The 53,995-nt window shown below is 61.1% G+C and carries 64 protein-coding genes and 1 other RNA gene (2 of these 65 cut by a window edge); 39 read left to right on the forward strand and 26 right to left on the reverse strand.

The genetic code is table 11. The annotated features are described in order from the left end of the window. Window positions 1–322, forward strand: the final stretch of a protein-coding gene (locus DevBK_RS16390) for an aldose 1-epimerase family protein (protein ID WP_061909510.1). The gene continues 545 nt to the left of window position 1, outside the view; 322 of the gene's 867 nt are visible here — the last part of the coding sequence; its start codon lies off the left edge, out of view; its stop codon occupies window positions 320–322. 142 nt (window positions 323–464) lie between these two features. Here DevBK_RS16390 and DevBK_RS16395 read toward each other — a convergent pair whose 3' ends face one another. Further along, a complete protein-coding gene (locus DevBK_RS16395; RefSeq protein WP_317186223.1) occupies window positions 465–1,976 on the reverse strand; it encodes an ATP-binding protein in 1,512 nt (503 codons plus the stop codon). Between the two features lie 82 nt (window positions 1,977–2,058). Further along, window positions 2,059–2,697: a class I SAM-dependent methyltransferase gene (locus tag DevBK_RS16400; protein WP_317186224.1), complete on the reverse strand. Its 639-nt coding sequence runs from the start codon at window positions 2,695–2,697 to the stop codon at window positions 2,059–2,061. A gap of 86 nt (window positions 2,698–2,783) precedes the next feature. On the opposite strand from DevBK_RS16400, the gene DevBK_RS16405 reads away from it, so the two are divergent. The 3 genes from DevBK_RS16405 to DevBK_RS16415 all read left to right on the forward strand — a co-directional run bounded on the left by DevBK_RS16405 (window position 2,784) and on the right by DevBK_RS16415 (window position 5,602). Continuing rightward, window positions 2,784–3,692, forward strand: a complete 909-nt coding sequence (locus tag DevBK_RS16405) for a LysR family transcriptional regulator (RefSeq protein ID WP_317186225.1) — start codon at window positions 2,784–2,786, stop codon at window positions 3,690–3,692. Window positions 3,693–3,819: 127 nt separating this feature from the next. Continuing rightward, window positions 3,820–4,494, forward strand: a complete 675-nt coding sequence (locus DevBK_RS16410) for a GntR family transcriptional regulator (protein ID WP_317186226.1) — start codon at window positions 3,820–3,822, stop codon at window positions 4,492–4,494. A 133-nt stretch (window positions 4,495–4,627) separates the two neighbouring features. After that, complete coding sequence (locus tag DevBK_RS16415; RefSeq protein ID WP_317186227.1) at window positions 4,628–5,602, forward strand: aldo/keto reductase; 975 nt, start codon at window positions 4,628–4,630, stop codon at window positions 5,600–5,602. 21 nt (window positions 5,603–5,623) lie between these two features. On the opposite strand, the gene DevBK_RS16420 is transcribed toward DevBK_RS16415, so the two are convergent. Then, entirely contained in the window at window positions 5,624–6,130 is a 507-nt protein-coding gene (locus tag DevBK_RS16420; protein WP_244483941.1) for a hypothetical protein, read from the reverse strand. A gap of 103 nt (window positions 6,131–6,233) precedes the next feature. On the opposite strand from DevBK_RS16420, the gene DevBK_RS16425 reads away from it, so the two are divergent. After that, a complete protein-coding gene (locus DevBK_RS16425) occupies window positions 6,234–9,146 on the forward strand; it encodes an insulinase family protein (RefSeq protein ID WP_317186228.1) in 2,913 nt (970 codons plus the stop codon). A 64-nt stretch (window positions 9,147–9,210) separates the two neighbouring features. Then, window positions 9,211–9,792 carry an exopolysaccharide biosynthesis protein gene (locus DevBK_RS16430; protein ID WP_317186229.1) on the forward strand — a complete coding sequence of 194 codons (582 nt, stop codon included), beginning with the start codon at window positions 9,211–9,213 and terminating at the stop codon, window positions 9,790–9,792. A gap of 83 nt (window positions 9,793–9,875) precedes the next feature. Here DevBK_RS16430 and DevBK_RS16435 read toward each other — a convergent pair whose 3' ends face one another. From DevBK_RS16435 to DevBK_RS16460, 6 genes are all read right to left on the reverse strand, one after another. Then, window positions 9,876–11,303 (reverse strand): NAD(P)(+) transhydrogenase (Re/Si-specific) subunit beta, encoded by a 1,428-nt coding sequence (locus DevBK_RS16435; RefSeq protein WP_317186551.1) that lies wholly within the window; start codon window positions 11,301–11,303, stop codon window positions 9,876–9,878. A gap of 8 nt (window positions 11,304–11,311) precedes the next feature. After that, window positions 11,312–11,674 (reverse strand): proton-translocating transhydrogenase family protein, encoded by a 363-nt coding sequence (locus tag DevBK_RS16440; protein ID WP_062629210.1) that lies wholly within the window; start codon window positions 11,672–11,674, stop codon window positions 11,312–11,314. Then, window positions 11,675–13,168, reverse strand: coding sequence for a Re/Si-specific NAD(P)(+) transhydrogenase subunit alpha (locus DevBK_RS16445; RefSeq protein ID WP_410494089.1), 1,494 nt, complete (start codon window positions 13,166–13,168; stop codon window positions 11,675–11,677). It lies immediately after the preceding gene. 62 nt (window positions 13,169–13,230) lie between these two features. Next, window positions 13,231–13,401 carry an aa3-type cytochrome c oxidase subunit IV gene (locus tag DevBK_RS16450; RefSeq protein WP_082460853.1) on the reverse strand — a complete coding sequence of 57 codons (171 nt, stop codon included), beginning with the start codon at window positions 13,399–13,401 and terminating at the stop codon, window positions 13,231–13,233. Window positions 13,402–13,438: 37 nt separating this feature from the next. Next, window positions 13,439–15,241, reverse strand: coding sequence for a M3 family oligoendopeptidase (locus DevBK_RS16455; RefSeq protein WP_061909484.1), 1,803 nt, complete (start codon window positions 15,239–15,241; stop codon window positions 13,439–13,441). Window positions 15,242–15,306: 65 nt separating this feature from the next. Continuing rightward, the gene (locus tag DevBK_RS16460) at window positions 15,307–16,065 is read right to left on the reverse strand and encodes a sulfite exporter TauE/SafE family protein (protein WP_061909482.1); all 759 of its coding nucleotides are present in this window, start codon (window positions 16,063–16,065) and stop codon (window positions 15,307–15,309) included. Between the two features lie 100 nt (window positions 16,066–16,165). Here DevBK_RS16460 and DevBK_RS16465 point away from each other — a divergent pair, with 100 nt between their 5' ends. Beyond that, window positions 16,166–16,345 (forward strand): hypothetical protein, encoded by a 180-nt coding sequence (locus DevBK_RS16465; protein WP_317186230.1) that lies wholly within the window; start codon window positions 16,166–16,168, stop codon window positions 16,343–16,345. A 155-nt stretch (window positions 16,346–16,500) separates the two neighbouring features. Here DevBK_RS16465 and DevBK_RS16470 read toward each other — a convergent pair whose 3' ends face one another. Both DevBK_RS16470 and DevBK_RS16475 read right to left on the reverse strand, forming a co-directional pair. Then, window positions 16,501–17,223: a DUF1013 domain-containing protein gene (locus DevBK_RS16470; RefSeq protein ID WP_061909474.1), complete on the reverse strand. Its 723-nt coding sequence runs from the start codon at window positions 17,221–17,223 to the stop codon at window positions 16,501–16,503. Window positions 17,224–17,383: 160 nt separating this feature from the next. Next, entirely contained in the window at window positions 17,384–18,397 is a 1,014-nt protein-coding gene (locus tag DevBK_RS16475) for an NAD(P)H-quinone oxidoreductase (RefSeq protein WP_317186231.1), read from the reverse strand. A gap of 80 nt (window positions 18,398–18,477) precedes the next feature. Between DevBK_RS16475 and DevBK_RS16480 the strand changes: the two genes are divergently transcribed. The 4 genes from DevBK_RS16480 (at window position 18,478) to DevBK_RS16495 (ending at window position 20,082) form a co-directional block, all read left to right on the forward strand. Then, window positions 18,478–18,666 carry a DUF1192 domain-containing protein gene (locus DevBK_RS16480; protein WP_317186232.1) on the forward strand — a complete coding sequence of 63 codons (189 nt, stop codon included), beginning with the start codon at window positions 18,478–18,480 and terminating at the stop codon, window positions 18,664–18,666. A 97-nt stretch (window positions 18,667–18,763) separates the two neighbouring features. Then, window positions 18,764–18,985 carry a hypothetical protein gene (locus tag DevBK_RS16485; RefSeq protein WP_061909470.1) on the forward strand — a complete coding sequence of 74 codons (222 nt, stop codon included), beginning with the start codon at window positions 18,764–18,766 and terminating at the stop codon, window positions 18,983–18,985. 24 nt (window positions 18,986–19,009) lie between these two features. Continuing rightward, a complete protein-coding gene (locus tag DevBK_RS16490) occupies window positions 19,010–19,216 on the forward strand; it encodes a hypothetical protein (protein WP_061909468.1) in 207 nt (68 codons plus the stop codon). Between the two features lie 341 nt (window positions 19,217–19,557). Next, window positions 19,558–20,082 (forward strand): DUF1465 family protein, encoded by a 525-nt coding sequence (locus tag DevBK_RS16495; RefSeq protein WP_061909466.1) that lies wholly within the window; start codon window positions 19,558–19,560, stop codon window positions 20,080–20,082. A gap of 167 nt (window positions 20,083–20,249) precedes the next feature. On the opposite strand, the gene rpmE is transcribed toward DevBK_RS16495, so the two are convergent. After that, the gene (rpmE, locus tag DevBK_RS16500; RefSeq protein WP_061909464.1) at window positions 20,250–20,471 is read right to left on the reverse strand and encodes a 50S ribosomal protein L31; all 222 of its coding nucleotides are present in this window, start codon (window positions 20,469–20,471) and stop codon (window positions 20,250–20,252) included. A 211-nt stretch (window positions 20,472–20,682) separates the two neighbouring features. Here rpmE and DevBK_RS16505 point away from each other — a divergent pair, with 211 nt between their 5' ends. After that, window positions 20,683–22,500, forward strand: a complete 1,818-nt coding sequence (locus tag DevBK_RS16505; protein WP_317186233.1) for an ABC transporter ATP-binding protein — start codon at window positions 20,683–20,685, stop codon at window positions 22,498–22,500. A 145-nt stretch (window positions 22,501–22,645) separates the two neighbouring features. Here DevBK_RS16505 and DevBK_RS16510 read toward each other — a convergent pair whose 3' ends face one another. From DevBK_RS16510 to DevBK_RS16535, 6 genes are all read right to left on the reverse strand, one after another. After that, window positions 22,646–23,671 carry a peptidoglycan -binding protein gene (locus DevBK_RS16510; RefSeq protein ID WP_317186234.1) on the reverse strand — a complete coding sequence of 342 codons (1,026 nt, stop codon included), beginning with the start codon at window positions 23,669–23,671 and terminating at the stop codon, window positions 22,646–22,648. Between the two features lie 3 nt (window positions 23,672–23,674). After that, window positions 23,675–24,664: a hypothetical protein gene (locus DevBK_RS16515; protein WP_061909460.1), complete on the reverse strand. Its 990-nt coding sequence runs from the start codon at window positions 24,662–24,664 to the stop codon at window positions 23,675–23,677. A gap of 125 nt (window positions 24,665–24,789) precedes the next feature. Further along, complete coding sequence (locus DevBK_RS16520; protein ID WP_061909459.1) at window positions 24,790–25,584, reverse strand: inositol monophosphatase family protein; 795 nt, start codon at window positions 25,582–25,584, stop codon at window positions 24,790–24,792. Between the two features lie 133 nt (window positions 25,585–25,717). Then, window positions 25,718–26,938 carry a tetratricopeptide repeat protein gene (locus DevBK_RS16525; RefSeq protein ID WP_061909458.1) on the reverse strand — a complete coding sequence of 407 codons (1,221 nt, stop codon included), beginning with the start codon at window positions 26,936–26,938 and terminating at the stop codon, window positions 25,718–25,720. Further along, on the reverse strand, window positions 26,935–27,534 hold the full coding sequence (locus DevBK_RS16530; protein ID WP_317186235.1) for a thiamine phosphate synthase: 600 nt from the start codon (window positions 27,532–27,534) through the stop codon (window positions 26,935–26,937). The genes DevBK_RS16525 and DevBK_RS16530 overlap by 4 nt, the downstream gene beginning before the upstream one ends. Before the next feature lie 341 nt (window positions 27,535–27,875). Continuing rightward, window positions 27,876–28,904, reverse strand: a complete 1,029-nt coding sequence (locus tag DevBK_RS16535) for a class I fructose-bisphosphate aldolase (protein WP_317186236.1) — start codon at window positions 28,902–28,904, stop codon at window positions 27,876–27,878. A gap of 200 nt (window positions 28,905–29,104) precedes the next feature. Here DevBK_RS16535 and DevBK_RS16540 point away from each other — a divergent pair, with 200 nt between their 5' ends. After that, window positions 29,105–29,935 carry an aldo/keto reductase gene (locus DevBK_RS16540; protein ID WP_061909452.1) on the forward strand — a complete coding sequence of 277 codons (831 nt, stop codon included), beginning with the start codon at window positions 29,105–29,107 and terminating at the stop codon, window positions 29,933–29,935. Between the two features lie 168 nt (window positions 29,936–30,103). Here the strand turns inward: DevBK_RS16540 and DevBK_RS16545 are convergent, their stop codons facing one another. Beyond that, window positions 30,104–30,478: a cell division protein ZapA gene (locus DevBK_RS16545; protein WP_061909450.1), complete on the reverse strand. Its 375-nt coding sequence runs from the start codon at window positions 30,476–30,478 to the stop codon at window positions 30,104–30,106. A gap of 3 nt (window positions 30,479–30,481) precedes the next feature. Next, a complete protein-coding gene (locus DevBK_RS16550) occupies window positions 30,482–30,769 on the reverse strand; it encodes a DUF4164 family protein (protein WP_061909448.1) in 288 nt (95 codons plus the stop codon). 248 nt (window positions 30,770–31,017) lie between these two features. Between DevBK_RS16550 and tkt the strand changes: the two genes are divergently transcribed. From tkt to DevBK_RS16580, 6 genes are all read left to right on the forward strand, one after another. Continuing rightward, window positions 31,018–32,994, forward strand: a complete 1,977-nt coding sequence (gene tkt, locus DevBK_RS16555) for a transketolase (RefSeq protein WP_317186237.1) — start codon at window positions 31,018–31,020, stop codon at window positions 32,992–32,994. A gap of 49 nt (window positions 32,995–33,043) precedes the next feature. Continuing rightward, window positions 33,044–34,051 (forward strand): type I glyceraldehyde-3-phosphate dehydrogenase, encoded by a 1,008-nt coding sequence (gene gap / locus DevBK_RS16560; protein ID WP_061909444.1) that lies wholly within the window; start codon window positions 33,044–33,046, stop codon window positions 34,049–34,051. 104 nt (window positions 34,052–34,155) lie between these two features. After that, the gene (locus DevBK_RS16565; protein ID WP_317186238.1) at window positions 34,156–34,704 is read left to right on the forward strand and encodes a hypothetical protein; all 549 of its coding nucleotides are present in this window, start codon (window positions 34,156–34,158) and stop codon (window positions 34,702–34,704) included. A 14-nt stretch (window positions 34,705–34,718) separates the two neighbouring features. Beyond that, window positions 34,719–35,267 (forward strand): hypothetical protein, encoded by a 549-nt coding sequence (locus tag DevBK_RS16570; RefSeq protein WP_317186239.1) that lies wholly within the window; start codon window positions 34,719–34,721, stop codon window positions 35,265–35,267. Window positions 35,268–35,288: 21 nt separating this feature from the next. Further along, window positions 35,289–35,828, forward strand: a complete 540-nt coding sequence (locus DevBK_RS16575; protein WP_317186240.1) for a hypothetical protein — start codon at window positions 35,289–35,291, stop codon at window positions 35,826–35,828. Between the two features lie 78 nt (window positions 35,829–35,906). Then, the gene (locus tag DevBK_RS16580) at window positions 35,907–36,437 is read left to right on the forward strand and encodes a putative glycolipid-binding domain-containing protein (RefSeq protein WP_317186241.1); all 531 of its coding nucleotides are present in this window, start codon (window positions 35,907–35,909) and stop codon (window positions 36,435–36,437) included. A gap of 47 nt (window positions 36,438–36,484) precedes the next feature. On the opposite strand, the gene DevBK_RS16585 is transcribed toward DevBK_RS16580, so the two are convergent. Genes DevBK_RS16585 through DevBK_RS16600 form a run of 4 tightly spaced genes read right to left on the reverse strand, consistent with a single transcriptional unit; the run spans window position 36,485 to window position 38,942 of the window. After that, window positions 36,485–37,465 (reverse strand): MerR family transcriptional regulator, encoded by a 981-nt coding sequence (locus DevBK_RS16585; protein WP_317186242.1) that lies wholly within the window; start codon window positions 37,463–37,465, stop codon window positions 36,485–36,487. A 55-nt stretch (window positions 37,466–37,520) separates the two neighbouring features. Continuing rightward, entirely contained in the window at window positions 37,521–37,886 is a 366-nt protein-coding gene (locus DevBK_RS16590; RefSeq protein ID WP_062629225.1) for a DUF2200 domain-containing protein, read from the reverse strand. Between the two features lie 49 nt (window positions 37,887–37,935). Continuing rightward, window positions 37,936–38,235, reverse strand: coding sequence for an AzlD family protein (locus DevBK_RS16595; RefSeq protein ID WP_317186243.1), 300 nt, complete (start codon window positions 38,233–38,235; stop codon window positions 37,936–37,938). Beyond that, window positions 38,232–38,942: an AzlC family ABC transporter permease gene (locus tag DevBK_RS16600; RefSeq protein WP_317186244.1), complete on the reverse strand. Its 711-nt coding sequence runs from the start codon at window positions 38,940–38,942 to the stop codon at window positions 38,232–38,234. The genes DevBK_RS16595 and DevBK_RS16600 overlap by 4 nt, the downstream gene beginning before the upstream one ends. A 140-nt stretch (window positions 38,943–39,082) precedes the next feature. Between DevBK_RS16600 and DevBK_RS16605 the strand changes: the two genes are divergently transcribed. The 8 genes from DevBK_RS16605 to DevBK_RS16640 all read left to right on the forward strand — a co-directional run bounded on the left by DevBK_RS16605 (window position 39,083) and on the right by DevBK_RS16640 (window position 44,254). Next, window positions 39,083–39,364, forward strand: a complete 282-nt coding sequence (locus DevBK_RS16605; RefSeq protein WP_317186245.1) for a hypothetical protein — start codon at window positions 39,083–39,085, stop codon at window positions 39,362–39,364. 79 nt (window positions 39,365–39,443) lie between these two features. Beyond that, on the forward strand, window positions 39,444–40,646 hold the full coding sequence (locus DevBK_RS16610) for a phosphoglycerate kinase (protein WP_317186246.1): 1,203 nt from the start codon (window positions 39,444–39,446) through the stop codon (window positions 40,644–40,646). A gap of 113 nt (window positions 40,647–40,759) precedes the next feature. After that, window positions 40,760–40,917: non-coding RNA, 6S RNA (ssrS, locus tag DevBK_RS16615), on the forward strand. Between the two features lie 6 nt (window positions 40,918–40,923). After that, window positions 40,924–41,577, forward strand: a complete 654-nt coding sequence (locus DevBK_RS16620; protein WP_082511722.1) for a 5-formyltetrahydrofolate cyclo-ligase — start codon at window positions 40,924–40,926, stop codon at window positions 41,575–41,577. Then, a complete protein-coding gene (locus DevBK_RS16625) occupies window positions 41,574–42,389 on the forward strand; it encodes a TIGR00282 family metallophosphoesterase (RefSeq protein WP_061909421.1) in 816 nt (271 codons plus the stop codon). The genes DevBK_RS16620 and DevBK_RS16625 overlap by 4 nt, the downstream gene beginning before the upstream one ends. 7 nt (window positions 42,390–42,396) lie before the next feature. Further along, on the forward strand, window positions 42,397–42,768 hold the full coding sequence (locus tag DevBK_RS16630) for a SecDF P1 head subdomain-containing protein (RefSeq protein WP_156464086.1): 372 nt from the start codon (window positions 42,397–42,399) through the stop codon (window positions 42,766–42,768). Between the two features lie 85 nt (window positions 42,769–42,853). Continuing rightward, the gene (locus DevBK_RS16635) at window positions 42,854–43,600 is read left to right on the forward strand and encodes a YebC/PmpR family DNA-binding transcriptional regulator (RefSeq protein WP_317186247.1); all 747 of its coding nucleotides are present in this window, start codon (window positions 42,854–42,856) and stop codon (window positions 43,598–43,600) included. A 105-nt stretch (window positions 43,601–43,705) separates the two neighbouring features. Beyond that, a complete protein-coding gene (locus tag DevBK_RS16640) occupies window positions 43,706–44,254 on the forward strand; it encodes an AAA family ATPase (protein ID WP_061909415.1) in 549 nt (182 codons plus the stop codon). Here the strand turns inward: DevBK_RS16640 and DevBK_RS16645 are convergent. Then, a complete protein-coding gene (locus DevBK_RS16645) occupies window positions 44,238–45,020 on the reverse strand; it encodes a GGDEF domain-containing protein (RefSeq protein WP_061909413.1) in 783 nt (260 codons plus the stop codon). The genes DevBK_RS16640 and DevBK_RS16645 overlap by 17 nt on opposite strands. A 42-nt stretch (window positions 45,021–45,062) precedes the next feature. Continuing rightward, the gene (locus tag DevBK_RS16650; protein ID WP_061909411.1) at window positions 45,063–45,809 is read right to left on the reverse strand and encodes a GGDEF domain-containing protein; all 747 of its coding nucleotides are present in this window, start codon (window positions 45,807–45,809) and stop codon (window positions 45,063–45,065) included. A gap of 166 nt (window positions 45,810–45,975) precedes the next feature. Between DevBK_RS16650 and ruvC the strand changes: the two genes are divergently transcribed. The 12 genes from ruvC to tolB all read left to right on the forward strand — a co-directional run. Continuing rightward, on the forward strand, window positions 45,976–46,482 hold the full coding sequence (gene ruvC / locus DevBK_RS16655) for a crossover junction endodeoxyribonuclease RuvC (protein WP_061909410.1): 507 nt from the start codon (window positions 45,976–45,978) through the stop codon (window positions 46,480–46,482). Next, entirely contained in the window at window positions 46,479–47,096 is a 618-nt protein-coding gene (gene ruvA, locus DevBK_RS16660) for a Holliday junction branch migration protein RuvA (protein ID WP_317186248.1), read from the forward strand. Before ruvC ends, ruvA begins: the two co-directional genes overlap by 4 nt. A 60-nt stretch (window positions 47,097–47,156) precedes the next feature. Further along, a complete protein-coding gene (locus DevBK_RS16665) occupies window positions 47,157–47,441 on the forward strand; it encodes an AbrB/MazE/SpoVT family DNA-binding domain-containing protein (RefSeq protein WP_317186249.1) in 285 nt (94 codons plus the stop codon). Continuing rightward, complete coding sequence (locus DevBK_RS16670) at window positions 47,438–47,836, forward strand: PIN domain-containing protein (RefSeq protein WP_317186250.1); 399 nt, start codon at window positions 47,438–47,440, stop codon at window positions 47,834–47,836. Before DevBK_RS16665 ends, DevBK_RS16670 begins: the two co-directional genes overlap by 4 nt. Next, window positions 47,833–48,876 (forward strand): Holliday junction branch migration DNA helicase RuvB, encoded by a 1,044-nt coding sequence (ruvB, locus tag DevBK_RS16675; protein WP_061909402.1) that lies wholly within the window; start codon window positions 47,833–47,835, stop codon window positions 48,874–48,876. Before DevBK_RS16670 ends, ruvB begins: the two co-directional genes overlap by 4 nt. After that, window positions 48,876–49,730, forward strand: a complete 855-nt coding sequence (locus tag DevBK_RS16680) for a metallophosphoesterase (RefSeq protein ID WP_317186251.1) — start codon at window positions 48,876–48,878, stop codon at window positions 49,728–49,730. The genes ruvB and DevBK_RS16680 overlap by 1 nt, the downstream gene beginning before the upstream one ends. Next, complete coding sequence (locus DevBK_RS16685) at window positions 49,727–50,224, forward strand: NUDIX hydrolase (protein WP_317186252.1); 498 nt, start codon at window positions 49,727–49,729, stop codon at window positions 50,222–50,224. Before DevBK_RS16680 ends, DevBK_RS16685 begins: the two co-directional genes overlap by 4 nt. After that, entirely contained in the window at window positions 50,221–50,619 is a 399-nt protein-coding gene (gene ybgC / locus DevBK_RS16690; RefSeq protein ID WP_317186253.1) for a tol-pal system-associated acyl-CoA thioesterase, read from the forward strand. The genes DevBK_RS16685 and ybgC overlap by 4 nt, the downstream gene beginning before the upstream one ends. Window positions 50,620–50,816: 197 nt before the next feature. Continuing rightward, window positions 50,817–51,518, forward strand: coding sequence for a protein TolQ (gene tolQ, locus DevBK_RS16695; RefSeq protein ID WP_061909789.1), 702 nt, complete (start codon window positions 50,817–50,819; stop codon window positions 51,516–51,518). A gap of 1 nt (window position 51,519) precedes the next feature. After that, complete coding sequence (locus tag DevBK_RS16700; protein WP_061909394.1) at window positions 51,520–51,960, forward strand: ExbD/TolR family protein; 441 nt, start codon at window positions 51,520–51,522, stop codon at window positions 51,958–51,960. Window positions 51,961–51,968: 8 nt separating this feature from the next. Beyond that, complete coding sequence (locus DevBK_RS16705; RefSeq protein WP_317186254.1) at window positions 51,969–53,186, forward strand: hypothetical protein; 1,218 nt, start codon at window positions 51,969–51,971, stop codon at window positions 53,184–53,186. Between the two features lie 64 nt (window positions 53,187–53,250). Then, window positions 53,251–53,995, forward strand: the 5' portion of a protein-coding gene (tolB, locus tag DevBK_RS16710) for a Tol-Pal system beta propeller repeat protein TolB (RefSeq protein ID WP_062629263.1). Its footprint extends 566 nt past the window's final position; the window shows 745 of its 1,311 coding nt (coding positions 1–745); it begins with the start codon at window positions 53,251–53,253; its stop codon lies off the right edge, out of view.

A 53,995-nucleotide genomic window follows, 5' to 3' on the forward strand; every position in this document is an offset into this window, starting at 1 on the left:
ACAGACCTCGCCGTTCAAGGCCGGGACGCTGGCGCTCGATGATGCTGATTTTTCAAAGGATGCGCTGCTGTTTCCAGATGGGGCCGGCGCTGGTTTGACCTATGGCGCCCCCGGCGGCCCGGCGGTGCGGATGTCCTGGGAAAACCTCCCGAACTTTGCGCTCTGGACCAAGCCGGGGGCTGGGTTCATTTGCCTTGAGCCGTGGCATGGAACTGCGGCTGAGGTTGGCGGCAGTGACGAATTGGAAAAACGGCCGTTTACCGCGCTGCTCGGGCCAGGGGCAGAGGCGAAGTACTCGTTCCGGGCGGAGTTGGTGGGGTAGGCTGGTCGAGGGAAGTCAGCCCAACCTGGATGTCATCCCGGACCTGAGCCGGGATCCATCTTAAGATGTCAGGATGGGCCCCGGCTTTCGCCGGGGTGACGGCAGGTGGACTGGGCGGCCGAGGTGACGGAGGCTTAAGAGCCTATTCCGCCGCGCCGCGTTCGTCTTCCAACATATCCGGACCTGCCGGATCGCCGGGGGCTGTTTCGGCGCCGAGGTCGGGGAAGGCGGCGATGCGCTGGTTGCGGAAGTCGGTGCGGATGACGATGAGGCCGCGCTCTTCGAACCAGGTGAGAAGGCGCCGGGCGCGGCTGGTCGAATGCGTGCCGTAGAGCCGGGCGATGGTCGCGTCGGACGGGCAGGGCGCGCCGGTGAGCGCCGCTTGGGCGACGACTAGGAAAACACCTTGCACGTCATCGGTGAGCGTTTCGGACAGTGACAGAGCCTGCTGCCAGCCGTCGGACGACGCGGTCGCTTCATCGGGCGAAACGCGCGCGACGGCGAGAAGGCGCTTGAAGGCGGGCAGGGCTGGCGGCTCGCCCGGCACGCGGCGAATGCGACAGCGGACCAGAAAATCCTGATAGAGCTGGGCCGTGTTGCGGAAACCGGCATCGGGATCGCTCATAAGTTCGGTCATCACCGTCCTGATGGTTTCCTCGCGTTCGGCCTCATCGATCTCGGGGAAAAGCGTCGTCGGCTCCGGCTCGCGTTCGGCGCGGGCGCGCGCCACCTGGGCGAGGAGATCGTTGGTCGAGGGCGGTGGCGGCGGAGGCGGGCGACGCACGACGGGGCGGGCGAGCTCGTCCGGATCCATGGTGAAGATCAGGTCTGCAGCATCGACCGGCGCCTCGGGGAGCGGGGTCAGTTTTGGGCTCGTCGAGCGCGCGGAGGTTTCGACGGGTCCGATGATCACCGGCAGGGGGCGACGTGAAATCGCGGGTCCCAGAGCGACGAAATGGCCGCGGGCGAGATCGCGGAATTGCTCGGCCTGCCGACGATCCATGCCGAGGAGATCGGCTGCGCGCGCCATGTCGATATCGAGAAAGGTGCGGCCCATCAGGAAATTGGAGGCCTCGGCGGCGACGTTCTTGGCCAGCTTGGCGAGGCGCTGGGTAGCGATGACGCCAGCCAGGCCGCGCTTGCGGCCGCGGCACATGAGATTGGTCATGGCGCCGAGCGAGACTTTGCGCGCTTCGTCGGAGACTTCGCCGGCAGCGGCGGGGGCAAAGAGCTGGGCTTCGTCGACGACGACGAGTACCGGGTACCAGAAATCGCGATCGGCATCGAACATGCCACCGAGGAAAGCGGCTGCGGCGCGCATCTGCTGCTCGGCGTCGAGGCCTTCGAGATTGACGACGACCGAAACACGATGCTGGCGCACGCGATTGGCGATGCGCGTCAATTCGGCTTCGCTGCGGGTCGCATCGACAACGAGATGGCCGAACTTGTCGGCCAGGGTGACGAAATCACCCTCGGGATCGATGATGCATTGCTGCACCCAGGGCGCGGATTGCTCGAGGAGGCGGCGCAAAAGGTGGGATTTGCCGGACCCGGAATTGCCTTGGACCAGAAGACGGGTGGCCAGCAATTCCTCGAGATCCATCTGGGCAGTGCCGGCACCCCGGGCCTCGCCCATATCGATAGCAACCTGCATCACAACTCCCGCACACGCGAAAACAGAGTTTAGCACGTTCGGTCGCCGATTCGGCAAAGTAGCCGTTCAATTCACAGGTGGTTTATGCCAAGTGTGCCGGCTTGCGAGCGATGACGAAGAGCGCGGCCTTCCTGGTTGGCTGCCACTGATGCTCCGCGATGAAGCCAGGTTGAGTGATGGCATCAAGCAACTGGCGTGAACTCATCGCATCGAGATAGGGCAGAAAACTCAGATTGAGCCGGTTTGCCAGAGGGGCGACAAGGCCAAGAGCGGGCACCATCTCGCGAATGCAGGCCGTGCTCGAGACGAAATAGCCGCCGGGCTTGAGCGCGGCGAAAACCTTGGCGATCGCCGCACCCTTATTGGGCAGGAGATGTATTACGGAGAGGGCGAGCACCATGTCGAGGCTCTGGGGCTTCAGGTCCACGGTTTCAATGGCGCCCTGTTCGAAGCTGACATTGGTAATGCCGGCGGCACGCGCCTTGTTCTCGGCGATCTCGATCATCTGGGCAGAAAAATCCACGGCGCGGATATGGCGCACGTGGGGGGCGTGGAGCAGTGCCGTCGAGCCGGTCCCGCAGCCGAATTCGAACAGCTCCATGTCGGGTCGCAGCAGCGTCCGCGTAGCGGCAACTTTCGTCTGATAGGCAGCTTCGCCGGCAATGGGTGAGGCCGCATACCGTTCGGCGGTTCGATCCCAGAAAACAGCTGATGCGGTCATGGTCCTGCTCCTTGATGCAAGATCATTAGCCTCCAAAAGTGAGGAACAAAATTGCAGAAATAGGCAGTATTAGTATACATAAATGTATGGATTATCGCGCCGATATCGACTGGAATCAGATGCGTGCCCTGCTCGCGACGGTCGAGGCCGGGTCGCTTTCGGCAGCCGCGCGTAAACTTGGCCTAACCCAGCCCACGCTTGGACGGCAGGTCGCCGCGCTTGAAAAGTCGCTCGGTGTTACGCTGTTCGAGCGGGCAGGGCGCAACCTGATCTTGACGCAGGCTGGGCGCGAACTGGTGGGGCCACTGCAGCGCATGGGCGAAGCGTCGGCCGCTGTGACGCTTGTCGCGTCCCGGCAGTCGCAGGCGGTGGAAGGGCTGGTGCGGATCACGACGAGCGACGTCTATGCGCAGTTCGTCCTGCCGCCCGTGCTTGAGAAAATCAGGCGCGTGGCACCGGGGCTCGTCATCGATGTCCTGGCATCCAATGAGGTGGAAGATCTTATCCGCCGGCGGGCCGATATTGCTATTCGCCATGTCCCGCCGAGCGAACCGGAGGTAATCGCGCGGCGCCTTCCTGATGCGATGGCGCGAATTTATGGAGCTGAAAAGTCTGTGACGGGACTTGCCCAGCCAGTCGGTGCAGAAACCTTGAGCAAAGCCGAGTTCATCGGCTTCAGCGAAAGCATTCCGGTGCTGATGGCCGAGTTGCGGCGACACGGCATCGACGTTTCTGAGGCGAATTTTCCGCTGATGACCAATAGCGGCATCGTCGCCTGGGATTGGGTGCGTCGCGGACTGGGGCTCGGGGTCATGATGGAAACTGTCGCCCGCATGACCCCAGGCGTCGTCGATGCCTGGCCCGACTTTGCCGGCGTGCCGGTGCCAACTTGGCTCGCGACGCACAGGGAATTGCGCACGGCGAGGCGCATCCGCGTCGTGTTTGACGCTTTGGCCGACGGCCTCGGCCAGTGGCATCATCCACCACCGAATTGACAAGCGCCGAGAATTGCCCGCCTGGTATGGAAGCTGTCAGGCTCCAAAAAACTGTGGACGGCGACGCGGACATGGAGCCAATGGCTCCTTTACGGCCCCTGGTCGAAAAAGAAGGAAACGTTGAGCCATGGCAGCTTTGTTGGAGCATACCCAGGAAACCATCGCCATGCGCGTCGTCGATGCACTACGCGACGACATCATCACCATGTCGCTCAAGCCGGGCGATGTGATTTCAGAGAGCGATATCGCAGCGCGCTATGGCGTTTCGCGGCAGCCAGTGCGCGAGGCATTCATTCGATTGGCGCAGCAGGGATTGTTGCTGATCCGGCCCAAGCGCGCGACGGTGGTGAAAAAGATTTCGCCCGATGGCGTGCGGCAATCGCGCTTTATCCGCGAGAGCATCGAGGTCGAGATCATTCGCCGGGTGGCGGGCCAGCCGACGGACGACGCGGCCGATGTGCTGACGACGCTGATTGCTGACCAGGAAGCGGCCTCGGTGGCCAATGATTCGAGGCGTTTTCATACGCTCGACGAGCTTTTTCATCGCACGCTGGCGCGGCTGGCGGGTGTCGAATATGCGTGGCAGTTGATTGACGATCACAAGATGCAACTCGACCGCGTGCGCTATCTGACGCTCGGCGTCTCTTCGACGCAGAGGGCGATTGCCGAGCACAAGGACATCGCCCAGGCTGTGGCCAAGGCCGATCCGGCTGCGGCGGAAAAAGCCATGCGGGCGCATCTGGCGCGCGCCGAACTGCTGCTCAACCAGACGATCAGCGATTATCCAGACTTTTTCGAATAGGGCTGGATCAACGGGCGTTTCGCACCCGTTGCTATTCAATGCCTTGTTTTCGAGCCCTTTTGGCGCCGAAAGGTGCTAAGCGGGCGCAAGACATCATGCGCTTGGGCGCGACAGACTTTTGGGGAGCTGCGGTATGAAAACGCGGATTTTGGGCAAGACGGGTTACGAAGTCAGCGAAATCGGCCTCGGCTGCTGGCAGTTGGGCGGCGATTTCGGGCCAGTGGGCGACGAAGCGGCTGGTGAAATTCTCGATGCCGCCAATGCGGCCGGGATCAATTTTTGGGATACGGCCGACGTTTATGGTGGCGGTCTCTCCGAAAGCCGCATCGGCGCCCATGCCAAGGCACATGGCGTGCATGTTGCGACCAAACTCGGGCGCTCTGGATCGCTTTTCCCGAACAAATATTCCAAAGACAAGGTGCGCGAGAGCCTTATTGGCTCCGCCGAGCGCCTCGGCGTTTCGAGCCTTGATCTCGCGCAGCTCCATTGCGTGCCGACCAGCGTCTTGCAGGATGGCGAAATCTTTGCCTGGATGGACGAATTTAAGGCCGAAGGTCTCGTGCGCCATTGGGGTGCAAGCGTCGAGACGATCGAAGAAGGCCTGATCTGCCTCGAACAGCCGGGCTGCGCGACGCTGCAGATCATCTTCAATCTCTTCCGTCAGGACGCCGCCGAAAAGCTTCTGCCGCGAGCAGCGGAAAAGAATGTCGGCATCATTGTCCGCCTGCCGCTGGCGAGCGGGCTGTTGAGCGGCAAGTTCGACAAGAACACCACGTTCGATTCCACCGATCACCGCAGCTATAATCGCGACGGCGAGGCTTTTTCAGTCGGCGAGACTTTTTCGGGCATCAAATTCGAGCGCGGCATCGAACTGGTGCAGGAATTGAAGGGCCTCGCGCCCGAGGGCGTGCCGATGAGCCAATTTGCCCTGCGGTGGATTCTTGATCACCCGCAGGTGTCGACGATCATCGCTGGCGTCTCGAAGCCCGTGCAGATTGCCGACAATGTCGCGGCGTCCGAGCGCAAGAGCCTCTTCCCGGCGCTGATGAACCAGCTCGGCGACTGGTACGAAAAGACCGTGAAGCCGGAAATCCGCGGCGGGGTTTGAGCCCCGCCGTTTCCAAACTCGTCACTCGCAGGTCTTGGGCAGGATCGCTTCCAATTCGCCGCTTGCCGGTTTTAGCTCGCCGCTTTCGATGTGGAGGGGCTGATAGGGCGGGGCGTCCTGCACGGTGGGTTGGGCGAGGCGCAAGGTATAGCAGCCGGTGAATTGGGTGTGCTTGCCGGCGCCGTCGACGGCATCGATGGCGACGGGAAGCTTGTAATAGGTGCTGCCTGCCGCGCCTTCTTCGGTTTCCTCGCCGGTCAGCAGAGTGACGAATTCGGTGTTGGCGTAGCCTTTCTTGAAGGTCTCGTAATCGGCCTTGGCCGTTTCGTCCTCGGCCGAGGCGACGGTGTTCGAGGCATAGTATGACCAAGCGCGGAGATATTCCTTGCGGTCGATGGCGTTGTAGAGCGACTGGATCAAGGCGGTCGCGCTGGAGCGGTCGTCCTGGTAGGTGGGACTTTCCTGCGCAACGGCGGCTGTCATGGATATTCCGGCGAGGGCCAAGGCCAGAGTTGCAAATACTTTCATCGCGCATCCTCCAAAGATGTCTCACGGCCTTGCGACCGGGGTAGCGAAACAGCCAACGGCTAACTAGGTTATGCGGCAACAACAAGAAATTGAGAGTGCTCTCATGGCTTCCTCCCATCCCGCTTTCGAACTGGTGCGCGACGAAAAAGTTGCCGAGATCAATTCGCAGGCGCAGCTGTTTCGGCACAAGAAGACCGGGGCGGAGGTTTTGAGCCTCGTCAACGAAGACGAGAACAAGGTCTTTGGCATTACCTTCAAGACGCCGCCGGAGGATTCGACCGGGATCGCGCATATTCTCGAGCATTCGGTGCTCTGCGGGTCGCGAAAGTATCCGGTGAAGAAGCCCTTCGTGGAATTGTTGAAGGGGTCGATGCACACCTTCCTCAATGCCATGACTTTTCCGGACAAGACGGCCTATCCGGTGGCAAGCGCCAACCTCAAGGACTTTTACAACCTTGTAGACGTCTATCTCGACGCGGTGTTTTTCCCGCTCCTGACGGAAGACACGTTCGAGCAGGAAGGCTGGCATTATGAACTCGAAAGCGCGGATGCGCCGCTCGTTTATAAGGGCGTCGTCTTCAACGAGATGAAGGGCGTCTTTTCCTCGCCTGACTCGGTGATGCACGACCAGACGCAGCGCGCGCTTTATCCCGATACGACCTATGGCAAATCCTCGGGCGGCGACCCCAAGGATATTCCGGCGCTCACCTATGAGCAGTTCAAGCGCTTCCATCAGAAATTCTATCACCCCTCCAATGCCCGCGTGGTGTTTGCCGGCGACGACGCGCCGGAAAAGCGGCTCGCCATTCTCGATGAGGTGTTCAGCCAGTTCGACGCCGCGCCAGTCGATGCAGAGGTAAAACTGCAGCCGCGCTGGAATGCGCCGCGGCAGGTGAGCGGCACCTATGCCGGCCCGATCGACCCGGAAAAGCGCCGCGATGGCATGGTCAGCGTCAATTGGATGATCGATCCGCCGGAGGGCCGCGAGGAAACGCTGAGCCACGGTATTCTAAGCTATTTGCTGGCCGGGAACTCTGCCGCGCCGCTACGGAAGAAGCTCACCGAAAGCGCGATCGGCGAGAGCATGCTCGGCGGGGGGATTTCTACCTGGCTGAAGCAGCCCATGGCTGGCTTCGGGCTCAAGGGGATCGACCCTGCCGACGCGGAAAAGGTCGAAAAACTCATTCTCGATACGCTGGCCGAATTGGCGGAAACTGGCTTTTCCGAGGAGCAGCGAGAAGCGGCGCTCAATACGTTCGAGTTTCATCTACGCGAACAGAACACCGGCGGCCAGCCGCGGGGCATGAGCTATATGTTCACAGCGCTCGGGGCGTGGCTGCATGGCGGCGATCCGCTGGCGCCGCTGACTTTCGAGACCGCGCTTGAAGATCTGAAGCAGAAGGCTGGTCAGGGGCATTTCGAGCGTGAAATCCGCCGGCTGTTCCTCGACAATCCGCATCGCGTCACCTCGAAAATCGAAGCCGATCCGGAAAAGGGCGCCCGCGAGGCGAAGGCCGAGGACGACAAGCTTGCCGCTGTGCGTGCTGCCATGGACGATGCGGCGATCAAGGCGACGCAGGATCGTACCGAGCGGCTGAAGGCCCTGCAGGAAGAGGTCGATCGGCCGGAAGATCTTGCGAAAATTCCGACGCTGACGCTGGGCGATCTCGACCGCAAAATTCGCACCATACCGACCGAGGAGAGCGATCTGGCGGGGGCGCGGTTCCTGCACCACGATTTGCCGACGCTTGGGATTTTGTACCTCGATCTTGGCTTTGATCTGAAGGTTCTGAGTGCGGATCTGCTGCCATACCTGCCGCTCTTTGGCCGGGCAGTGCTGCAGACGGGTACGAGCAAGGAAGACTTTGTCAGCCTGACCCAGCGCATCGGCCGGACGACGGGCGGCATTGCCCAGCATCGGAGCCTGGCGACCAAACTCGACGATGGCCGCACGGCGGCCTGGTTCTTCCTCTCGGGCAAATCGGTGCCCGGCAAGTTTGGCGATATGCTCGACATCATGAGCGATGTGTTGCTCGATGCGCGGCTTGATAATCGCGATCGCATTCGCCAGATGGCGCTCGAGGAAAAGGCAGGTTTCGAGGCCCGCATGATCCCGGCGGGCAATTCCATTGTCGACACGCGCCTCAAGGCGGGGCTGACGGAAGCAAGCTGGGTCGCCGAGCAATTGGGCGGGATCAGCTATCTCCAGTTCCTGCGTGACCTCGTCAAGCGCATCGATAGCGATTGGGAGAGCGTTAAAGCACGCTTCTGCCAGATCCGCGACACGCTGTTCAACCGCGCCCGCATGGTCGTCAATCTGACGGCCGATGGCAGCCTGCTGGGTGACGCGAAGTCTTCACTCCAAAGCTTTGTGTCGGGCCTGCCGCAGCGGGACTTTGCCGAACAGGACTGGGGCTTTGTTGCCGCGCCCAAATCCGAGGGGCTCGTCATCCAGGCACAGGTGAATTATGTCGGCAAGGGCGCCAATCTCAAGGCGCTGGGCTATGAGACGTCCGCTGCTTCGGCGGTGGTGCTGCGCTTCCTCAACACCACCTATCTCTGGGACAAAGTGCGCGTGCAGGGCGGGGCCTATGGCGGATCGAGCCGCTTCGATCTCTCCTCGGGCAATTTTGCCTTCCTCTCCTATCGCGACCCCAACCTCTTGAAGACCCTCGATGCCTACGATGACGCCGCGAAGGCGCTGCGCGCCGGGATCGGCGAGACCGATCTGACGCGGTCGATCATCGGCGTCATCGGCGATAGCGATCGGCCCGAATTTGTTGATGCCAAGGGCTATTCGGCCATGTGGCGGCTTCTTACAGGGACGACCGACGCCATCCGCCAGCAGCGGCGCGATGAAATCCTAGGGACCAGCAATGCCGATTTTCTCGCACTGGCAGAGGCGGTCGAAGCGATCCGCGACAAGGGCCATGTCGTGGTTCTCGGCGGGGAAGCGGCGATCAGTGCTGCCAATGACAAGCGGCCTGGCCTGCTTGAAGTGACCAAGGTTCTCTAAAGCGCTACCCGGAACGCCGCATTCCTGTGCGGCGTTGCCCCTTTCAAAGGGAAAGGGTGGGACGATGAGCGACGAGGGCACACTCGGCCGCCTTGTGCGCAAGGTCGACGAGCGAGCGAAGGCAGGTGAGGCCGTTTCGATCGGCCTCATCCAGGAGATCGCCGGTCAACGCGCGGCCGGGCCGATGCTGCTCATTCCGGCGCTGATCGTCATTTCTCCGCTCAGCATCATCCCGGGTCTGCCGACGATGATCGGCCTCAATACTATCCTCGTTGCCGGGCAAATCGTTCTCGGGCGCGATCGGATCTGGCTGCCAAAGTGGCTGCGCGGGCGGTGCATTTCGGCCAAGCACGCTGAAAAGCTCTTGAAGTTTCTGCGGCCGGTGAGCCGCAAGGTCGATGGCGTCGTCAAGCGTCGGGCCAAGTTGCTGACCTCCATGCCGATGCGGCGGATCGGGGCGGTGGTCTGCGTGCTCGTCGGCATGATCATGCCGCTCTTGGAATTTATCCCGTTTACCTCGACTTGGGCGGGGACGATCATCGCGGTCTATGCGCTGGCGATTACCGCGCGCGATGGGTTTTTGGCGCTGGCCTGGATGGGGCTGGTGGGCGGGGCGGTGACAATCGCGCTGGCCTTATTGACCTGAAAAGCAGTCAATCGCCCGATGTCATCCCGGCCTTGAGCCGGCGTGACAATCGAGCACTGGGCCGGTGCTTGGGACCTAACGGGTCAGTGCCCCAGTCCCTTGACGATATCTTCCGTGACCTTTTTGGCATCGCCGAAAAGCATCATCGTGTTGTCGCGGAAGAAGAGTTCATTCTGGACGCCGGCATAGCCGGCGGCCATGCCGCGCTTGATAAAGAGCACGGTGCCGGCATCTTCGACATTGAGGACGGGCATGCCGTAGATGGGCGAGGTCTTATCGGTCTTTGCGGCGGGATTGGTCACGTCATTAGCGCCGATGACGAAGGCGACGTCGCTCTGAGCGAATTCGGAGTTGATGTCTTCGAGTTCGAAAACTTCGTCATAGGGGACGTTGGCTTCGGCGAGCAGCACGTTCATGTGGCCGGGCATGCGACCGGCGACGGGGTGGATGGCGTATTTGACTTCGACGCCGGCGGCTTTGAGCAGGTCCGCCATTTCGCGCAAGGCGTGCTGGGCCTGGGCGACGGCCATGCCATAGCCGGGGACGATGATGACTTTGCCCGCATTTTTCATCAGGAAGGCCGCGTCTTCGGCAGCGCCCTGTTTGACCGGGCGATCTTCTTCGGCCCCACTGGCAGCAGCGGCGCTATCGCCCCCAAAACCGCCGAGGATGACCGAGATGAAGCTGCGGTTCATCGCCTTGCACATGATGTAGGAGAGAATGGCGCCGGATGAGCCGACCAATGCGCCGGTGATGATGAGCGCGGTATTGCCAAGGGTAAAACCGATGCCCGCGGCGGCCCAGCCGGAATAGGAATTGAGCATGGAGACGACGACGGGCATGTCGGCGCCGCCGATCGGGATGATCATCAACCCGCCGAGAACGAGGGCGAGCAGGGTAATCAGCCAGAAGAGCGCGGGATTAGCCGTGACCGTAAAGGCCCAGACCAGCGCCAGCAGCACAATGGCGAGGACGATGTGGATCAGATGGCGCGCGGGCAGAATGATCGGCTTGCCGCTCATATTGCCATTGAGTTTGGCGAAGGCGATGACGGAGCCGGTGAAGGTGAAGGCACCGATCGCGACGCCGATCGACATTTCGATGAGGGCTTGCGCGTGGATGGTGCCGATGGCGAGGCCGGTCAGCGGATCGATATCGATGATGCCGAAGGCCTCTGGCGCATAGAGGGCAGCAGCCGCGACGAAGACGGCGGCGAGGCCGACGAGCGAGTGGAAGGCGGCGACAAGCTGGGGCATGTCGGTCATCTTCACTTCGCGCGCGATATAGGCGCCGATGCCGCCACCGAGGCCAAGGCCCACGATGATGAGGAGCCAGCTGACCCAATCGCTGGGGGCGGCGACGAGAAACGTCGTGACCACGGCGATGGCCATGCCAACCATGCCATAGAGATTGCCCTGGCGGGCGGACGAAGGGCTCGACAGGCCGCGCAGCGCGAGGATGAAGAGCACGCCGGAGACGAGATAGAAGATGGCGGCGATATTGGCGTCAATCATGACCGTCAGCCCTTCTTCTTATACATCGCCAGCATGCGCTGGGTGACGAGGAAACCGCCGAAGATGTTCACGCTGGCAAAGACCAGCGCGATGAAGCCGAAGAGTTTGCTGACCCAGCTTGCGTCGGTCGCGAGGTGCACGCCGACGGCGAGCAGGGCGCCGACGACGATCACCGAGGAAATGGCATTAGTGACGCTCATCAGCGGCGTGTGGAGCGCCGGGGTGACGCTCCAGACGACGAAATAGCCCACAAAGATGGCGAGGACGAAAATGGCGAGGCGGAAGGTGAAGGGGTCGATGGCGCCGCCGAGCGCCCCATGGGCGATGGCGGTGGTGGTGTCGGCGATCGCGCCTGCAGTCGTTTCCATTTAGAGCTCCCCCTCCGGCTTGACGATGGGCCGCCTTGTGGCGGGCTTTTTCTTGGGCGCGTTGGCCGCGTCGGGTGTCGAAGCAACTGCGGCGGCCTTTCGGGCGACGGCTTTCTTGGCGGCGGGTTGCGAGCCGGCAGGGGCAATGGCTTCGGAGGCGATCGTTGCCGCCGCCTTTTTGCGCGGGGCAGGCTTTGCCAGGGGCTCGTCAGCGAGGACCGCGACGGGCTTGGCTTTTGCTACTGCCGGCTTGCGCGTCGCGCCGGTTTTGATCGGGGCATCCTTGGCCACCAGTTTCCGGCTCGGCGTTTTTGGTTCTGGTGCGGTTACGGCGACGGGTTCAGCGGGGGCGGCGGGTGTCGCCGTGACCGTGGTGGCGAAATTGGGATGCACCACGGCGCCATCGCGGGTCAGAACTGTCGCCTTGACCAGTTCGTCGTCCCAGTTGATCGCGAGTTTTTTCTCAGTCTTGTCGATCAGGGTTTCGATGAAGGAGAGGAGGTTTTTGGCATAGAGCTGGCTGGCTGTCGTCGGAATGCGGCTCGCGAGATTGGTGAAGCCAAGGATCTTCACGCCATTATGCTCGACGATCTCGTCAGCGCGGGTGAGTTCGACATTGCCGCCACGCTCGGCGGCGAGATCGACGATGACAGAACCGGGCGCCATGCTTTCGACCATAGCAGCAGTGACTAGCTTTGGCGCCGGGCGGCCGGGAATGAGGGCCGTGGTAATGACGATGTCTTGCTTGGCGATGTGGCCGGCGACGAGTTCTGCCTGGGCCTGGCTTTCGGCCAAGGTCAGCTCGCGCGCATAGCCGCCGGTGCCTGAAGCGTCTTTGAGCGCATCGGTCATGATGAATTTTGCGCCGAGCGAGCCGACCTGTTCGGCGGCGGCAGCGCGGACGTCGGTCGCTGATACCACAGCGCCGAGACGGCGCGCCGTCGCAATGGCCTGAAGCCCGGCAACGCCGGCGCCCATGACGAAGGCCTTGGCGGGGCGCACGGTGCCAGCGGCAGTCATCATCATCGGCAAAGCGCGCTCGAAATGCGCGGCGGCTTCGATGACGGCCTGATAACCGGCGAGATTGGCCTGGGAGGAGAGGATATCCATCACCTGTGCGCGGGTGATGCGCGGCATGAATTCCATCGCAATGGCAGTGACGCCAGCCCCGGCGAGGGCGGCGATCTCGGCCTCATGGCCGTAGGGGTCGAGGCTCGCGATCAGAAGCGCACCAGGATTGGCCCCGGCAAGCGCTGCGGCCGCTGGACGGCGCACGGCAAGGATCAAATCGGCCTGCCAGACGGCTTCTTTCGCCGATGCGGCTATCGCGGCGCCGGCTTGAGTATATTGATCGTCGCTGATGCGAGATTTTTGGCCCGCACCGGTCTCGATGCTCACATTGGCACCGAGCCCGATCAGTTTGGCGACGGTCTCTGGCGTCGCGGCGACGCGGCTTTCGCCTGTAGCCGTTTCCCGCAGGATCGCAAGTTTCATGAAAATCTCCTCCCGCCTGCCAGGCGGGCAGGCAATTCCATGGCCTGCTGACTGAAGCCCCTTTAAGGGCGGATCACGAAGAAGAGGATGATCAGAAGGGCCGCTAGCAGATAAATGGACCACTTCACCGAGACGATGAAGCCATTATAGGTCTTCTCGTGTTCGACATAATCCATCGCCGATTCCAGGACGGGCTGCGAGTGATGCTCGGGGTGGTGGTGATTGGTGGCCATGTATTCCTCGAAATAGCGTCGTTTGTAGATGTGGAGCTTAGGGCGAATTTGCCTCAAGCTCGTCAATCAGCCCTTCGATCATGGAAAGGCCGAGCGTCCAGAAATTGGGGTCTTTGGCATCGAGCCCGAAGGGCGCCAAAAGTTCGGAATGATGCTTGCTTCCCCCAGCCTTGAGGAGCTCGAAATAGCGCTCCGCAAAGCCCTCACTCGATTTCTCATACTGTGCGTAGAGCGAGTTCACAAGGCAATCGCCGAATGCGTAGGCGTAGACGTAAAAGGGCGAGTGAATGAAGTGCGGAATATAGGTCCAGAAGATGTCGTAGCCTTCATTCTGGATGATCGCATCGCCTAGGGATTCTGACTGGACGTCGAGCCAGATCTGGTTGATTTCCTCGGTGCGTAGCTCGCCCTGGCGGCGGGCGGTGTGGACACGGCGCTCGAAGGTATAGAAGGCGATCTGGCGCACGACGGTGTTGAGCATGTCCTCCACCTTGGAGGACAAAAGCGCAAAGCGCTGTTGCTTGTCCGTGGTCTTGTCGAGGAGAGCGCGGAAGGTCAGCATTTCGCCAAACACCGAGGCGGTTTCGGCGAGTGTAAGAGGAGTGTTGGCGAGTATCGGGCCCTGCGCGGCGGCGAGGCGTTGGTGGACGCCGTGGCCGAGTTCATGCGCAAGCGTCATGATATCGCGCGTGCGACCGAGATAGTTGAGCATCAAATAGGGGTGGGCGCTCGGAACGGTAGGGTGCGCAAAGGCGCCCGAGAGCTTGCCATTGCCGGTTGGCGCGTCGATCCAGCCCGAATTGAAGAAGGGCTTTGCGACTTCGGCGAGATCGGGCGAGAAGCGGCCATAGGCGTCGAGGACGGTCGAGACGGCGGTGTCCCAGTCCCAGATGCGCTCGTCGCTCGTCGGTAGCGGCGCATTGCGGTCCCAGGCATTGAGCTTGTCCTTGCCGAACCATTTTGCCTTCATCTTGTAATAGCGATGCGACAGACGCGGATAGGCGGCCTCGACAGCGGCCTGGAGCGCGTCGACGACTTCGCGCTCGACCGAATTGGCCATGTGGCGGCTGTCAGCAATGTCTTCATAGCCGCGCCAGCGGTCGGAGATTTCCTTGTCCTTGGCGAGGACATTGGTGATGTGGGTGAAAAGGCGGCCGTTGGCCTTAAAGGTTTTGGCGAGGGCTTTGAAGCCGGCTTCGCGCTTGGTCTCGTCGCGGTCGGAGAGCAGGTTGAGCGTTGATTCAAGATTGAGCGTTTCGCCATCGATCTCGAATTCAAGGCTCGACATGGTTTCGTCAAAGAGGCGGTTCCAGGCGGAAAAGCCGGTGACGGATTTGTCGTGGAACAGCTCTTCGAGCTTGTCGTCGAGCTGGTAGGGCTTGGCTTTGCGCAGTTCGGCAAACCAGGTCTTGTAGCGGCCAAGTTCGGGATCGGCGGCCAGGGCGGCGTCGAGCGTTGCATCGTCGATGCGGTTGAGTTCGAGTTCGAAGAAGAGGACGCGGGTCGACAGGTTCGTCAGCGCCTCGTTGGTATCACCCATGAACTTGGCGCGATCAGGATCGGTCGAGCGCTGCGCATATTGGAGGAACGAGAAAGATCCAATGCGGCCGGTGAGGTCACCCAGAACTTCGCTATCCTTGATCGCCTTGATCAACCCGCCAGAAGCGGTGAGGTCGGCGAGCTTGCTCTTGTAGTCGGCCTCGAATTTGGCGGCGAGCGTCTTTGCTTCTTCGAGCGCTGCCTTGAATTCGGCGCTGTCCTTGCCGGGATAGAGATCGTTGAGGTCCCAAACCGGGAGATTGCCAAACTGGTTGTGGCCTTTTTGGGCAGCAGCGCTCATGCGAACTCGACTCCGAAGCTTTTATTTGGGGCGGACCTTAGCGAGCTTGGTCGGGGCTGTGAAGGTCAGCCCGCCAGAAGCCGATTGGTGCCGTCCCAGATCAGTTGCAGGGCAAGCAGGAACACCAGCCAATAGGCGATGCGATAGAAGAGTTTCATCGAGATGCGGCGGACGAGATAGATGCCGAGGAAAACCCCGATAACCCCCACGGGTGCGAGAGCGGCCGAGAGCGTCAGGTTGTGGACGTTGAGCTGGCCAAGGAAAAAGTAGGGGATGAGCTTGGCGGTATTGACGATGGCAAAGAACACCGCCGTCGTGCCGGAATACACCAAGGGCGGGAGTTTGCGCGGCAGGACGTAAATCTGAAACGGCGGGCCACCGGTGTGGGAAATGAAGCTCGTAAAGCCCGCGACGCCGCCCCAGAAGGTCCCCCAAGGCTTTGAGGGTGGCAGGCCTTCGAGCTTTTTGCGGATCGGGAACACTGCGTCGATGACAAAGAGCAGTGTAACAACGCCCACCATCAGCAGCACGACCGCATCGCTGACAAAGGCCCAGAGCGCCCAGCCAAGCAGGGTGCCGATTGCGGCGCCGGGCAACATGATCTTCAAGATATTGCGGTCGAATTCCTTGCGATACATCCAGACCGCAACGGCGTCCATGCAGAGCAGCACCGGCAGCATCATGCCCGCAGCGTCGCGCGCCGGCATGACCAGCGCCAGCAGCGGTACGCCGACGACGCCGAGGCCACCGAGGAGCCCGGCTTTGGACAGGCCAACAATCAGCACCGCGATGACGGCGACAGTGACGAAAACGGGGTCGATCATGGAAAGGCGAATCCGGCGGGAAGAGGTTCTATCCCCACTCCCAAGCGACAGCTTTGTCAATTGCTCCACACACATTCGCGCGAGGGGCGGCGCAGTAATCATGGTGCAACTTTTGGGCTCGACACTGGTACTCATGACATACCGTGCCAAAGGCTGGTTTTTCGCCGCCGCCATCAGCTTTTCCTTCTGGGTTCTCATCGCTCTCGTGAGCGTCGAGATCATGATGCAGTGGGAACAACCCAACCCGATCGAAGAGATCGCGGACGAAGCCGCGGTCTAGACCGCTTCATTCCCGGCTTGTCCGGGCAATCCAGCTCGCCTGCATATCGGCCACCCGCACAAGCCGGGCGACGGTCTTTGAGACATTTGGACCTTCAAACGAAAATCCCCGCCACTAGGGCGGGGATCGAAAAGATGGGCTGAAGGCCGGGCCGATTATTCGTCGGCGTTGGACTTGAGCGATTTGAGCTTGGAAAAGACCGAGTCGGCGTCGAGGTCTTCGTGGCCCTGGTTGCGACGGCCTTCGCCATCGTCTTCCTGGCTGCCATATTCTTCCTGCCGGGCATTGGCGCGCGCGAGCGCTTCTTCGGCGGTAAGAAGGGTCGTGCCTTCGGCGACTTCGTTCGGTGCACCGGCATCCTTGGATGCGCGCTTGACCTCGAGGTCGAGCTCGATCTGGCTGCAGAGACCAAGGGTCACCGGGTCCATGGCGGTCAGATTGGCCGAATTCCAGTGGCTGTTTTCACGCACGGATTCGATGGTCGACTTGGTGGTGCCCACGAGACGCATAATCTGTGCGTCCTTGAGCTCGGGATGGTTGCGCGTCAGCCACTTGATGGCATTGGGGCGCTCGTTGCGGCGCGAGATCGGGGTGTAACGCGGACCCTTGCGCTTGACGGCAGCAACGCGGACTTTTGGATCGGACAGCTTCAGGCGATAGTTTGGATTGCCTTCGGCCTTCTCGATCTCTTCTTTGGTCAACTGACCATTCTGGATCGGGTTGACGCCCATGATGCCCGAGGCGACGTCGCCATCGGCAATGCCCTGCACTTCGAGCGGATGCAGCGTGCAGAAGGCAGCGATCTGGTCAAAGGACAATGCGGTGTTGTCCACGAGCCAAACAGCGGTCGCCTTGGGCATGAGTAGGGGCTGGGACATGATAAAACTCTCCTGATGGCGCGGCCGGTTTTCCTCCGGACCGCTCCGCCTCAAAAGCCAAATGCTGAGGGGGAACTGCACACAATATAGAGTTTTGGCGCCATTTCCGCAACGCTGAAACCAGCCCATAACATTTAATTAGCGCAAATTTTATTTGGGCTCAGTCGGCGCTGGTCAGAAGAACGAGTTTCCCGAGATGGCTTCTTTTTTCCATGTGCTCATGTGCCTTGCTCGCTTCGGCCATGGGGAAGATCGTGACATTGGGTTTGACCCAATCGGGCAGCGATAGATGGGGCAGGAGCCGCAGGGCAATATGCTCGGCAATCGTGGCCTTGATCTCTTTTGGTTGCGGACGAAGAGTCGAGCCGGAAAGGGTCAGTCCCTTGGCCATCATCAAGCGTAGAGGAACCGGCGCCGTGCCGCCATCGAGCGTCGAAATCTGGACGATATGCCCGCCGCGGGCCGAGGCCTCTATATTGACCGCGGCCATATCGCCGCCGACGACATCGAGAACCCGATCGGCGCCCTTGCCGTCCGTCAATTCCATCACCCGGGCGGTGATGTCTTCGCTCCGGTCGATCGTCGCCGTGGCGCCAAGCCGTTTGGCATAGGCCGCTTTCTCGGGGCTCGAGGTGACGCCAATGGCTTTGGCGCCGATGATTTTTGCAATCTGGATGGCTGCCCCACCAATGCCGCCTGAGGCGCCGTGCACGAGCACAGTCATTCCCGAGAAAAGACCTGCGCGCATGACGAGCGTCTGGGTGACGGTGAACCAGGTTTCGGGCAGGGCCGCGGCTTCGGCAAAGCTCCAGCCGCGCGGAATGGGAAGAATCTGGCCTTCGGGCACGGCGACATAGCCGGCATAGCCGCCACCATTGGTCAGGGCCATCACTTTGTCGCCGACGCGATACCGGCCTGTCGTTTCACCCAGCGCAGCGATTTCACCAGATACTTCGAGACCGATAATTGGCGAGGCGTCTGCCGGCGGATCATATTGGCCCCGCCGCTGCGCCAGGTCTGGACCGTTGACACCGGCAGCGGCCACGCGGATCAGGACCTCGCCGCGACGCAAGGCGGGCAGGGGCTGCGTGCCGAGCACGAGGTTTTCGGGGCCGCCGGGCGATTGGAGCGCGATGGCGGACATGGTGGCTGGAAGCGAAGCAGTTTGGGTCATCTGTCCATGCTGACGCAAACCGGGCTTGCCCGGCAAGGGCAGCGCGTCCATCTTGGGGTCAAATGTTTCCGGAGGCTCCAATGGAAGATCAAGACCAGCGCGCGAAAATCCCCGTGAGCCATGAGGTTGGCATGGTGCTCGACGCGCTCTCCGTTTCGGAGCTCGAACAGCGCATCGCACTTCTCAAGACCGAGATCGTCCGGCTCGAGGCCGCGATCGATGCGCGTGGGGATACCCGCAAGGCAGCCGACGCCATCTTCAAGTTCTGAGCCGGCGAGTGCGGCGAATTAAGGTTAAACAAGACTAAAGGTTCGGTTGCGCCGCGCGCTGGGTTAAGCTTTTCTTAACACGGGAGGCGGCTCCGTTATGACTTGGAACCTTTTGTTCATCTTTGCACTTTTTGTGACATCCGGCACCTGCGCTCTGGTCTATGCGCTGCGTCTGGCCGGGGTCGAAGATGGCACGCCTCTTAACGCCCCAGCCCCTGACAATCTCACAGACCATGGATGGCAAGAGGCGCCGGTTCAGACTTTGATGTGGCAGGTGCAGGTGGCCCGCTATTGGCAGCCCCCGTTCCGCCGTCGCTAACAAGACGTTCAAGGAGAGCAGAGCATGACACCACAGGTTGACCGTATTCTCGAAGGCGTCCGTCCGATGGAAGTTACGCATCTCCAGGCTTTGGCAAGCGGCCAGATCCCGGTCGGCACCGCGCACCTGCGCCAGCTCGAAGACAAGGGGTGGATCGAAACGGTTGCCGGTACGCCCCTGATCACGCTGACCGGTCGCACGCTGCTCGATGGTGCCTCCGCCCGCATCTGATCTTCAGTTTGCGTCAGGGTTAAGAAATCGAGTCTTGTTAACACGCAATTAACGAGTTCGGGTTAAGGTGTCCTTATTCAGATCTTCTGGATTTTTCAGAGCGGTTCTCCCTCTGTTTGACGCCTCCCTGTAAACTTCGAGAGCCGTGTTTCACGGCTCTTTTTCTTTTTCTGGGGCATTAGTTCTCGCAAAAGGCGTGGCACCTATACCACTTGTTGAGATTAGTTGGCGCCTGGAGGTGACGGGGGCCACATTTGTGCCTACCATGGCAGGCACATGATGGACGCAATCCGTCCGTCTTGACAATTTCAGCGCAAAAGACGCCAAAGCCGGGATGAACCGTGGCCGATAGCAGCGAAACCAGCCGACACGCCATTTCCCTCGGGCCGCGCATCGCAGCCTCTGGCGGGTTCGAACAGCTTTATCGCGAAGGCATGGGCCTGATCGAAGCCGTCGCCACCTATCTCGATCAGGAGGGGCGCGAAGATAGCCGTCTCCTGCCGCGCGAAGCCGCTTTCCTCTATGCCACCGAATCCATGCGCCTGACGACGCGCCTCATGCAGATTGCCTCATGGCTCCTCTTGCAGCGGGCGGTCAATGAAGGCGAAATTTCCCGCGAAAATGCGCGCACCGAAAAGGAAAAGGTGCAGTTTTCTGCAACGCCTTCCGAGCGGGGCGGGCCGGGATATGATCATCTGCCGGTCAAACTTCGCGACTTCATCGACCTCGGCGATCGGCTGTTCGAGCGGGTCACCCAGCTCGATCAGCTCGAGCGCGGCAAATTGCCAGAGGTGCCGACCGGCCAGGTCAACGGCATTGCCGACCAGTTTTCGCGCCTCCACGCCGCGTTCAAGCGCACGGAATAGTTTTCCCATTGACGGAAAAGGCCTCAGCCTGAGGAGCGGAGCTTCGAAGGTCGAGTGCGTGCTCGTATATACTCTGGCGAGGTTTTCGCGCTCGCGCCGGGTGCATGAGTTAAACAAAAAACCCGGCGCAAGGCCGGGCTTTTCGAATTCTTGTTTGCAAGAACAGCTTAAAGGCCGAGGCCCTTGAAGCGTTCCTTGAAGCGGCTGACGCGACCGCCGCGGTCCATCAGCTGGCCCGTGCCGCCGGTCCAGGCGGGATGAGTCTTGGGATCGATATCGAGCTGCAGCGTATCGCCTTCCTTGCCGTAGGTCGAACGGGTCTGGTAGGCGGTGCCATCGGTCATCACGACATTGATGGTGTGGTATTCGGGATGGATATCGGACTTCATCGCTTGCGCCTCAAATCGAACGGGCGAAGTGGCGCCCGGAGAGCTGGAAACTGGTGTTGGGCGGCTTCTTACCTAATGGAGCCTCAATAGGCAAGGGCAGGGGAGCGGCAATTTTACCCTCGTCCACGAGGTTGCTCCCCGGCAAGGCGGGGCCTATATCCAACCGGCCGCTGCAGGGCGGTTTTCCAGCCAACGAGAACGGCGCACACATATGACCGATCAAGCCGTTCCGGCAGAGAGCAATAGCGAAAAGGTAATCGAGGCAGCGCGGATACAGCCCAAGCGGCTGCAGCCGCTGCGCCGTCTCATGCCGTTCATGCTCGCCTATCCGGTGCGCCTCTCGCTCACCGTGCTCTTTCTTCTCGTTTCGGCGACGACGTCCCTCGCGATTCCCGCCATGCTCGGTGGCGTCATCGATCGCGGCTTTATCGAGAAGAACCTCGATATGGTCGGCCAGTATGGTTTCATCATCATAGCCATTGCCGCCGTGATGGCGCTTGCGAGCGGCGCGCGCTTTTATTTCATCTCCGTCATCGGCGAGCGCGTCATCGCCGATCTCCGCCAGGCGGTGTTTTCCCATCTCCTTCGCCTCGATGCGCGTTACTTCGATACCAATCGCGTCGGTGAACTGACGAGCCGGCTTAATGGCGATGTCGCCATTATTCGCGGTGCGGTGGGATCGAGTTTCTCGCTGGTTCTGCGCTCCATGGTCACGATCATCGGCGCGCTGATCATGATGGTGCTGACGAGTCCGGTGCTGACGGCCGCTGTTGTTATCGCCGTCCCGACTATTCTTGTTCCCGTCGTCCTCTATTCGCGCCGCCTCCGCGGCATGTCGCGAAAAACCCAGGATGCGCTGGCCGATCTTTCTGCCATGGCAACGGAAATGCTTGGCGCGCCGCGCACCGTCAAATCCTTCACCCAGGAAGCCAGCCAGTCCGAAATCTATCGCGAGCGCAGCGAAGAAAGTTTCGAGGCCGAAGTTCGCCGCCTAAGCGCCCGCGCATTGCTCGTCGCGCTTGTTATTTTCCTCGGCACCTGTGCGCTTGTGGGGCTTGTCTGGTGGGGCGCCCGCGCTGTCTTCGAGGGATCGGTCACGGCGGGCCAGTTGGCGCAGTTCATGGTCTATGCCTTGATGGCCTCGGGTGCTCTGACCAACGTTTCGGAAGTTCTGGGCTCGCTCCAGACCATTGCCGGCTCGACCGAGCGGCTGACGGAAATTCTTGATACGGACGCTGCTATCGAAGATCCGAAAAATCCGGTGCCGCTGCCGCAGCCGTCGCTGGGCACCGTGGCCTTCGATCGGGTGAGCTTCACCTATGATCCGATGGCGACTGGCAAAGTGCTCGACGATCTCTCCTTTACTGTCGCCAAGGGCGAGACGGTTGCGCTCGTTGGTCCGTCAGGATCGGGGAAGTCGACGACCCTCTCGCTGCTGCAACGCTTTTACGATGTCGCTGGCGGATCCATTACGGTCGATGGCGTCGATATCCGCGATGCAAAGCTCTTCGACCTCCGTCACCGCTTTGCCTATGTCGAGCAGGAGCCGACCATTTTTGCTGGGACGATCGCGGACAATATCCGCTTCGGCAAACCAGACGCGACCGACGCGGAAATCGAGGCGGCGGCCCGCTCAGCGCTGGTGCATGATTTCGTTGTCGACTTGCCGGCCGGTTATCAAACGGTCGTCGGCGAGCGCGGCGTTATGCTGTCGGGTGGCCAGAAGCAGCGTCTCGCCATTGCCCGTGCGATCCTCAAAAATGCGCCGATCCTGCTCCTTGATGAAGCGACCTCGGCGCTTGATGCGCAGAGTGAGCGGCTCGTGCAAATGGCGCTCGAGCATTTGATGGCCGGGCGCACGACGCTCGTTATCGCGCACCGCCTCGCCACCATTCGTGACGCCAACAAAATTCTCGTGCTTGAAGCGGGTCGCATCATCGACCAGGGGACGCATGAGGAATTGGTTGCCAAGGGCGGGCGCTATGCGGAACTCGCGAAACTTCAGTTCCGGTCGGACCTGACCCACTGAACAAGTAAGGCCAAAAGGCCCCTCACCCGGCCCTACAGGCCGACCTCTCCCCCGAAGGGAGAGGTGTCGCTCCGCGACTTTGGCAACCCCCACCTCTCCCTTCGGGGGAGAGGTCGCCGCAGTGCGGCGGGTGAGGGGCCTTGCCTTATCCTTCGGTCAGTTTGAACTCGATGCGACGGTTGCGCCTGAACGCTTCGTCGGTATTGCCGGGGTCAAGCGGCGCATATTCGCCAAAGCCGGCGGCGACGAGACGGGCAGGGGCGACGCCCTTGCTGACGAGATATTGGGCGACGGAGATGGCGCGCGCTGCCGACAGCTCCCAGTTGGATGGGAAGCGGGCATTGGAAATCGGCCGGCTATCGGTGTGGCCGTCGATGCGCAGCACCCAATTGATATCTGACGGGATTTCCTGTTCGAGCTGCAGGATTGCATCGGCCAGCGCATCGAGTTCGGGGCGTCCGCCTGCCTGGATTTCGGCCTGGCCGGGATCGAACAGCACTTCGGACTGGAAGACGAAACGGTCGCCCACAACGCGGACGTCCGCGCGACCTTCGAGAATCTGCCGCAAGCGCCCGAAGAAGTCGGAGCGATAGCGCGACAGATCCTGAACGCGCTGGGCCAGCGCCAGATTGAGACGGCGGCCGAGATCGGCGATCTGCGTCCGCGATTCCGTATCGCGGGTTTCCGAGGCTTCGAGCGCAGCTTCAAGCGCCCCGATCTGCGTGCGCAGGGCCGCTAGTTGCTGGTTGAGCAGGGCAACCTGCGCATTGGCTTCATCGGAGAGCTTTTGCGAGCCGATCAGATCATCCTGCAGACCTGCAATGGTCGCGTCGCGATCGCCAAGCCCGGCGCCGATGCCGCTTAGCTGGGAGGTCAGATCCTGATTGCGGGCCTCGGAGCTTGATAGAGTTGCCTGCAGCGTCGCTAATTGATCGGTGAGATCGCCTGAATTGGCGCGCTCGAGTTGTAGCAATTCGGTCAGTTCCGCGATCTGGCTATTGAGCCGCGATAGCGCAGTGTCCCGTCCCTGGATCTCCTGTCCCAGAAAGAACTGGGTGAGCATGAAGAGGCTCAAGAGGAAGATGATGACGAGCAGGAGGCTCGACAGCGCGTCGACGAAGCCCGGCCAGTAATTGGCCTCTACTCTGCGGCGCGAGCGGCTCGATGGCATGGCTTAGTCCCGACGCTCGGTGGTGTCGGTTTCGTTGAGCATGGCCTCGATCAGGCTGCGGAGCTTTTTGTTGGTCTCGCTCTGTTCGGTGATATAGGCGCGCAGGTCTTCTTGCTCGGTGCGGATGTGCTTGACGAGGCCATCGATGCCGCGCGCCAGTTCGGCCATGGCGCGAATGGCGTTCTGCGAGGAATTCTGGCTCTGCATATTGGCGCCGAGCTTATCGAACATTGCCTGGATTTCGGGCCCACCGGCATTGGCCTGCATGGCGCTGACCGGGTGATCGAGCTCGGTCATGGAGGTCATCCAGTCTTCAAGATCTGTATAAAAGGCGTTCTGTGCCTGGCTCGTCTGAAGATCGAGAAAGCCGAGGATCAGCGAGCCGGCAAGACCAAACAAGGAGGACGAAAAGGCGGTGCCCATCCCGCCCAGTGGCGCGGCAAGACCCTCCTTGAGATTGGCAAAGAGTGCGGTGCTGTCGGCGGAGGTGACGTCGAGTGCGTTGATGACGCCGGCGACGGAGCTCACGGTTTCGAGGAGACCATAGAATGTCCCCATGAGGCCGAGGAAGACGAGAAGACCAGTGAGATAACGCGACGTATCCTTGGCTTCATCGAGGCGGTTGCCGACGGAATCAAGGATCGACCGCATGGAAGATGGCGTGATGATCGCCTCGCCGATCCGCTCGCGGAGCAGCCCAGCAACGGGGGCCAGCAGAATCGGAGGGCGCACCTGGCTCGAGCCGCCGTCCTGAAGGGAATTGACCCACTTTACCTCAGGGAAAAGCCGGAAAACTTGCCGGAAGCTGAGGAAAATGCCGATGAAGAGGGCGAAGAAGATCATCGAATTGATGAACGGGTTCGCCCAGAAGAAAGTGAGGATCTGTTGAGAGAGGATAGCGGCGACCAGTGCCGCCAGAATCAGGAAAATGACGATTTTGACGAGGTAAACGGCCGGGCTGGCGAGGTGATAGGGATCGTAACCTTGCGTCATCGTGCCTTTAACCTCTGCCTCGCGCAGCAAATCAACTGCGTGCGAGACTAGAGGCGGCGGAATGGCGTGACAATGGAAAAGGTTAACGGTTCCGCAGAGGTGATAGGAACATCACCCCTCGGAGGTCACTGAACACCCTTGAGCGACTTAAGGAGCGCGCCCTGCAGCGTTTCGTTGCCGGCAACGATCTGGCCGTTCCACACCGAACCGGGCTGGCCGGCATAATCGGTGACGAGGCCGCCGGCTTCCTTGACCATCAGCAAGCCCGGAGCGACGTCCCAAGGCTTGAGGCCGGCTTCCCAAAGAGCGTCGAAGCGGCCGGAAGCAAGCCATGCCATGTCCACGGAGATCGAGCCCGAGCGACGGATACCGGCCACGGCCGGATTGACATGAGCGAGCTGGCGCAACTGCAGACCATCATTGGACGTGCCCTGCGTCTTGATGCCGGTCACGACGACCGCGTCCGACAGGTGCCGGCGTTCGGCGACACGCAAGCGCTTGCGATCGGCCAGCCAGGCGCCGCCGCCCTTTTCAGCGGTGTAGAGCTCGTCCATCACCGGATTATAGATCACCGAAGCCACGATATCATCGCCACGCTGCAGCGCGATAGCGACGGCAAAAAGCGGGATGGAATGGAGGAAATTGGTGGTGCCATCGAGCGGATCGATGATCCAGGTGTGCTGGCCATCGGTGCCGGCAACCTCGCCGCCTTCTTCCATGAGGAAAGCATAGGTCGGGCGCGCCTTGCGCAGCTCATCGTAGACGATCTGTTCGGCGCGGAGGTCGGCCTTCGACACGAAATCGGCCGGACCCTTGCGCGAGACCTGGAGGTTTTCGACCTCGTTGAAATCGCGCGACAGCGACTTGCCAGCCTTGATGGCGGCATTGACCATGACGGTGAGAAGGGCGGAACGCGCCATTGTTTTCAAGCTCGCTGGTTCAAGCGGTGTGTCGGACCCGCCGGGACGAGACATCCCGGCGCGGCCTCACTTGGGCCAAGCCCTGCCGCTGATTGAAAGTTTGGCGGCTTATTGCCTCAGAACCCTGCTCGGTTCAAGGGTTTTGCGCCGGTGGGGTTTCCGTGGGGACGACAGGCGTATCGCTCGGCACAGGTGTTTCAGCCGGTGCATCGGCGCCATCGACGCTCGGCACGACGACCTTGCTCGGTGCATTTTCCATATCGGTGGGGGTCGGCAATTGCGGCCCTGCCGTCTGTGGCGTGGTGGGAATGACCGCGATGGTTTCGACGCTCGGCGGCACCGATGGCCAGAAACGCGCCCTTTCTTCGGCGCGCGCCAAAGCCTCGGGCTGGATCGAGACGAGAAGGCGATCAAGCGTCGGATCGGACAAGCCCTGCCGCCGCGCGAGAGCGCGCCACATGGCAGCGGTTTCGAGATCGAGCGCCGTGCCTTCGCCGACGGCGACGAGCTTTGCCAGCCGGTTCTGTGCGACAGGATTGCCGCCTTCGGCAGCGCGCTCATACCAGAGCACGGCAGCCGCTACATCCTTGGCAATGCCGCGGCCGAGATAGAGGAGGGTGGCGTAATCGACCTGGGCAGCGGTGAGGTTCTGCTCGGCGGCGAGCCCGATATAGCGGGCCCCCTCCGCCTCGTTGGGCGCAACGCCGGCGCCTTCGATCAGCATCGAACCATAGTCATACTGCGCTTCGGGCAGTTCCGTTTCCGCCGCTTCGCGCATGAGGGTCGCTGCGGTCGTCAGGCTCGGATCGGCATAGATGCCTTCGACATGAAGCAGCGCAAGATTGTATTTTGCAGGCGGATAGCCCTTGTCGGCGGCCTGCTTAAAGAGTTCGGCGGCCTTTTTGCGATCCTGCGCGACGCCGACGCCGTCCTGATAGAGAAGGCCAAGTTCGAAGGTCGCGAGCGTATCGCCATTTTTCGAGGCAAGCTGATACCAGCCCGCGGCGCGTTCGTCGTTTTGAGCGACGCCGAGGCCCTTTGAATAGATCTCAGCAATCAGCGTCTGGGCTGGCGCATCGCCTTTTTCGGCGCGTGGCAAAGCCAGCTCAAGCGCGGTAAGAAAATAGCCGCGCTGGAAGGCGCCGAAGGCAAAGTCCGGCTCCGCTCCGCCGCCGAAAATAGCATTGGAAATATCCTCGGCCGCGCCCGGCGCCGCTTCAAAATTTGGCGCTGGCGTTTCTTCGGCCGGTGTCGTGGCTTCAGGCGTTTCTGTCGGCGCCGCGGCATCCTGTGCAAAGGCGGTCAGCGGGGTCGAAGCGAGCAGCAGCGCCAGGAGCGGCGCGCGCCAGATCATGCTTTTTCCTTTGCCGCAAAGGCGGCGAGCGAGGCTGTTGGGTCTTTCGTCGCCCACACGCAATCGGAGAGCGCAAGAAACTCGGCGCCGGTCAGGTCTGGATTTTGGGCGTCTGCCGCGGGATTGGAATGGACAGCCGGGACTTCGAACGTTTCGGCCCACCACTGCGCAAGTTCGGCAGCCTCGGGATCGGGCGTGCCGCCGAGCGGACCGAAGAAAACATAATCGATATCGAGTTCGCCAAAGCTCATGGCATCATGGCGCGAGCGCACGTTGCCGGCCCCGACAATGCCATCGGGCTTGAGCGCAGCAACGGCTGCGCGAATAGCCTTGATGCCGCCTTCGGTCACATGAACGCCATCGGCGCCGACCGACTGAGCCAGGGCTACATCGTCTTCGACGAGCACGGCTGCGCCCGCTGCCTGCCCAACCTGCACCAACCGTTTGGCGAGTTCAGCGTAAGCCGCATCGGCAAGACTGCCGCGGCGAACGAGAAGCGCTGCGATTTCGGGCCCGGTAAGCACAGCCATCAGCCGCCGCGGAAAGTCGGCGGCATCGGGGTCAGGCGGCGTGATGAGATAAAGCTGGGGGGCCATGGAAATCCCGGAATAAGCGCAAGAGGTCCCTAGGCTGGCATTTTGGCAAGAAAGGGACGGGGTTTCCATAGGGCATGGTGGTGGGGGAGGCAATGCGGGGGTGATGGCGGTGTACTCCCGCATCATCGGGTCACCCCCTCCCGGCCTCCCCCATCAAGGGGGAGGTGCAGATTTGTGATCTGGGCAACATCTCACCAAGCCCTCGATGCGACACCTCCCCCTTGATGGGGGAGGAAGGGAGGGGGTGACGGCACGCACTAATATCCACTCAATCCCACAAACAAAAATGGCGTGCCCCCTTTCGGAGACACGCAAGTCGTGACGTTGGGACGTCGAACGGATCAGGCCGCGCGGTCGACCGTGTTGTTCCATTCCCCAAGTGCCGCGAGGGAGTTCATGTGGGCGCGATGGGTGAAGGCGGCTTGCGCGGCGGGAAAATTTTCGCGGCGGCCGGCCCAGGTGCGGAGCGCAACATTTTGCAATGCGCGGCCATAGGAGAAGGTCGTCGGCCAGGGCTTGAACGGAATATTGTTCATAGCCGAAAGGTGGGCCGTCGCCTCTTCGTCGGTCTGGCCACCTGAAAGGAAAGCGATGCCGGGTACGGCGGCTGGCACGTGTTCCTTGAGCACTTCAACGGTGCGCTTAGCGACTTCCTCTACCGATGGCCGATCACGCGAATTGACGCCGGGCAGGACCATATTGGGCTTGAGGAGCATGCCCGAGAGATCGACGCCGGCAAGGCGCAGTTCCTTGAAGACATTCTCTAGGACTTCGCCAGTCACCTGAGCACTGCGCTCAAGCGAGTGATTGCCCGGATCGCCATCGCCGACGACCTCCGGCTCGACGATCGGCACGATGCCGGCTTCCTGGCAAAGGATGGCATAGCGCGCAAGGGCATGTGCATTGGCGCGGATATTGTTGCGGGTGGGCGCCACGTCATTGATGGTGATGACGGCGCGCCACTTGGCAAAGCCGGCGCCAAGGGTCGCATAGCGCTCTAGGCGCTGGCGCAGGCCATCAAGACCTTCGGTGATTTTCTCGCCGCTATCGCCCGGCATGGGGAAGGCGCCGCGGTCGACCTTGATACCGGGAATAGTATCGGCATCGGCAAGAATGGCGCGGAAGGGCGTGCCGTCGGCTGCAGATTGTTCGAGGGTTTCTTCGGTCAGGATCACGCCCGAAATATACTTGGTCATCGCTTCGGTCGAGCGGAACAGCATTTCGCGATAGTCGCGGCGCAGGTCGAGCGAATTGGGCAGGTTGATCTTGGCGAAGCGTTTGGCAATTGTGCCCTCAGACTCGTCGGCGGCTAGAATGCCCTGGCCGTGCGTCATCAGCTTTTGGGCAATGGCATTGAGCGACTTGGTCATCGGGTCTCCGGCCTTAATCTGAGGGGAATGAACGTTGCCCTAAAGATTAGACTTTCGGCCCGTCTAGTCGATTAGACCTTGGGTTATCAGACGAAAGGATGATCTTGTATGGTAGTGACCGAGGGAACTTTTCGGCTCTTCGCGTTTATCGTAAGGTGACGATCAATTCCACCTTCTTTCCCAAAATAACGGATAGCAGAATGAGCACGCAACCTCACGTGACTTTTCATGATGGCCGCAGCATTCCCCAAGTCGGGCTCGGTGTCTGGCAGACGCCCAACGATGTCGCCGTCGAAGCAGTATCGACAGCGCTCAAGACAGGCTATCGCCACATCGATACGGCCGCCGTCTATCAAAACGAAGAGGGTGTCGGCGAAGGCATCCGCCAGTCCGGCGTCGCGCGTGGCGATATTTTCCTCACCACCAAAGTTTGGAACGACGATCAGGGCTTTGACCAGACCCTGCGCGCCATGGATGCGTCGCTAAAGCGTCTCGGCACCGACTATGTCGATCTCTATCTCATCCACTGGCCCTCGGCCTATCGCGGCAAATATGTCGAGACCTGGCAGTCGCTGGTAAAGCTCAAGGAAGAGGGCAAGGCGCGCTCGATCGGTGTTTCCAATTTCGAGGGCACCTATATCGATGAACTCGAAGCCGCGACCGGGCAATTGCCGGTCATCAATCAGGTCCAGCTTCATCCGCGCTTTCAGCAGCGCAAGCTCCGCGCCCGCTATGAGCCGAAGGGGATCATCACCGAAAGCTGGAGCCCGCTTGGCCAAGGGAAGATGCTCGAAGACCAGACCATCGCCGATATCGCCCAGCGCCATGGCAAGAGCCCGGCTCAGGTGATCATTCGCTGGCATATCGAAGAGGGGCTGGTGGTTATCCCGAAATCGGTGACGCCGAGCCGTATCGTCGAGAATTTTGACGTTTTCGACTTTGAACTGAGCGCCGAGGACAAGGCGGCGATCAATGGGCTGGATAATGAAGCCGGGCGTTTGGGTTCTGATCCGCTGACGGCGAAGTTTTAAGGCGTTTACTCCGGCACTGAAACAACCAAGACCGAGATGGTCACCCCGGCGAAAGCCGGGGCCCATTCTGAGATCTCAAGATGAATCCCGGCTCAAGGCCGGGATGACAGCTGGTGGTTTTGAAACAACTGAAGACTGTGCCTCAACCAAGCTAAGGGACGCGACGCCTCAGCTCTGCAAAGGCGCCGTTTCGTCGAGCACGCCGGCGATCGAGTTCAGCACCTTCGCCGCCTGATCGAGCTTTCCCGCAAAAGCCTGTTCCGTCGCTTCAAGCTCATCGGCGATCTGGTGGCCCGCTGCGGTCAGCGTCTCCACCTCGGCCTCGAGCGCCGCAATCCTGCGCTCGGCTTCAGCCAATTCGTCGAGCACGGCGATGCCCGCCATCACGGTTAGCCTCGTGTCGCCGATTTCGCCGACGGCGCCTTTCAGCCCTTCGACACTGGCGTTGAAGCGTTCGGCAAGGGCGATCAGGTGGCCCTGCTGCCCCTCTTCGCAGGCCATGCGGTAGCGGCGGCCATTGATTTCGACATTGACCTCGGGCATGGCCTACTCCGTCTTGGCGAGCACTGCCCGCACGGTTTCCATCGCCTCGACCAGCCGGCGCGAGACATCATGAGCGCTGTCGTCGAGACGCTTGGCGCGGGCGGAGGTCTTGTCGAGTTCGGTCGCGAGTCGGGCGCGTTCCTGGACGAGGCGCTGGGTATCGACCTCGATGCGCTTCAGGCGCTGCATGCGGCCGGTCAGATCGGCAAGGCTCTGGTCGAGCCGTCCAAGGGCCTTGTCGAAGCGGTTTGATGCTGCGACGAGCCCGTCTTCATCGTGTCCGTCACTCATTGGCCGCAACTATCCTAAACGCAACGCCGATTCAATCTTCTGAGCGTGCCCGAACCCCACAGTCTTTGCAACTGGAAGCCCGCCTGATCCAAGGCAAAACACGCGCCAAAGTGGACGGGTGCGGCCCCTCGTGACATTGACACAAGGGCCGAACCTGTTATGCCTCAAACCCGCCTTTGGGAGGAGGCTTTCGCGCCTCTCATCCCCTTATTCCCTGCCTTCCTCAGCATCAGAGAGCGGCCCAGACGATGACAAACACAGCCCAGCAGAACGAATTGGCCAATGCGATCCGGTCCCTTGCCATGGACGCGGTCGAAAAGGCGAATTCCGGTCACCCCGGCCTGCCCATGGGCTGCGCCGATATCGCCACGGTGCTCTTTACCAAGGTGATGAAGTTCGATCCCGCGAACCCCCATTGGGCCGATCGCGACCGCTTCATTCTCTCGGCCGGCCACGGATCGATGCTGCTCTACTCTTCGCTCTACCTGCTTGGCTACGAAGACATGACCATCGATCAGGTCAAGAACTTCCGCCAGCTTGGCTCGAAGACCGCCGGCCACCCCGAATTCGGCCACGCGACCGGCATCGAAACCACGACTGGCCCGCTCGGTCAGGGGCTTGCCAATTCGGTCGGGTTTGCCGTTGCCGAAGCCAAGCTCGCCGCCGAGTTCGGCTCCGATATCGTTGATCACCACACCTGGGTGCTCTGCGGCGACGGTTGCCTCATGGAAGGCATTTCCCAGGAAGCCATCTCGCTCGCTGGTCACCTGAAGCTCAACAAGCTCGTGCTGATCTGGGACAACAACAACATCACCATCGACGGCAAGGTCTCCAATGCCGACTCGACCGACCAGATCGCCCGCTTCAAGGCTGTCGGCTGGAACACGATCGAGATCGATGGCCACGATCAGGACGCCATCGAAAAGGCGCTGGTCGAAGCCAAAGCCTCGACCGACAAGCCGACCCTGATCGCTGCCAAGACCACGATTGGTTTCGGTGCGCCCAAAAAGGCAGGCACGGAAAAGGTGCATGGCTCGCCGCTCGGTGCCGAAGAACTGGCCGGCGCCAAGCAGGCGCTCGGCATCGACTATCCTGCGTTCGAAGTCCCAACCCACATTCTCGATGCCTGGCGCGCCGCAGGCACCCGCTCGCAGAATGTGCGCGGCGAATGGGAAGCGCGTCTCGGCAAGTCCGACAAGAAGGCCGAGTTCGAGCGCCGCATGGCTGGCAAGCTGCCGGCCGATTTTGACGCCACCTTTGCCGCCTATAAGGAAAAGCTCGTCGCCGACAAGCCAAAGGTCGCAACCCGCAAGTCGAGCCAGATGGCGCTCGAAGTGATCAACAAGGCGCTGCCCGAAACCCTCGCCGGTTCGGCCGACTTGACCCACTCGAACCTGACCAATACGCCCGAGACGCTGCCCTTCCAGGCCGACAATCGTCTGGGCCGCTACATGATGTACGGCATCCGCGAGCACGAAATGGGCGCGGCGATGAACGGCGTGGCGCTCCATGGCGGTCTCATCCCCTATGGCGGCACGTTCATGGTCTTTACCGATTATGCTCGCCCCGCGATCCGCCTTTCGGCCCTGATGGAACAGCGCGTCATCTATGTGATGACCCACGATTCCATCGGTCTTGGCGAAGACGGCCCGACCCACCAGCCGGTCGAACACCTGACGGCGCTGCGCGCCATCCCGAACCTTCTCGTGCTGCGTCCGGCCGATGCGGTGGAAGCAGCCGAGTGCTGGGAAATCGCCCTCAAGAGCGACAAGGCTCCTTCGATCCTCGCGCTGTCGCGCCAGAACCTGCCGGCCGTCCGCACCGAGAACTCGACCGAGAACAAGTCAGCCAAGGGCGCTTACACGCTTGTCGGCCCGGCCGATGCCGATGCCGTCATCTTCGCGACGGGTTCGGAAGTGGCCATCGCCGTCGAAGCGCAGAAGCAGTTGACCGAAAAGGGCATTTCGGCCCGCGTCGTCTCCGTGCCGTCCATGGAGCTCTTTGCCAAGCAGTCCGACGCCTATAAGGCCGAAGTGCTCGGCAAGGCCAAGGCGCGCGTTGCCGTCGAAGCCGGTATCGAAATGAGCTGGTCCAAGCTCCTCGGCGACAAGGGCCGCTTCGTCGGTATGCACTCCTTTGGTGCATCGGGCCCGATCGAAGCGCTCTATGAGCACTTTGGTATTACGGCCAAGGCCGTTGTTGAAGCCGTCACCGCCCAAGTGTAAGAGAGCCGCGCCTCCCTTTCTCCTCCCCTCCCTCTAGGAGCGTAAAATCATGGCAGTTCGCGTCGCCATCAACGGTTTTGGTCGTATCGGCCGCAATATCCTGCGCGCCATCATCGAATCCGGCCGCACCGACATCGAAGTCGTTGCAATCAACGATCTCGGCCCGGTCGAAACCAATGCGCATCTCCTGCGCTTCGACAGTGTCCACGGCCGTTTTCCGCATACCGTAACCGTTTCGGGCGACACCATCGACGTTGGTCGTGGCCCGATCAAGGTGACCGCAGAGCGTGATCCGGCGAACCTGCCGCATGCCGCGATGAACATCGATATCGCGCTCGAGTGCACCGGTATTTTCACCTCCAAGGAAAAAGCCTCGGCCCATATCAAGGCTGGCGCCAAGAAGGTGATCATTTCGGCTCCCGGCGACGGCGCCGACAAGACCATCGTCTTCGGCATCAACCACCAGTCCCTCACCAAGGACGACGTGGTGATCTCGAACGCCTCGTGCACGACCAACTGCCTCGCTCCGCTCGCCTATGTGCTCCACAAGGAGTTCGGCATCGAGAAGGGCATGATGACGACGATTCACTCCTATACGGGTGATCAGCCGACCCTCGACACCATGCACAAGGATCTCTATCGCGGCCGCGCGGCTGCGCTCTCGCAGATCCCGACCTCGACCGGCGCTGCCAAGGCCATCGGCCTCGTGCTGCCCGAACTCAAGGGCAAGCTCGACGGCGTCTCGATCCGCGTGCCGACCCCGAACGTCTCCTGCGTCGACTTCAAGTTCATTGCCAAGCGCAATGTGACCTCCGAAGAGATCAACGCCATGGTCAAGAAGTATGCCGATGGCGAACTCAAGGGCGTCCTCGGCTATACCGAACAGCCCAACGTTTCGATCGACTTCAATCACGACCCGCACTCCTCCACCATGGCGCTCGACCAGACCAAGGTGATGGACGGCAATTTCGTATCGGTCCTTTCCTGGTACGACAATGAATGGGGCTTTTCCAACCGCATGGCCGATACGGCCGTCGCGCTCGGCAAGACGCTCTAAACAAACAAAAAAGCCCCGCTTCGGTGGGGCTTTTTCTGTTCGGTCACATTCTCGTGCCAATCGGTCCGCTAGTTTTGCTCCGTATTTCATGCGGAGCTTTTTTTATGCGCATTTTCACCGCCCTTTGCCTCGCTGCCCTTTCACTTGCTGCACCCGCTCTTGCAGCTGAAGACAAAGCGACTGGTCTCGCCGTCAATCTCTCCGATGACTTTGTCGTCGAGCCGACACCGGCCGACGCCAACTTCACCGCCAATTTCGGGATCAAGTCCGCCTCGGGCGAAACGGCCAATTTCGAGGGCGAAGACTATCTCTGCCAGGTTGCCTATTCGCCGGCTCCCGAAAACGCCGACCTCAGCGTCGAGGAGATCAATGCCATGGTCCGAACGCAGGAATGGATCGATCTTGCGAAAAACACCATGTCGGTGATTTTCGACTTCAAGGAAGACACGCCCTTCGAACGCGCTGGCTTCAACGGCCATGAGTTCATTGCCATGCCCAAGCAGCCCGGCGCTGAAAATGTCCGCCTCGTGCTCTCGATGCTCGAGACGCCCAAGGGTCGCACGGCCATTTCCTGCGTGGCGGACGAAGAGGCGCTCGACGAGATGCTGCCGACCTTCCGCACCATCCGCGACGGCGTTACCCCGCCCGCCTGATCCGGAGGTCGCTCATGCGTCTTTTGCCAATCGCCTGTGTTGTCGCGCTTCTGTCGTCGGGAACCGCTTTTGCCGTCGAGGATGATTTGACGGGCCTTGCGGTCAATCTTCCCAAGACATTCGTGGTCGAGAAGGCTCTGCCGCCGCTCGATTATCTCGTCAGCTTTGGCGTCAAAAATGCCTTGGGCAATCCTGTCGCGCTCAAAGGCGAGACCTATCTTTGCCAGGCAAGCTTCATGCCTGATCCCGCCAATGCCGAATTTAACCAGGAGCAACTTAATACGGCGGTCGCCTCCGAAGGGTGGCGCGATCACATGAAGACCCTATTGTCTCAGGATGTCGATGTGGGCGAAATCACGCCCTTCGAATTGGGTGGCATTGTTGGGCAGGAATTCATCGTGACCTCGCGGTTGAAACAGGATGCGGACGCACGGGCCGTGATGTCCTTCCTCGAAACGCCAAAGGGGAGAAGTTTGATCTGCTGCGTCACTGAGGCCGATACGCTCGACACCAATCTCGATATATTCCGCACCATCCGCGATGGCGTTATCCCGCCGGCCTGAGCCCTCTTCTTGGAGTACGCCATGCGTCTTCTGCCGATTGCCTGCCTTGCTATGCTCTCTGTCCCCGCTCTTGCTGCGGAGGACGCCAGTGGGCTGGCTGTGAACCTGCCCGATACATTCGTGGTTGCTGCCGAAACGTCCCCGCCGCCCTATGACGTCACCTTCGGCGTCAAATCGGCCGCTGATGACCCGGCGCCGCTCGAAGGCGAAAAGTACCTTTGCCAGGTGAGTTTCCAGAATGTCCCCGCCAATGCCGGGCTCAGCGTCGAGGAGATCAACGCACAGATCGGCTCGCCCGCCTGGCTCGCCATGGCCAAGGACGGCATGTCGCAGATTTTCGATTTCGTCGGGGATTCTGCGTTCGAACTCGACGGCTACACTGGCCATGAATTTATCGGCAAGCCCAAGCAGAAGGGCGCCGAGCACGTCCGGCTCGTGCTCTCCATGGTCGAAACCGCCAGGGGTCGCACGGCGATCTCCTGCGTCACCGATGCCGATCGGCTCGAGAGCGTCTTGCCCGTGTTCCACACCATCCGCGACGGCGTGACGCCTCCAATCTGATTATGCTGGCGGGGCATTGTCCCCGCTTGCTTTCCCCGCGCGCTTTTGCTCGAAATGCAGCGCAGCCTGGGGGCAGACGTGAATCTCAATCGATCTTATCGCTGGCAGGGGCTCGACCTTGCCACTCTCGAACATTGCCATGTCGTCGCCAATGATCGCGATACGCGCATTCGTGGCGCCATTATCGGCCCTGATTTTGGGCTCTTTTACCGCATCAAGCTCGACGAAAATGGCCACACGCGAACGCTCAAGATCGAGCGCGCCGACGGCAAGGCGCTCGAACTTTTTTGTGACGGGCAGGGCGGCTGGACCGACGATCGCGCCGAGCCGATTTCGGGCCTCAAGAACTGCGTCGATGTCGACATCTGGCCAACGCCCCTCACCAATTCCCTGCCGATCTGGCGCAACGTTTGGCAGATGAATGCACCCCAGACGTTTTCAATGGTCTGGATCGACGCCACCACTATGACCGTCAAACGCGCCGAGCAGGTCTATACCAAGCTCGATGATGGCCATTTCCGGTACCAGTCCGAGAATTTCGAGCGGGTCCTGGAGGTGGATGGGGATGGGGTGGTCGTGAATTATCCAGGGCTGTTCGAGCGGGTCTAACCGCCGGACAGCCGACCCCTACCTAGCCTCCCCCTACCAGGGGGAGGCTAGGTAGGGGTAGACCCCATACGCACGACCATCCCTGCCGTCCGCGCCCTCGCCTCCGGCGTACCCAGACACGACACCAAGCTCTCAAAACCCGGCGTCCCACCTACCGGCATGACCTCGAATGGCGGGCTGTGATTGGCCGGGCAATAGAGAATGGCGTGGCCGGGGCTGACGGCATCAGGATCGAGAACGGCGCTCGATCGGGTCATCACGACGAGCGGCCGCTCATTGTCCGTGTACCGCCGGAGCCAGGCGCCCAGGGCCAATTGTGTCACTTCATCGAGGCCGTCCTCGATAAGATCGAGCACAGTGGCTGCCGCAGTGTCCGTCACCGCCGCGACCACGGCGCGCAGTTGATCAGACGCCGTCGCGCCATCATCGAGAAGCCAGGCCAAGGCTGCCTCGGCATCTTCTGAAAGTTTCTCCGGCGCCTGCCTGTCCAGCCCATGAAACACGCCGCCCAAGGCTGTCGCCAGCGCCATGGCCAGCCGCGTCTTGCCGCTGCCGAGTGGTCCGACAAGATAGGTGACCGGCGCTAGTTGCTTGAGCTCGAAACGTTCACCATCCCAAGGCCAGGGCAGCGTCAAAGATATGGCAGGACCATCGCCAATCAGTTCTGCAACATCCGGCACGCGACCCTGAAGCAAATCCCGACGCCAGAGTTTGACCTGCTCGAGCGCCCCATGGGTCCCGGCCATCTGCTCTTCGAGCTGGCGCTGGTGTGACGCGAGCGCGTCTTCGAGACCCTCATTGGCGCCATTCAGCACCCCGGCGATCTGTTTGAGGCTGAGGCCCAGGCCGCGGAAAGCCACCACCTGCCTCAGACGCGCTATCTGGTCGGGTCCATAGTGCCGCCAGCCTGCTGCGTCGCGCAGGGGTTTGATAAAGCCGCGCTCTTCGTAAAGCCGCAGAGCTTTACTTGAAACACCGAGCAGCCTTGCGGCTTCGGATGGAGAGAGAAGTGCTTGCGATTGGGTCACGGGAATCACCTCGTTGCTGACCCTTCGCTCTATCGAGGCAGACCCAGGGGACGGGTCAAGAGGCCGCGTGTTCGCCGCGCAAAATCCTGGTCATGGCTTTGCCCTTGGCCAATTCGTCGACGAGCTTGTCGAGTTGCCGGATCGCCTTCATCGTCGGATCTTCGATGTTTTCGACGCGGATGCCGCAAACGACGCCGGTGATCAATTCGCGGGCCGGGTTCATCTTCGGCGCCTTAGCGAAGAAGTCCTCGAAACTGGTTTTGTCGGCCAATTCGCGCTCAAAACTGTCCTGGCTATGGCCAGTCAGCCAGCGGAAGATTTCGTCGACGTCTTGCTTGGTGCGGCCCTTGCGCTCGGCCTTAGCGATATAGGCAGGATAGACGCTGGCAACGCTGACGCCGAAAATACGGTGGCCGGTCATGGCTTTTCTCCTCGGCAGAAAGGTCATGCCTTACTCCTTGCCTGTCAAGTCAACCGAGAAGCTGCCGCAGGATCGCAGCCGAGGCGACGGCGATCACCACAACGGGCAGAATGGGAAGGCGCGACGCCGCGATGACGGTGATCGCGAGCGCGATGAGGTCGGCGGGTCGTCCGGAGACGAAATCGGGCGCGATGACCGAAATCAGCACGCAGCCCGGCGCCGCTTCCAGCACCTGCGTCAAGCGCGGGCTCAGCGTGCGGTTGCGGAGAAAGAGATAGCCGGCAATGCGCGTCATATAGGTGACCGACGCTATGAGCACGATGACGAGAAGGATGGTCGTGTCGATCATTCCGAGCGCGCCCAGAGATAAGCGGCCAAAAGACCGGATAGCGCGCCGGCCGGCACGTACCAGGGTCCGGGAACAGCGAGATAGGTCAAGGCGCCGATAACGAGGCTGACGAACCATGGCCGCGCCGCGCGAAACCCGGTCCACATGCCGAAAATCATGACGAGAAAGACGGCTGGAAAGGCCATGTGAAAACCGTAGCGCGTCACATCGCCCAAACTCGGCCCGACAGCCGCGCCGATCGCCGCGCTTGTCGGCCAGGAGAGATAAAGGCCTACCGAGAGCCCGAGATAGAAGGGGAAGCTCAGGACGCCGCCGCGCTTTCGCGCATCATCGAGCCCCAGGGCCCAGCATTCGTCGCACATTAGCGCCAGCGCGGGCAGCACCTTGCGCCGCGGCAGATGGCGCATGGTCGGGGCGAGCGTTGCGCCCATCAGAACATGGCGGCTGTTGACCAGCATGGTCAGAGCGACAAGCAGAGGAATTGCCGGCGGCCAAGTCCAAAGCTGGATGACGAGGAATTCGGACCCGCCGGCAAAGTTAAGGCCAGTCATCAAGGCGATCTCGAGCGGCGAAAACCCTTTCATGCCGGCTTGAGAGCCGAGCAGAAGACCAAAGGGAATAAAGCCCAGCAGCACTGGCACGGAGACGCGCAAGCCTCGGAAAAACTCCGCGCGATTATCCGCCACCGGCATCGTCATATCCGACATTTTCGCTCCTTGTTCGGAGCACTCCTACACGAGGAAATGATCGCCGTGTTGGGCTTTATGCGTCCAATGGCCAGCTCTCCGTCGCAAAGTGTTCACCAAATCATCCTAGCTCTTTTGCTGTCCAATTGAGGGGCCCAGCCATGTTTCATCTGACCCGGCGGTTCCAGGCGGGGTTGCCGCTTTTCTGGCTCGCGGCCGGCCTTTTCGACAGTCTGATGCTGCTGGCGCTGCCGTCGTTGGCGCTTCTTGCCTGGCTGCTTCTGCGTCATCTGCGCATTGTGCGCATGGTGGGGGTTGCGCCTTGGGCTAGCGTCAGATTTGCCCGCCATGTCATGGTTGATGATTTGATGCGTCTTTCGGCGCACGTGCTGCTGAGCCCGGTGCTTTATCTCTGCGGCGGGATCATCGGCGCCGCGCTGTAGAAATTTGCCGCGAGCGCTTTCCCCACGCGCTGGCCTCTGATAGGCCAAAGCCACATCTCGTGCCCTTTGGAGCCTTGCCATGACCGCACAGTTCAAGACCCTCGATGAACTCGACCTCGCCAATAAGGTCGTCCTGCTGCGCGCCGATCTCAATGTTCCCGTTGCCGATGGCAAGGTGACCGATGCGACCCGCATCGAGCGCCTGATCCCCACGATCCGCGAGATCGTCAAGCACGATGCCAAGGTGGTGCTGCTCTCCCATTTCGGTCGCCCCAAGGGCAAGGTCGATCCCGAATTTTCGCTCGAGCAAGTCTGCTCGGCCGTCGCCGATGAAACCGGCCATCCCGTGGGCTTTGTCGCGACCGATTGGGTCGATGTTTCCGAGGCCAAGAAAGCCATCGACGAAGCTCCCGCCGGTTCGGTTCTCGTTCTTGAAAACACGCGCTTTCATCCAGGCGAAGAAGAGAACGATGTCGAGCTTGCCAAGCGCATGGCGAGCCTTGGCGATGTCTATGTCAACGACGCCTTCTCCGCCGCGCACCGCGCCCACGCCTCGACCGAAGCCCTGGCGCACCTGCTGCCCGCCGCTGCCGGTCTTGCCATGCAGGGCGAACTTGAAGCGCTCGAAGCTGGTCTCGGCAAGCCCAAGAAGCCGGTTGTCGCCATTGTCGGTGGCGCCAAGGTGTCGTCCAAGATCGACCTTCTCGAAAATCTCGTGACCAAGGTCGATGGCCTCGTCATCGGCGGCGGCATGGCCAATACGTTCCTCTTTGCGCAAGGCTATGGCGTTGGCAAATCGCTCTGCGAAAAGGATCTCGCCGATACCGCCCGCCGCATCATGGATAAGGCCGACAAGGCCAATTGCGCCATCATCCTGCCGGTCGACGCTGTCGTCTCCTGGCATTTCAAGGCCAATTCTCCCACGCGTCTTTATGGCGTCGATGCCGTCGATCCCGATGGCATGATCCTCGATATCGGCCCCCAGTCGATCGAGCGCATCAATGCTGCGATCGACGATGCGCACACGGTCATCTGGAACGGTCCCGTCGGCGCGTTCGAAATGGAGCCCTTCGATGCGGGCACCGTCGCGATTGCCAAGCACGTTGCCAAGCGCACCCATGATGGTCACCTCGTTTCGGTCGCCGGTGGTGGCGATACCGTCGGTGCTCTCGCCCATGCCGGCGTCAAGGATGCCCTGACTTACGTCTCGACCGCCGGCGGCGCCTTCCTCGAATGGATGGAAGGCAAGCCCCTGCCAGGCGTCCAAGCGCTCAAGAAATAAGGCTGTTGCCGTATTGATCGAGGCCGGTGCCGCAAGGCGCCGGCCTTTTGCTTTTGACTGTGGATAATCTTGTCGCGCAGCGTTTGCGCAAGGCCGGGGAAGCGCCTATATCTGTTTGGCTGCCCGGCGCGTGAGGACACACATATCCCCGGGGCCTTAATCGATCTCGAGGGAGCTGTCCCTGACCAGGCCCGTGGGCTTGGATATACGGCGCCCACCTACGTAAGTAGGTTCCCGGGATCAGATGTCCCACGGCCAGGGTGGCACAAAATTTTGCATGTCTGCAGAAGTGGTCCCGGCTTCGGATCAAAAGGCTGAAGACGAGACCGGAGCAGCAGCGCGCATGGGGAGTGACGGGATCGAGGCGGAAAAGGCGGGCCTGCGTATTGCCGCTCATGCCCGCCGCGAAGCCCTGTCCGATGATTTCCGCGCCCAAGCCTCGAAATCGATCGCCTTCCATTTCTTCGATAAGGTCGCCTTTGCGCCTGAAGATGCGATTGCCGGCTATTGGCGCATCCGCGACGAGGCCGACTGCCAACCCATTCTCGTCAAGCTGATGGATTGCGGACAAACGGTGCTTTTGCCTGTCGTCACCGGCGCGAACGAACCCTTGGAATTGCGCGTCTGGGCCCCCGATGCGCCGCTTTACGAAGCGGGTTTTGGCACTTTGGCTCCAGCCGATTCCGCGCCGCGTCGCGCGCCCGATCTTATTCTCATGCCCCTTCTCGGCTTCGATGCCACGGGCACACGCCTCGGCTATGGCGGCGGATATTATGATCGGACACTCGCTTCGCTCACCAAAAAGCCGATGCTCATCGGTCTCGCCTTTGCCGCTCAAAGGCTCGAGGCCATCCCCCGGGAGCCCCATGACGTGCCGCTCGATGCGGTAATCACCGAAGAGGGCGTTCAGTTTTTCGAGGCAAATGCATGAAGTTTCTGTTTTTGGGCGATGTGGTGGGCCGCGCCGGGCGCGATGCCATTGCGGAACGTCTTCCCGGTCTCATCGCCCGGCATGGTTTTGATTTCGTCGTCATCAACGGCGAGAACGCCAGCCATGGCAAGGGCCTCATCGAATCCCACTTTCATGCCCTGCGCGATGCCGGGGCGGATATCATCACCCTCGGCGATCATGCTTTCGACCAGCGCGAGGCCCTGAGTTATATCGAGCGCGAGCCGACCCTAATCCGCCCCATCAACTACGCGCCGGGCACGCCGGGCCGTGGCGCGATGCTGGTCGAGAGTCGCAAGGGCCATCGCGTGCTCGTTATAAATGCGCTTGGCCGCGTCTTCATGCAGCCCATCGATGATCCGTTCCGCGCCGTGGATGCCGCCGTTGCCGATGCACCTTTAGGTCAGGTGGCCGATGCCATCATCGTCGACTTCCACACCGAAGCGACCTCGGAAATCCAGGCCATGGGCCATTTCCTCGATGGCCGCGTCAGTCTTGTCGTTGGGACGCACACGCATCTTCCGACCGCTGACCATCGCGTCCTCAAGGGCGGTACCGCATTCATGGCCGATGCCGGTATGTGCGGCGATTTCGATTCCATCATCGGCACCGAAACCGAGGAGCCGCTCAATCGCTTCCTCACCGGTATTCCCAATGGCCGTTTCGTTCCGGCAGAGGGGGAAGCGACCCTCTGTGGTGTTGCCGTCGAAACCGATCCGCGCACGGGTCTTGCCGTGAAGGTGGCGCCGCTTAGGATTGGCGGCGTGCTAGCGCAGACAGAACCAGAATTCTGAGGTGTTTATGCTCAAAGCGATCGTGTCTCTTCTCGCAACGACGATTTTCGTGGCTGGCGCCGTCGCCGCCGAACTGTTGCCCCTCGAGGTGATGTCGGCGCGACCCATCGTCGATCCGATGACCGGAACGCCGGTTGTCGAGATTACGCTCTCCGACGACGGGCGTGCGACCTTCGCTGAGTTTTCGCGCGAGAATGTCGGCAGGCGCGTTGATGTCCTCGTCGATGATGACGTGGTCACATCGCCCGTCATCCAGACGCCGCTCGATATGCGCGTCATGCAGATTTCGGGGCTCGATACGATGGCCATCGCGACCGATATCGCAACCCGACTCCGGGGTAAGAAGGCCCAGATCTTCGTGCGTCCGACCGAAGACTAGACCCGCGCGTCCCGCTTCACAATTGATCTGCCTTTGCCTATAAGGCGCCACCAAAACAAAACTCACAAAAAATCGGAGTGCGAGAATGGCAGGCCATTCACACGCCAAGAACATCATGCACCGCAAGGGCAAGTCCGACGCGGTGCGGTCGAAGGTCTTTTCCAAGCTCGCCCGTGAAATCACCGTGGCGGCAAAGATGGGCATGCCCGACCCGGCATTTAACGCCCGCCTGCGTCTGGCTGTGACCAATGCCCGCTCGCAGTCCATGCCCAAAGACAATATCGATCGCGCCATCAAGAAGGCCATGGGCAGCGATGGCGAGAACTATGATGAAATCCGCTACGAGGGTTACGGCCCCGGTGGCGTCGCCGTTATCGTCGAGGCGCTGACCGACAATCGCAATCGCACCGCCTCGAACGTGCGCTCGTACTTCTCCAAGAACGGTGGCGCCCTCGGTGAAACCGGTTCGGTCGGCTTCATGTTCGATCGCGTCGGCGAAGTCACCTATCCGGCAACGGTCGGCTCGGAAGACAAGGTCATGGAAGCCGCCATCGAGGCCGGCGCCGACGATGTCGAGAGCGACGAAGAAGGCCACTACGTCTATACGAGCTTTGAGACTATGGCCGAAGTCGCCGCCGCACTCGAAAAGGTGCTGGGCGAAGCTGAATCGGTGAAAGCCATCTGGCGCCCGCAGAACCAGACGCCGATCGACGCCGACAAGGGCGCGACGCTGATGAAGCTGATCGCCACGCTCGAAGAAGATGACGACGTCCAGAACGTCTATTCGAACTTCGACATGAGCGACGAAGACGCGGCCAAGCTGGCCGAGTGATCTTCGGTTGGAAGCGGATGACTTAAAAAGGTCCGGGTATGTCCCGGGCCTTTTTGCTTTGCCCGAGCCCGATGCTCTGCCATCTTTCCCATGGAGGACAAGCAGATGATCGTCATGCTCAACGGCTATCCCGGCGTCGGCAAGTTCACAATTGCCCAGGAACTGGCGCCGCTGATCGGCGCGCGGCTGCTCGACATCCACACGATCTACAATGTCGCTTTTGCCCTTACCGAATTCAAATCACCCGAATTCATCAAGGCGGTCGAAGACGTGGAAGCCATTGCATACGGTCTCGTCCGGAAGCTGCCTGCCAATGTGCCCGTAGTGATGACGACCGTTCTGGCCGGTCGCAGCGAGTGGGGCGATGCCGAATGGGAGCGGCTTCTCGCGCTCGGTCGCGAACGGCCACCATTCTGCATGGTGAATCTCAGTTGCACGCTCGACGAAAACATCCGCCGCATCCAGTCCGATGGTCGCGGCGCCAAGCGCAAACCGCGCGATGCTGAAATGGCGCGGCGTAATCAGAGCGAGGCCAAGCCGCTTCTTGGCAGTGACGTCGAGCTTTTTTTGGCGCTCGATGTCACCACCCTCGATCCAGCCGAAGCGGCAACACAAATTGCTGACTGGCTAAAAGGCGTCAGGCCGACTGCCTGAGATCGATTGGCGGGCTGTCATAGGCGTGCATGACGACGGCGCGATTGCGGCCGGAATGCTTGGCGCCATAGAGCCGCTGGTCGGCAATGCGGAAAAGATCGGTGAAACTCGCGGCACCGGCGAACACCGCTCCGCCGATGCTGACCGTCAACACATGCGGCTTGCCGCGCGGCGCAAAGTGAGCGAGTTGCACGCCGCGCCGGATGCGCTCGGCCATGCTCTCGGTTTCCTTTTGATCAAGGCCGGGGAGATAGACGCCGAATTCCTCCCCGCCCATGCGGCCAATGAGATCGCCAGGCTTAAGCACCGAACGGATAGCGCGCGAGAGAATGGCCAGGGCTTCATCGCCCGCGTCATGACCGTGGAGGTCGTTGATCGCCTTGAAATTATCGGCGTCGATGATGAGCAGGGCGCCAGCTAGAGGACCTTCGGCTTCGAGAAGCTGGGTTTCGACCTTGGCAGTGAAAGCCCCCCGATTGAGGCAAGAGGTCAGGCTATCGGTGCGGGCAACAAGGCCCAGCCGCCGGTTGATGACGGCCAGTGTTCGCAAGCGAAGCGAGAGATAAAGGAAAAGCGGCACGCCCAGCATGATGGGCAAAACGATGCCCGCCGTTATGCCGCGCCGTAGCGCTTCGTCGCCCATGTTGGAAAACACCACGGCATTATAGGTCACCGAGACGATAACGCAGGCCAGCGGGCCGAAGATCGTCCACTTGGCGATGCTCGACCAGCTATGCATGGAATGGACCGTGCGCGGTGACAACATGCTGGCAACCTTTTACTCGAAAGAGAGGAGGGGCGGCGTTAGTCAGGCAGCTTGCGGCAGGGCGACGCGATCGCGTCCCCACTGTTTGGCTTGGTAGAGAAACTGGTCGGCTTCGCGATAGAGGTCGCGAAAGCTCGTGGATTTGGCGTGGCTGCTGCCGCCGATGCTGACCGAAATCGGACAGGGCGTGCCATCGGGCATGAAGACGATATCGGCCATGGCTGCGCGGATGCGTCCGGCAACGACAGCTGCTGCATCGAGCCCCATTCGTGGCAGATAGACCCCGAACTCTTCGCCGCCGAGACGCCCTGCAATACCATCGCTGCCCGTTGCGGTGGCGAGCACTCCGGCAATCTCGATCAGCGCCTCGTCGCCTTTGTCATGGCCGAAGCGGTCGTTGATGGATTTGAAATGATCGACATCGAGGACCAGTAGCGTACCGGCGCCCTTCGATGACCCGCATTGCCGTTCGACCTTGAGGGTGAAAGCCCGGCGATTGAAAAGTCCCGTCAGCCCATCGACGCTCGCAAGGCGCATCAACTGGTCATTGGCAAAACGCAGCTTTTCGCCGCCGAGCGCAAAGATGAACGTCATCGGACCGCCGATGCAGATGGGCACGATGATGGCAATGAGGAGACCCGGCATGTTCACGCCGGCCGAAAACGTGCCCATGAACACGACGGTCGTGACGACGGACGCCGCGATCGATATGCCCAGAATGAGAAACGTCTTCCGGAAAATCCTCAGCCACGCTTGCCTTGGCAGCGTGGTCACCAGCCCCGTCATCATGCACAAATCGCCTCTGCGTCCCGCGAACAACCTAAGGCTCGGTTTGTGAATTCCCCGTTTCGTGTTTGGGTAAATTTTGAACTATCCACCTGATTGATGCGCTGGCAGTTTCTGTTTTGTTCACTTTGGACTTGGTAGGGTGCACGAAACTGCTAGAAGGGCATCCATGAGCAAATCCGTGCGAATCATCGGCATCGATCCAGGCCTCCGGCGCTGTGGCTGGGGCATTGTCGATGCGCTCGATAATCGCCTGAGCTTTGTTGCGGCCGGAACGGTCACTCCGCCGATCGACGGCATGCTCGCGGACCGCCTTGCCCTATTGGCGGCAGGGCTCAAGGAAGTCCTTGTTCAGTTTGACCCGATCGAAGCCGCCGTCGAAGAAACCTTCGTCAATGCTGGGCCGCGCTCGGCGCTGATCCTTGGCCAAGCGCGCGGTGTGGCGCTGGTGACACCAGCGCAGAGCGGGCTCTATGTTGCCGAATATGCCACCAACCTCGTCAAGAAGTCGGTGGTCGGCACAGGCCATGCCGACAAGAAGCAGGTGGAGCTGATGGTTCGGACCTTGCTGCCGACGGCGCAATTCAAGGGCGCTGACGCAGCCGACGCGCTCGCCGTCGCCATTTGCCACGCACATCACCGGGTGTCGGCCCGCCGCATGGGAGCTCTTTTATGATCGGCAAGCTCAAGGGGCTCGTTGACAGCTTTGGCGACGACTGGGTTCTTATTGATTGCGGCGGCGTGTGCTACGAAGTGCACTGCTCAACGCGCACGCTGCAATCCCTGCCGCGCGTCGGTGAATCTGCCGTGGTCTTCATCGAGACAATCCTCCGCGAAGACCTGATCCGGCTTTTCGGCTTCGCTTCGGAAGCGGAAAAATCTTGGTTTCTGCTGCTCACCACAGTGCAGGGCGTCGGCGCCCGCGTCGCGCTCGCCATCCTCTCGGTGCTGTCGCCATCAGAACTCTCGAGCGCCATCGCTTTGCAGGATAAGGCCATGGTCGGTCGCGCCAATGGTGTCGGCCCCAAACTCGCAGTGCGTATCGTCACCGAGCTCAGGGGCAAGGTCCCCGCTCTCGGCGGCATCGATGCGGGTACGCTCGGTCTCCAGACCGCGCTCGGCGAAGGCGTGGCGAAATCCAATGTCGCCGACGCCGTATCCGCCTTGACCAATCTCGGCTATTCCAGCGCCCAGGCGTCAGCCGCGCTCGCCCGCGTGGTGGCGAAAGAGGGCGAGGACGCGGCGACGGAAAAGCTCATTCGGCTGGGTTTGCGGGAATTGAGCCAGTAATCCTTGTTCAAGACGCAATTCCTTACTATTCTTAAATTGTAAGGAATTTGGAGCATTCAGATGGGCGTTCAGCAGAGGTTGGTGGGCCGGTCGGTGGTTACCAGCAAAGGTCAGACGACGATCCCCAAATCCCTTCGCGATGCCGTCGGCATCAAAGACGGCACGCCTCTAACCTGGATTTTGGAGAATGGCGCAATTCGCGTGGTGGCCAAAACTCTCAATGCCGCCGATCTCGCGGGTTTTCTTGGACCGCCGCCGAGCGGCGTGCATCTAACTATTGAAGAAATGGACGAGGCGATCGCCGAAGCCGTTGTGGAGCGCTTCGAACGGGCCACGAAACGGTGATCGCCCTCGATACGAATATTTTGATCCGCCTCCTGGTTAATGACGACAAGGCGCAAGCGGCTTTGGCGGAACAATTCATTCGTCGCCACACAGCCGAAGATCCAGTTTTCGTCGGGCGTGAAGTCATTCTCGAACTCATCTGGTTACTCATGTCGCGCTATAGGTATCCGCTGGAGGCCGTCCGCCAGGCTTTGGACAGATTGTTCATGAGTGCAAATTTGGCAATCGAGGAAGAAGACGCCATCAAGACCGCGTTGTATCTCGCTGAGCGAACTGGAGCAGATATTGCCGACGCCATCATCGCCACAATCGCCCTGCAACGCGACTGCACGCAGATAGTGACCTTCGACAAAGACGCCGCCAAGCGCATACCCGGAATGGAACTTCTCGCGTGACCGATCTTACGTCTCCCGCTGCCGAGCGCGATGGTTCGCTGGATGTCGCCCTGCGCCCGTCCGGCTTTTCCGATTTTGTCGGTCAGGCCGATGCGCGAGCCAATCTTGAAGTGTTTATCGAGGCGGCGAAGAAACGCGGTGCGGCACTCGATCATGTGCTTTTTGTCGGCCCGCCAGGGCTCGGCAAAACGACGCTTGCACAGATCATCGCCAAGGAGTTGGGCGTCGGTTTTCGCGCCACATCCGGCCCGGTCATTGCCAAGGCTGGCGATCTCGCTGCGCTCCTGACCAATCTCGAAGAGCGCGACGTTCTTTTCATCGACGAAATCCATCGCCTCAATCCGGCAATCGAAGAAGTCCTCTATCCCGCGATGGAAGATTTCCAGCTCGATCTCATCATTGGCGAAGGTCCGGCCGCGCGCTCGGTGCGAATCGATCTCGCCAAGTTCACCCTGGTCGGCGCCACCACCCGCGCCGGACTTCTGACCACGCCGCTGCGCGATCGTTTCGGCATTCCCGTGCGGCTCAATTTCTATACGCCGCAAGAGCTGGTCAAAATCGTCACCCGTGGCGCCCGGCTCATGGGCACGCCCATGTCCGCTGATGGCGCGCTCGAAATCGCCCGCCGGTCGCGCGGCACGCCCCGTATTGCCGGACGCCTCCTGCGCCGTGTCATCGATTTTGCGTTGGTCGAGGGCGCGCCCGAGGTCAACAGTACGCTCGCAGACAAGGCATTGTTGCGTCTCGATGTCGATGCGCGTGGCCTCGATCAACTAGACCGGCGCTATCTCAACACCATCGTCGACTTTTACGGCGGCGGCCCCGTCGGCATCGAGACCATCGCCGCTGCCCTCAGCGAGCCGCGCGATGCGATCGAGGAAATCGTCGAGCCCTATCTCCTTCAGCAAGGTTTTATTCAGCGCACGCCGCGCGGCCGCATGCTGACGGCCATCGCTTTCCAGCATCTCGGCAAATCGGTGCCGCAGGGTTTTGTCGGCATGCAGCAAAGTCTTTTCGAGGAACCCGAGGGCGAGGCCTGATGGTCGCGCTTCTGAGGCGCATTTTTCACGCCTTCGGCGCCCATAGCTGGATCGGCGAGCCAGGCCTCGTCGTGCGGCACTATGCGCCCAAGCCGCGGAATTGGCCGCAAGATCTGACACTCCGCATCGCCATGCTCAGCGATTTTCATATCGCCGAGCCATGGACGGGCTTGGATGCGCTTGAAACCATCGTCGAAAAAACCAACGCAATCCAACCCGACATCGTCCTCCTAGTCGGCGATTTCGAAGAAGGGCCGCGCTTCAGCCGTCACCTCCCGCCCTCCGATTGGGCGCCGGTCCTTGCCAAGCTAAAATCGCCGCTCGGCACCTTTGCGGTCCTCGGCAATCACGATTATCCGCGCATCGCCCGCAAGCGCCATCGAGCCCTGCCATCTCCAGCGGCAATGGGCGCGCTCGAGGCGGTGGGGATCAGGACGTTGATCAACGAAGCTATTCCGCTGCAATGGAATGCGAAAACCTTTTGGCTCCTGGGCCTCGGCGACCAGATCGCTGAATTCGAGGACGGACAATCGCTCGCCGATCTCGATCGCACCCTGTCGCAAATGACCCATGACGCGCCTGCCATCCTCATGGCCCACGAGCCCGACATTTTCCCCGAAGTCCCAGATCGGGTCAGCCTGACCCTCTCGGGCCATGTCCATCGTGGCCAGATTCGGTTCTTTGGTTATGCGCCCGTCGTACCCTCGAAATATGGTCGCCGCTACCTCCATGGCCATATTGTCGAGACCGGTCGCCACCTCGTTGTCGGCGGGGGCCTTGGCCATTCCGGCGTGCCGCTGCGCTTCGATGCGCCGCCGGAAATCGTCCTTATCGAACTTGGAGGTCCAGCGTGACCGCGCGCCATGTCCTGAGCTTTCCCATGAAGGAAGGCCGCTTCAATTTTCGCGTTGCGGGCATCATCATAGCAGAAGGCTATGTGCTCATCTGCCGCGAAGACGAGGATGATTATTCCATGCTGCCCGGCGGTCGTGTCGAACTGGGCGAGGATAGCCGCCTCAGCCTTACCCGCGAAATTGCCGAAGAGCTCGCCATGCCGGCCGAAGTGGGCCCGATGATCGCCACCTCGGAAAGTTTTTATAGCCGCGAGGGCGAGGATTTTCATGAGCTCGGCTTTTTCTATGTCGTGACATTGCCAGGGCAGGGGCCCAACGGTACGTCACCCTGGCTCGAACGTCAGGACGAGGGGCACGATCTGCAGTTTCACTGGGTGCCTCTGGAGGGCGATGAACTCGAAAAGTTCAACCTTCTGCCGCGCTGGCTCCCTGATTTCCTTCGAGACCTACCGACCGAATTGGATCACATCGTCTACGATGAGCGCGACGCGTGACCCCGCATCGCTTTCCCATTCGCATCTATTACGAAGACACCGATTTTTCGGGAAACGTCTATCACGCCGCCTATCTCAAATTCTTCGAGCGCGGCCGCACCGAATTCTTGCGCGATCTCGGCATTCACCACAGCGCGCTGATGGAGCAGGGCCTTGCCTTTGCCGTGCGGCATATGGAAATCGACTTCATCGCCGCCGCCCGCATCGATGATCTGCTCACCGTCGAAACGCGCATTGCCGACGCTACGGGCGTGCGTCTTGTGCTCGAACAGACACTTCTCCGTGACCAAATCGTGCTGACTTCGGCGCGTGTGACCGTCGTTTCTATCAAGATGAGCGGCGGCCCCGCACGCTTGCCGGCATCCCTGCGCGCCCGGCTCATGGGCGAAAGCTGACGCGATGCCACCGGCGGAGTCGCTTTTTTAACCTCTTGGTCACCATAATCGAGTCAAAGGGACCATTGCGTTGTGGTGCGGACCGAAAGGCCCGGATTGCAAAGCATTTCTCTTAATTTTGACAGATTCCGCCCCCATCGCACCCAGCATGGGGTCGGGCACTTGGGCCGGGCCAAAAGGATCACTTCATGGAAGCCATGGATGCAGTAGGAGCGGCCGCTCCGCATGCCGACCTGTCCATTTGGGGGCTGTTCTGGGCGGCGGATTTCGTCGTCAAGTCGGTCATGCTCGGCCTGCTCGGCGCTTCCGTCTGGTGCTGGGCCATCATCGTGGACAAGTCCATCGCCTATCGCCGCGTCGCCTCTGAGATGAATAATTTCGAAAAGACCTTCTGGTCGGGCCAGTCGCTCGAAGAACTTTACAAGCAGCAGTCCGAGAAATCCTCGGGTGGCATGGGCGCGGTGTTCGTTGCCGCCATGAAGGAATGGAAGCGCAGCCACGAGCAGAACGCGGCAAGTTTCGTCGGCATGCAGCAGCGCCTCGATAAGGTGCTCGATGTCGCCATCTCCCGCGAAAGCGAGTTCCTGGAAAAGCGCTTGGGCTTCCTCGCCACTGTCGGCTCCGCCGGTCCCTTCATCGGGCTCTTCGGCACCGTCTGGGGCATCATGAACGCCTTCACCAATATCGCGGCCTCGTCCTCGACCAATCTCGCGGTGGTCGCCGGCCCGATCGCCGAAGCGCTGTTTGCGACTGCCATCGGCCTCGTCGCCGCTATTCCTGCCGTTATCGCCTATAACAAGCTCTCTGCCGATGCCGGCAAGATGATCGGCCGCCTCGAAGGCTTTGCCGACGAGTTCTCGACTATCCTGAGCCGCCAGCTCGAAGCCCGGAGCCGCTGATATGGGCATGGGTGTATCAGGCGGTGGAGGCGGGGGTGGCGGACGCCGCCGTCGTGGTCGCCGGAAAGCGGTGATGAGCGAAATCAACATCACGCCGATGGTCGACGTGATGCTGGTGCTGCTGATCATCTTCATGGTCGCCGCGCCGATGATGACGGCCGGCGTGCCTGTCGACGTGCCGCAATCGGCTGCAGCCGATATGCCGAGCCAGACCCAGCCGGTCACGGTCGCCGTCACGCCTGAGGGCGCGATCTTTGTCGATGAAACTCCGGTCACCGAAGCCGATCTCGTCACGACCGTTTCCGGCCTCGCCACGCCCGAAGACCGCATCTTCCTCCGCGGCGATACCACGGCCAATTATGGCAGCGTGATGCGCGTCATGGGGCTTCTCTCGGCTGCCGGCTATGCCAAGATCGGTCTTGTCACCGAGCGTGGGCAATAGGACCGCCGATGCCGATGCGGATGGGCGTCATTGTTTCGGTTTCAGCCCACGTGCTGCTGATCGTGCTTGGTCTGATCAATCTGGGATCGACCGAGCCGCTGACGCCTGTCGAGTCTTCAATTGCGGTCGATCTCGTACCAATCGACGATTTTAACAATATCCGCCGCGGCCAGCTCGATAGCACCGTCGTCGAAACCGATACGCCTTCAATTGCGGAAAGCGATCAGCCTGCCGAGCTGGCTCAGCCCACCGGCAATACCGAACAAGATCAGCCGACCCCGTCGCCTGCCGATGTGCCGACGCCACGTCCGGTGACGCAGACCGCGCCCGCGCCAGAACCTGCTCCACAGCCCGAACCGACGCCGGAGCCGGCGCCTGAGCCCGAGCCGGCCCCAACGCCGGAACCCGCCCCAACCCCTGAGCCGCCGCCAGAGCCGACACTAACGCCGCCCACACCAACGCCGCCTGTTCCGCAAACGCGGCCGCAACCAGCGCCGACGCCAGAGCCAACCCCAGCGCCAGAACCGACGCCGGAGCCGACCCCGGAACCAGCTCCGACGCCGGAGCCGACACCTGAGCCAACGCCGGAACCCGCCCCGACGCCAGAACCCACAACACCTTCTGTTGCTGCGCCGACCCCGGCTGCGCGCCCGAGCAATCTTGCCCAGTTGCGCCAGCAATTCGCTGCCGCCGAAGCCGAGCGCAAGAAGCGCGAGGAAGAAGAGCGCCAGCGCCAGGCTGCAGCGCAGGCCGCGCAGAACCAGTCCCAGGCGCAGGCCGAGGCTCCGCGGCCGTCGCCGCCTGGCCCGACCGCACTTGATTCAAGCTTGGCCGACGACATCAGCGCCATCATCAACAATGCGCCATCGACCGGCGGCACGACCGGGCAGGGCGGTTCGCCGACGCTTGGCGACACCACTGGCACGTCGGCGACTCTCAGCCAGACCGAAATATCTGGCGTTCAGGCGCGCATAAAAAAATACTGGAACCTCCTGCCGAGCGATTTCAACAGCGGTCTGACCGTGGTCGTCCGGTTGAACCTCAACCGCGATGGATCGTTGAACGGTATTCCGCAGATCATCTCTTCCGACCCGTCGCCGCAGGGCCAGCAAATTGCGCGCGCCGCCCAGCGTGCGGTGGTGGCAGCCAGCCAGGATGGACCTTTTAACTTGTCGCCGGACGCCTTTGGCCAATGGCAAAATCTAGAACTTGAACTCAGACCCTGACCTTGAATTTGCCTAGGTGCTGGCCACAATTCGGCCCAAGGCGAAATTGGAGACATTCCTCATCATGACGCTTGTGACCCGTCGTTCTGCCCTCAAGCTTGGCTTAGCCGGTGGCGCCTTGTTGGCAACTTCCCCCATGGCCATGGCCCAGCTGCGCATCGTCGTGGAAGGCGCCAATTTCCAGCCCTTGCCAATCGCGATCCCCGATTTTGCCTCGTCTGATCCGACGTTCGGGCGTGAGATCGCCGATATCGTGCGCAACAATCTGCGCCGTTCGGGCCTGTTCCTCCCGCTTGATCCGGCTTCGCTGCCGGTGCAGGTGGGTGATGTCAACGGCACGCCCGATTTCAACATCTGGCGCACCGCCAATGTTGATGCCCTCGTCATGGGCTCGGTCGAGCGCGGCGGACAGATTTCTTCCTCCGTCCGTGTCTGGGATACCCGGCAAGCCGCACAGGTTGTCGGCAAGAGCTATAATACCGATCCCAATTCGGCCCGCCGCGTTGGTCATATCGTCTCGGACGCCATCTATGAGCAGCTCGCCGGCGGTTCGGGCTATTTCGATACGCGCGTCATCTACGTTGCTGAAAGTGGTCCCAAGGCCAACCGCACGCGTCGCCTCGCGATCATGGATCAGGACGGCGCCAATATGCAGTACCTGACGGATGGCTCGTCCATGGCGCTGACGCCGCGCTTTGCGCCCAATGGCGATCTCGTCACCTATATGAACTTTGCCGATGGCAATCCGCAGGTCTATCTGCTGCAGCTCTCTTCGGGCCAGCAGCAGCGTCTCGCCAATGTCGGCGCCA

It is taken from the genome of Devosia sp. BK (assembly GCF_032907385.1).
Classification (GTDB): domain Bacteria; phylum Pseudomonadota; class Alphaproteobacteria; order Rhizobiales; family Devosiaceae; genus Devosia.

Coding starts and splice junctions, on each gene's coding strand:
- DevBK_RS16410 (WP_317186226.1), top strand. CDS start 3,820: ATGGCAGCTTTGTTGGAGCATACCCAGGAAACCATCGCCATGCGCGTC.
- DevBK_RS16415 (WP_317186227.1), top strand. CDS start 4,628: ATGAAAACGCGGATTTTGGGCAAGACGGGTTACGAAGTCAGCGAAATC.
- DevBK_RS16570 (WP_317186239.1), top strand. CDS start 34,719: ATGCGTCTTTTGCCAATCGCCTGTGTTGTCGCGCTTCTGTCGTCGGGA.
- DevBK_RS16400 (WP_317186224.1), bottom strand. CDS start 2,697: ATGACCGCATCAGCTGTTTTCTGGGATCGAACCGCCGAACGGTATGCG.
- DevBK_RS16575 (WP_317186240.1), top strand. CDS start 35,289: ATGCGTCTTCTGCCGATTGCCTGCCTTGCTATGCTCTCTGTCCCCGCT.
- DevBK_RS16515 (WP_061909460.1), bottom strand. CDS start 24,664: ATGACGCAAGGTTACGATCCCTATCACCTCGCCAGCCCGGCCGTTTAC.
- DevBK_RS16625 (WP_061909421.1), top strand. CDS start 41,574: ATGAAGTTTCTGTTTTTGGGCGATGTGGTGGGCCGCGCCGGGCGCGAT.
- DevBK_RS16510 (WP_317186234.1), bottom strand. CDS start 23,671: ATGCCATCGAGCCGCTCGCGCCGCAGAGTAGAGGCCAATTACTGGCCG.
- DevBK_RS16565 (WP_317186238.1), top strand. CDS start 34,156: ATGCGCATTTTCACCGCCCTTTGCCTCGCTGCCCTTTCACTTGCTGCA.
- DevBK_RS16505 (WP_317186233.1), top strand. CDS start 20,683: ATGACCGATCAAGCCGTTCCGGCAGAGAGCAATAGCGAAAAGGTAATC.
- DevBK_RS16485 (WP_061909470.1), top strand. CDS start 18,764: ATGACTTGGAACCTTTTGTTCATCTTTGCACTTTTTGTGACATCCGGC.
- DevBK_RS16620 (WP_082511722.1), top strand. CDS start 40,924: ATGTCTGCAGAAGTGGTCCCGGCTTCGGATCAAAAGGCTGAAGACGAG.
- tolQ (WP_061909789.1), top strand. CDS start 50,817: ATGGATGCAGTAGGAGCGGCCGCTCCGCATGCCGACCTGTCCATTTGG.
- DevBK_RS16395 (WP_317186223.1), bottom strand. CDS start 1,976: ATGCAGGTTGCTATCGATATGGGCGAGGCCCGGGGTGCCGGCACTGCC.
- DevBK_RS16680 (WP_317186251.1), top strand. CDS start 48,876: ATGGTCGCGCTTCTGAGGCGCATTTTTCACGCCTTCGGCGCCCATAGC.
- DevBK_RS16480 (WP_317186232.1), top strand. CDS start 18,478: ATGGAAGATCAAGACCAGCGCGCGAAAATCCCCGTGAGCCATGAGGTT.
- DevBK_RS16705 (WP_317186254.1), top strand. CDS start 51,969: ATGCCGATGCGGATGGGCGTCATTGTTTCGGTTTCAGCCCACGTGCTG.
- DevBK_RS16595 (WP_317186243.1), bottom strand. CDS start 38,235: ATGATCGACACGACCATCCTTCTCGTCATCGTGCTCATAGCGTCGGTC.
- DevBK_RS16540 (WP_061909452.1), top strand. CDS start 29,105: ATGAGCACGCAACCTCACGTGACTTTTCATGATGGCCGCAGCATTCCC.
- DevBK_RS16420 (WP_244483941.1), bottom strand. CDS start 6,130: ATGAAAGTATTTGCAACTCTGGCCTTGGCCCTCGCCGGAATATCCATG.
- DevBK_RS16630 (WP_156464086.1), top strand. CDS start 42,397: ATGCTCAAAGCGATCGTGTCTCTTCTCGCAACGACGATTTTCGTGGCT.
- DevBK_RS16405 (WP_317186225.1), top strand. CDS start 2,784: ATGGATTATCGCGCCGATATCGACTGGAATCAGATGCGTGCCCTGCTC.
- DevBK_RS16455 (WP_061909484.1), bottom strand. CDS start 15,241: ATGAGCGCTGCTGCCCAAAAAGGCCACAACCAGTTTGGCAATCTCCCG.
- rpmE (WP_061909464.1), bottom strand. CDS start 20,471: ATGAAGTCCGATATCCATCCCGAATACCACACCATCAATGTCGTGATG.
- gap (WP_061909444.1), top strand. CDS start 33,044: ATGGCAGTTCGCGTCGCCATCAACGGTTTTGGTCGTATCGGCCGCAAT.
- DevBK_RS16530 (WP_317186235.1), bottom strand. CDS start 27,534: ATGGCCCCCCAGCTTTATCTCATCACGCCGCCTGACCCCGATGCCGCC.
- DevBK_RS16590 (WP_062629225.1), bottom strand. CDS start 37,886: ATGACCGGCCACCGTATTTTCGGCGTCAGCGTTGCCAGCGTCTATCCT.
- DevBK_RS16535 (WP_317186236.1), bottom strand. CDS start 28,904: ATGACCAAGTCGCTCAATGCCATTGCCCAAAAGCTGATGACGCACGGC.
- DevBK_RS16440 (WP_062629210.1), bottom strand. CDS start 11,674: ATGGAAACGACTGCAGGCGCGATCGCCGACACCACCACCGCCATCGCC.
- tkt (WP_317186237.1), top strand. CDS start 31,018: ATGACAAACACAGCCCAGCAGAACGAATTGGCCAATGCGATCCGGTCC.
- DevBK_RS16545 (WP_061909450.1), bottom strand. CDS start 30,478: ATGCCCGAGGTCAATGTCGAAATCAATGGCCGCCGCTACCGCATGGCC.
- DevBK_RS16475 (WP_317186231.1), bottom strand. CDS start 18,397: ATGACCCAAACTGCTTCGCTTCCAGCCACCATGTCCGCCATCGCGCTC.
- DevBK_RS16470 (WP_061909474.1), bottom strand. CDS start 17,223: ATGTCCCAGCCCCTACTCATGCCCAAGGCGACCGCTGTTTGGCTCGTG.
- DevBK_RS16490 (WP_061909468.1), top strand. CDS start 19,010: ATGACACCACAGGTTGACCGTATTCTCGAAGGCGTCCGTCCGATGGAA.
- DevBK_RS16525 (WP_061909458.1), bottom strand. CDS start 26,938: ATGATCTGGCGCGCGCCGCTCCTGGCGCTGCTGCTCGCTTCGACCCCG.
- DevBK_RS16635 (WP_317186247.1), top strand. CDS start 42,854: ATGGCAGGCCATTCACACGCCAAGAACATCATGCACCGCAAGGGCAAG.
- DevBK_RS16460 (WP_061909482.1), bottom strand. CDS start 16,065: ATGATCGACCCCGTTTTCGTCACTGTCGCCGTCATCGCGGTGCTGATT.
- DevBK_RS16550 (WP_061909448.1), bottom strand. CDS start 30,769: ATGAGTGACGGACACGATGAAGACGGGCTCGTCGCAGCATCAAACCGC.
- DevBK_RS16605 (WP_317186245.1), top strand. CDS start 39,083: ATGTTTCATCTGACCCGGCGGTTCCAGGCGGGGTTGCCGCTTTTCTGG.
- DevBK_RS16600 (WP_317186244.1), bottom strand. CDS start 38,942: ATGTCGGATATGACGATGCCGGTGGCGGATAATCGCGCGGAGTTTTTC.
- DevBK_RS16700 (WP_061909394.1), top strand. CDS start 51,520: ATGGGCATGGGTGTATCAGGCGGTGGAGGCGGGGGTGGCGGACGCCGC.
- ruvC (WP_061909410.1), top strand. CDS start 45,976: ATGAGCAAATCCGTGCGAATCATCGGCATCGATCCAGGCCTCCGGCGC.
- DevBK_RS16665 (WP_317186249.1), top strand. CDS start 47,157: ATGGGCGTTCAGCAGAGGTTGGTGGGCCGGTCGGTGGTTACCAGCAAA.
- DevBK_RS16465 (WP_317186230.1), top strand. CDS start 16,166: ATGGTGCAACTTTTGGGCTCGACACTGGTACTCATGACATACCGTGCC.
- DevBK_RS16445 (WP_410494089.1), bottom strand. CDS start 13,168: ATGAAACTTGCGATCCTGCGGGAAACGGCTACAGGCGAAAGCCGCGTC.
- ruvA (WP_317186248.1), top strand. CDS start 46,479: ATGATCGGCAAGCTCAAGGGGCTCGTTGACAGCTTTGGCGACGACTGG.
- DevBK_RS16640 (WP_061909415.1), top strand. CDS start 43,706: ATGATCGTCATGCTCAACGGCTATCCCGGCGTCGGCAAGTTCACAATT.
- DevBK_RS16520 (WP_061909459.1), bottom strand. CDS start 25,584: ATGGCGCGTTCCGCCCTTCTCACCGTCATGGTCAATGCCGCCATCAAG.
- DevBK_RS16610 (WP_317186246.1), top strand. CDS start 39,444: ATGACCGCACAGTTCAAGACCCTCGATGAACTCGACCTCGCCAATAAG.
- DevBK_RS16650 (WP_061909411.1), bottom strand. CDS start 45,809: ATGATGACGGGGCTGGTGACCACGCTGCCAAGGCAAGCGTGGCTGAGG.
- DevBK_RS16450 (WP_082460853.1), bottom strand. CDS start 13,401: ATGGCCACCAATCACCACCACCCCGAGCATCACTCGCAGCCCGTCCTG.
- DevBK_RS16645 (WP_061909413.1), bottom strand. CDS start 45,020: ATGTTGTCACCGCGCACGGTCCATTCCATGCATAGCTGGTCGAGCATC.
- DevBK_RS16430 (WP_317186229.1), top strand. CDS start 9,211: ATGAGCGACGAGGGCACACTCGGCCGCCTTGTGCGCAAGGTCGACGAG.
- DevBK_RS16425 (WP_317186228.1), top strand. CDS start 6,234: ATGGCTTCCTCCCATCCCGCTTTCGAACTGGTGCGCGACGAAAAAGTT.